At 69.2% G+C, this 56,256-nt stretch carries 48 protein-coding genes (2 of these 48 only partly in view); 28 read left to right on the forward strand and 20 right to left on the reverse strand.

The features are described 5' to 3' along the window. The 4 genes in view from ACN0RJ_RS00540 to ACN0RJ_RS00555 are tightly spaced (each overlapping or abutting the next) and all read left to right on the forward strand, a layout consistent with a single transcriptional unit that may run on beyond the window. Nucleotides 1–662: the 3' portion of an AAA family ATPase gene (locus ACN0RJ_RS00540; protein WP_417720608.1), read on the forward strand. It extends 340 nt beyond the left edge of the window; only the last 662 of its 1,002 coding nucleotides appear in the window; its start codon lies beyond the left edge, outside the window; the stop codon is at nt 660–662. After that, on the forward strand, nt 659–1,537 hold the full coding sequence (locus tag ACN0RJ_RS00545; protein WP_417720609.1) for a DUF58 domain-containing protein: 879 nt from the start codon (nt 659–661) through the stop codon (nt 1,535–1,537). The genes ACN0RJ_RS00540 and ACN0RJ_RS00545 overlap by 4 nt, the downstream gene beginning before the upstream one ends. Next, a complete protein-coding gene (locus ACN0RJ_RS00550) occupies nt 1,534–4,305 on the forward strand; it encodes a DUF4159 domain-containing protein (protein WP_417723068.1) in 2,772 nt (923 codons plus the stop codon). Before ACN0RJ_RS00545 ends, ACN0RJ_RS00550 begins: the two co-directional genes overlap by 4 nt. Then, on the forward strand, nt 4,302–6,344 hold the full coding sequence (locus ACN0RJ_RS00555; protein ID WP_417723069.1) for a glutamine amidotransferase: 2,043 nt from the start codon (nt 4,302–4,304) through the stop codon (nt 6,342–6,344). Before ACN0RJ_RS00550 ends, ACN0RJ_RS00555 begins: the two co-directional genes overlap by 4 nt. Before the next feature lie 7 nt (nt 6,345–6,351). Here the strand turns inward: ACN0RJ_RS00555 and ACN0RJ_RS00560 are convergent, their stop codons facing one another. Continuing rightward, complete coding sequence (locus ACN0RJ_RS00560) at nt 6,352–7,059, reverse strand: DUF599 domain-containing protein (protein ID WP_417720612.1); 708 nt, start codon at nt 7,057–7,059, stop codon at nt 6,352–6,354. Nucleotides 7,060–7,063: 4 nt separating this feature from the next. After that, entirely contained in the window at nt 7,064–7,474 is a 411-nt protein-coding gene (locus tag ACN0RJ_RS00565) for a CopD family protein (protein ID WP_417720613.1), read from the reverse strand. A gap of 118 nt (nt 7,475–7,592) precedes the next feature. Between ACN0RJ_RS00565 and ACN0RJ_RS00570 the strand changes: the two genes are divergently transcribed. From ACN0RJ_RS00570 to ACN0RJ_RS00600, 7 genes are all read left to right on the forward strand, one after another. Further along, nucleotides 7,593–9,038, forward strand: a complete 1,446-nt coding sequence (locus tag ACN0RJ_RS00570) for an FAD-linked oxidase C-terminal domain-containing protein (protein ID WP_417723070.1) — start codon at nt 7,593–7,595, stop codon at nt 9,036–9,038. Nucleotides 9,039–9,101: 63 nt separating this feature from the next. After that, nucleotides 9,102–10,226 carry an FAD-binding protein gene (locus ACN0RJ_RS00575; RefSeq protein WP_417723071.1) on the forward strand — a complete coding sequence of 375 codons (1,125 nt, stop codon included), beginning with the start codon at nt 9,102–9,104 and terminating at the stop codon, nt 10,224–10,226. Beyond that, nucleotides 10,223–10,567: a hypothetical protein gene (locus tag ACN0RJ_RS00580; protein WP_417723072.1), complete on the forward strand. Its 345-nt coding sequence runs from the start codon at nt 10,223–10,225 to the stop codon at nt 10,565–10,567. Before ACN0RJ_RS00575 ends, ACN0RJ_RS00580 begins: the two co-directional genes overlap by 4 nt. 11 nt (nt 10,568–10,578) lie before the next feature. Beyond that, entirely contained in the window at nt 10,579–11,862 is a 1,284-nt protein-coding gene (gene glcF, locus ACN0RJ_RS00585) for a glycolate oxidase subunit GlcF (RefSeq protein WP_417723073.1), read from the forward strand. 86 nt (nt 11,863–11,948) lie between these two features. Beyond that, a complete protein-coding gene (locus tag ACN0RJ_RS00590; protein ID WP_417720618.1) occupies nt 11,949–12,731 on the forward strand; it encodes a trypsin-like serine peptidase in 783 nt (260 codons plus the stop codon). Continuing rightward, on the forward strand, nt 12,728–13,561 hold the full coding sequence (locus ACN0RJ_RS00595; protein ID WP_417723074.1) for a trypsin-like serine peptidase: 834 nt from the start codon (nt 12,728–12,730) through the stop codon (nt 13,559–13,561). The genes ACN0RJ_RS00590 and ACN0RJ_RS00595 overlap by 4 nt, the downstream gene beginning before the upstream one ends. A 136-nt stretch (nt 13,562–13,697) precedes the next feature. Beyond that, a complete protein-coding gene (locus ACN0RJ_RS00600; RefSeq protein ID WP_417723075.1) occupies nt 13,698–14,171 on the forward strand; it encodes an Hsp20 family protein in 474 nt (157 codons plus the stop codon). A gap of 45 nt (nt 14,172–14,216) precedes the next feature. On the opposite strand, the gene ACN0RJ_RS00605 is transcribed toward ACN0RJ_RS00600, so the two are convergent. Continuing rightward, the gene (locus ACN0RJ_RS00605; RefSeq protein WP_417723076.1) at nt 14,217–15,212 is read right to left on the reverse strand and encodes an NAD(P)-dependent alcohol dehydrogenase; all 996 of its coding nucleotides are present in this window, start codon (nt 15,210–15,212) and stop codon (nt 14,217–14,219) included. Nucleotides 15,213–15,317: 105 nt separating this feature from the next. On the opposite strand from ACN0RJ_RS00605, the gene ACN0RJ_RS00610 reads away from it, so the two are divergent. Beyond that, nucleotides 15,318–16,232, forward strand: a complete 915-nt coding sequence (locus tag ACN0RJ_RS00610) for a LysR family transcriptional regulator (RefSeq protein ID WP_417723077.1) — start codon at nt 15,318–15,320, stop codon at nt 16,230–16,232. Nucleotides 16,233–16,359: 127 nt separating this feature from the next. Here ACN0RJ_RS00610 and ACN0RJ_RS00615 read toward each other — a convergent pair whose 3' ends face one another. The 4 genes from ACN0RJ_RS00615 to ACN0RJ_RS00630 form a co-directional block, all read right to left on the reverse strand. After that, the gene (locus ACN0RJ_RS00615; RefSeq protein ID WP_417723078.1) at nt 16,360–18,519 is read right to left on the reverse strand and encodes an esterase-like activity of phytase family protein; all 2,160 of its coding nucleotides are present in this window, start codon (nt 18,517–18,519) and stop codon (nt 16,360–16,362) included. Between the two features lie 141 nt (nt 18,520–18,660). Beyond that, entirely contained in the window at nt 18,661–20,682 is a 2,022-nt protein-coding gene (locus tag ACN0RJ_RS00620) for a vWA domain-containing protein (protein ID WP_417723079.1), read from the reverse strand. Further along, nucleotides 20,679–21,209 (reverse strand): RNA polymerase sigma factor, encoded by a 531-nt coding sequence (locus tag ACN0RJ_RS00625; protein WP_417723080.1) that lies wholly within the window; start codon nt 21,207–21,209, stop codon nt 20,679–20,681. Before ACN0RJ_RS00625 ends, ACN0RJ_RS00620 begins: the two co-directional genes overlap by 4 nt. Before the next feature lie 90 nt (nt 21,210–21,299). Beyond that, the gene (locus tag ACN0RJ_RS00630) at nt 21,300–22,091 is read right to left on the reverse strand and encodes an alpha/beta hydrolase (RefSeq protein ID WP_417720626.1); all 792 of its coding nucleotides are present in this window, start codon (nt 22,089–22,091) and stop codon (nt 21,300–21,302) included. A gap of 81 nt (nt 22,092–22,172) precedes the next feature. Between ACN0RJ_RS00630 and ACN0RJ_RS00635 the strand changes: the two genes are divergently transcribed. The 3 genes from ACN0RJ_RS00635 (at nt 22,173) to ACN0RJ_RS00645 (ending at nt 25,979) form a co-directional block, all read left to right on the forward strand. Further along, complete coding sequence (locus tag ACN0RJ_RS00635; protein WP_417723400.1) at nt 22,173–23,651, forward strand: NAD-dependent succinate-semialdehyde dehydrogenase; 1,479 nt, start codon at nt 22,173–22,175, stop codon at nt 23,649–23,651. A gap of 13 nt (nt 23,652–23,664) precedes the next feature. Continuing rightward, nucleotides 23,665–24,594 carry a hypothetical protein gene (locus ACN0RJ_RS00640; protein ID WP_417723081.1) on the forward strand — a complete coding sequence of 310 codons (930 nt, stop codon included), beginning with the start codon at nt 23,665–23,667 and terminating at the stop codon, nt 24,592–24,594. Nucleotides 24,595–24,773: 179 nt separating this feature from the next. After that, nucleotides 24,774–25,979: an aminopeptidase P family protein gene (locus ACN0RJ_RS00645; RefSeq protein WP_417723082.1), complete on the forward strand. Its 1,206-nt coding sequence runs from the start codon at nt 24,774–24,776 to the stop codon at nt 25,977–25,979. 21 nt (nt 25,980–26,000) lie between these two features. Here ACN0RJ_RS00645 and ACN0RJ_RS00650 read toward each other — a convergent pair whose 3' ends face one another. The 3 genes from ACN0RJ_RS00650 to ACN0RJ_RS00660 form a co-directional block, all read right to left on the reverse strand. Next, the gene (locus tag ACN0RJ_RS00650; RefSeq protein ID WP_417723083.1) at nt 26,001–26,987 is read right to left on the reverse strand and encodes a hypothetical protein; all 987 of its coding nucleotides are present in this window, start codon (nt 26,985–26,987) and stop codon (nt 26,001–26,003) included. An 88-nt stretch (nt 26,988–27,075) separates the two neighbouring features. Further along, a complete protein-coding gene (locus ACN0RJ_RS00655) occupies nt 27,076–27,633 on the reverse strand; it encodes a hypothetical protein (protein ID WP_417723084.1) in 558 nt (185 codons plus the stop codon). Between the two features lie 91 nt (nt 27,634–27,724). After that, nucleotides 27,725–28,537 (reverse strand): cyclase family protein, encoded by an 813-nt coding sequence (locus ACN0RJ_RS00660; RefSeq protein ID WP_417723085.1) that lies wholly within the window; start codon nt 28,535–28,537, stop codon nt 27,725–27,727. 45 nt (nt 28,538–28,582) lie between these two features. Here ACN0RJ_RS00660 and ACN0RJ_RS00665 point away from each other — a divergent pair, with 45 nt between their 5' ends. Beyond that, the gene (locus tag ACN0RJ_RS00665) at nt 28,583–28,918 is read left to right on the forward strand and encodes a hypothetical protein (protein WP_417723086.1); all 336 of its coding nucleotides are present in this window, start codon (nt 28,583–28,585) and stop codon (nt 28,916–28,918) included. Nucleotides 28,919–28,931: 13 nt separating this feature from the next. Beyond that, on the forward strand, nt 28,932–29,549 hold the full coding sequence (locus ACN0RJ_RS00670; RefSeq protein ID WP_417723087.1) for a DUF1523 family protein: 618 nt from the start codon (nt 28,932–28,934) through the stop codon (nt 29,547–29,549). 48 nt (nt 29,550–29,597) lie between these two features. On the opposite strand, the gene ACN0RJ_RS00675 is transcribed toward ACN0RJ_RS00670, so the two are convergent. The 7 genes from ACN0RJ_RS00675 to ACN0RJ_RS00705 all read right to left on the reverse strand — a co-directional run bounded on the left by ACN0RJ_RS00675 (nt 29,598) and on the right by ACN0RJ_RS00705 (nt 38,834). After that, entirely contained in the window at nt 29,598–30,551 is a 954-nt protein-coding gene (locus ACN0RJ_RS00675) for an ester cyclase (RefSeq protein WP_417720634.1), read from the reverse strand. Continuing rightward, on the reverse strand, nt 30,552–31,412 hold the full coding sequence (locus ACN0RJ_RS00680) for a dimethyl sulfoxide reductase anchor subunit family protein (protein ID WP_417723088.1): 861 nt from the start codon (nt 31,410–31,412) through the stop codon (nt 30,552–30,554). A 3-nt stretch (nt 31,413–31,415) separates the two neighbouring features. Further along, complete coding sequence (locus tag ACN0RJ_RS00685; RefSeq protein ID WP_417723089.1) at nt 31,416–32,165, reverse strand: 4Fe-4S dicluster domain-containing protein; 750 nt, start codon at nt 32,163–32,165, stop codon at nt 31,416–31,418. Between the two features lie 16 nt (nt 32,166–32,181). After that, nucleotides 32,182–32,778, reverse strand: coding sequence for a DUF6882 domain-containing protein (locus ACN0RJ_RS00690; protein ID WP_417723090.1), 597 nt, complete (start codon nt 32,776–32,778; stop codon nt 32,182–32,184). Between the two features lie 99 nt (nt 32,779–32,877). Beyond that, entirely contained in the window at nt 32,878–35,703 is a 2,826-nt protein-coding gene (locus ACN0RJ_RS00695) for a molybdopterin-dependent oxidoreductase (protein WP_417723091.1), read from the reverse strand. 100 nt (nt 35,704–35,803) lie between these two features. Beyond that, nucleotides 35,804–37,579, reverse strand: a complete 1,776-nt coding sequence (xsc, locus tag ACN0RJ_RS00700; protein ID WP_417723092.1) for a sulfoacetaldehyde acetyltransferase — start codon at nt 37,577–37,579, stop codon at nt 35,804–35,806. Between the two features lie 88 nt (nt 37,580–37,667). Beyond that, nucleotides 37,668–38,834 carry a glycosyltransferase family 4 protein gene (locus ACN0RJ_RS00705; RefSeq protein WP_417720640.1) on the reverse strand — a complete coding sequence of 389 codons (1,167 nt, stop codon included), beginning with the start codon at nt 38,832–38,834 and terminating at the stop codon, nt 37,668–37,670. Nucleotides 38,835–39,078: 244 nt separating this feature from the next. Here ACN0RJ_RS00705 and ACN0RJ_RS00710 point away from each other — a divergent pair, with 244 nt between their 5' ends. Continuing rightward, nucleotides 39,079–40,473: a hypothetical protein gene (locus tag ACN0RJ_RS00710; protein ID WP_417723093.1), complete on the forward strand. Its 1,395-nt coding sequence runs from the start codon at nt 39,079–39,081 to the stop codon at nt 40,471–40,473. Between the two features lie 7 nt (nt 40,474–40,480). Further along, nucleotides 40,481–41,764 carry a glycosyltransferase family 4 protein gene (locus ACN0RJ_RS00715; protein WP_417723094.1) on the forward strand — a complete coding sequence of 428 codons (1,284 nt, stop codon included), beginning with the start codon at nt 40,481–40,483 and terminating at the stop codon, nt 41,762–41,764. On the opposite strand, the gene ACN0RJ_RS00720 is transcribed toward ACN0RJ_RS00715, so the two are convergent. Next, nucleotides 41,761–42,264 (reverse strand): serine O-acetyltransferase, encoded by a 504-nt coding sequence (locus ACN0RJ_RS00720; protein ID WP_417723095.1) that lies wholly within the window; start codon nt 42,262–42,264, stop codon nt 41,761–41,763. The genes ACN0RJ_RS00715 and ACN0RJ_RS00720 overlap by 4 nt on opposite strands. Before the next feature lie 248 nt (nt 42,265–42,512). Between ACN0RJ_RS00720 and ACN0RJ_RS00725 the strand changes: the two genes are divergently transcribed. The 3 genes from ACN0RJ_RS00725 to ACN0RJ_RS00735 are packed head-to-tail and all read left to right on the forward strand — an operon-like array spanning nt 42,513 to nt 46,869. After that, nucleotides 42,513–44,543 (forward strand): acyltransferase family protein, encoded by a 2,031-nt coding sequence (locus ACN0RJ_RS00725; protein ID WP_417723096.1) that lies wholly within the window; start codon nt 42,513–42,515, stop codon nt 44,541–44,543. Further along, nucleotides 44,540–46,102, forward strand: a complete 1,563-nt coding sequence (locus tag ACN0RJ_RS00730; protein WP_417723097.1) for a GMC oxidoreductase — start codon at nt 44,540–44,542, stop codon at nt 46,100–46,102. The genes ACN0RJ_RS00725 and ACN0RJ_RS00730 overlap by 4 nt, the downstream gene beginning before the upstream one ends. Further along, nucleotides 46,099–46,869, forward strand: coding sequence for an SDR family oxidoreductase (locus ACN0RJ_RS00735; RefSeq protein ID WP_417723098.1), 771 nt, complete (start codon nt 46,099–46,101; stop codon nt 46,867–46,869). The genes ACN0RJ_RS00730 and ACN0RJ_RS00735 overlap by 4 nt, the downstream gene beginning before the upstream one ends. Here the strand turns inward: ACN0RJ_RS00735 and ACN0RJ_RS00740 are convergent. Continuing rightward, the gene (locus ACN0RJ_RS00740; RefSeq protein WP_417720665.1) at nt 46,860–47,624 is read right to left on the reverse strand and encodes a WecB/TagA/CpsF family glycosyltransferase; all 765 of its coding nucleotides are present in this window, start codon (nt 47,622–47,624) and stop codon (nt 46,860–46,862) included. The two genes, ACN0RJ_RS00735 and ACN0RJ_RS00740, sit on opposite strands and share 10 nt — an antisense overlap. Nucleotides 47,625–47,926: 302 nt before the next feature. Here ACN0RJ_RS00740 and ACN0RJ_RS00745 point away from each other — a divergent pair, with 302 nt between their 5' ends. From ACN0RJ_RS00745 to ACN0RJ_RS00770, 6 genes are all read left to right on the forward strand, one after another. Further along, on the forward strand, nt 47,927–49,054 hold the full coding sequence (locus ACN0RJ_RS00745) for a Gfo/Idh/MocA family protein (protein ID WP_417723099.1): 1,128 nt from the start codon (nt 47,927–47,929) through the stop codon (nt 49,052–49,054). Next, on the forward strand, nt 49,042–50,010 hold the full coding sequence (locus tag ACN0RJ_RS00750; RefSeq protein WP_417723100.1) for an NAD-dependent epimerase/dehydratase family protein: 969 nt from the start codon (nt 49,042–49,044) through the stop codon (nt 50,008–50,010). Before ACN0RJ_RS00745 ends, ACN0RJ_RS00750 begins: the two co-directional genes overlap by 13 nt. Further along, on the forward strand, nt 50,007–51,245 hold the full coding sequence (locus tag ACN0RJ_RS00755) for a glycosyltransferase family 4 protein (RefSeq protein ID WP_417723101.1): 1,239 nt from the start codon (nt 50,007–50,009) through the stop codon (nt 51,243–51,245). Before ACN0RJ_RS00750 ends, ACN0RJ_RS00755 begins: the two co-directional genes overlap by 4 nt. After that, nucleotides 51,242–52,201 (forward strand): glycosyltransferase, encoded by a 960-nt coding sequence (locus ACN0RJ_RS00760; protein ID WP_417723102.1) that lies wholly within the window; start codon nt 51,242–51,244, stop codon nt 52,199–52,201. Before ACN0RJ_RS00755 ends, ACN0RJ_RS00760 begins: the two co-directional genes overlap by 4 nt. Nucleotides 52,202–52,213: 12 nt before the next feature. Further along, nucleotides 52,214–54,319, forward strand: coding sequence for an NAD-dependent epimerase/dehydratase family protein (locus ACN0RJ_RS00765; RefSeq protein ID WP_417723103.1), 2,106 nt, complete (start codon nt 52,214–52,216; stop codon nt 54,317–54,319). A gap of 230 nt (nt 54,320–54,549) precedes the next feature. Then, complete coding sequence (locus ACN0RJ_RS00770) at nt 54,550–56,124, forward strand: exopolysaccharide biosynthesis protein (RefSeq protein ID WP_417723104.1); 1,575 nt, start codon at nt 54,550–54,552, stop codon at nt 56,122–56,124. An 81-nt stretch (nt 56,125–56,205) separates the two neighbouring features. Here ACN0RJ_RS00770 and ACN0RJ_RS00775 read toward each other — a convergent pair whose 3' ends face one another. Continuing rightward, nucleotides 56,206–56,256 carry the 3' end of a GumC family protein gene (locus ACN0RJ_RS00775; RefSeq protein ID WP_417723105.1) on the reverse strand. Its footprint extends 1,275 nt past the window's final position, so the window shows 51 of its 1,326 coding nt (coding positions 1,276–1,326); the start codon falls outside the window, past its right edge; the stop codon is at nt 56,206–56,208.

Genomic DNA, 56,256 nt, shown 5'->3' on the forward strand with positions numbered 1-56,256 from the left:
TGATGGCGGACGAAATCAACCGCGCCTCGCCCCGCACCCAGTCCGCGCTGCTTCAGGCAATGCAGGAAAAGGCGGTCACGGTCGCCGGGGAAACGCGCGCGCTCGAACTTCCGTTCCACGTTCTCGCGACGCAGAACCCCATCGAGCAGGAGGGCACCTATCCCCTGCCCGAAGCGCAGCTCGACCGTTTCCTCGTGCAGATCGACGTCGAATATCCCGACCGCAAGACCGAGCGGGACATCCTGCTGGCCACCACCGGGACGGAAGAGGCCGAAGCGCACCAGGTTTTCGACCCGGTCTCCCTGCTTGCCGCCCAGCGCCTGCTGCGGCGGATGCCGGTGGGCGATGCGGTGGTCGAGATGATTCTCGACCTCGTGCGCGCCTTCCGCCCCTCCGATCCGTCGGCCGGACAGCGGGTCAAGGACACGGTCGCTTGGGGCCCCGGCCCGCGCGCCGCGCAGGCGCTGATGCTCACCGTCCGCGCCCGCGCCCTGCTTCAGGGACGGCTTGCGCCCTCGCCCGAGGACGTGATCGACATGGCCCGCCCGGTGCTGGTGCACCGCATGGCGCTGACCTTCTCGGCGCGAGCGCGGGGTGAGGATCTCGGCGCGATCATCGACGATATCGCAGGCGGGTTGATCCGCACCGAGGCCGCCGCTTGAGCGACCAGATCGCCCTTCTTCGCCGCGACGCGCAGGAAGAAGCCTCGCGGTTTCCGGCGCTTCTGGCGCGGGCCGAGCATCTCGCGGGGACCGTTCTGCTGGGAGAGCACGGGCGCAGGCGTTCCGGTCTGGGCGACGATTTCTGGCAGTACCGCACGCTGCGGCCCGGAGACAGCTACCGCAACATCGACTGGCGGCGTTCGGCCCGCGGCGACGAGCAGTTCGTGCGGGAACGCGAATGGCAGATCGCCCAGAGCGTGATGCTCTGGGTCGATACCGGCGCGTCGATGCGGTTTTCCTCGGGCAAGGACCTGCCGACCAAGAGCGACCGCGCGCGCCTGGTCGCGCTGGCGGCGTCGATCCTGCTGGTCCGTGGCGGCGAGCGGGTGGGCTTCACCGGCTGGTCCCTGCCGCCGCGCAACGGCGACATCCAGATCCTGCGCCTGGCCGAGGCCCTGGCCACCGACGGCACCGAGGATTACGCGCCCCCGGAGGCGCGCGGGATGCTGCCCCATGCGCGGGCGCTGTTCGTCTCGGATTTCCTCGGCGATCTCGCGCCGGTCGAGGCTGCGCTGACAAAGGCCGCCGACCGCGGCGTGCGCGGCGCGCTACTGCAGGTGCTCGACCCCTCCGAAGAAAGCTTCCCCTTCAAGGGCCGCACGATCTTCGAAAGCGTCGGCAAGACCGTCGCCCATGAAACCCTGAAGGCCGGCGACCTGCGCGACCGCTACCTGCAGCGCCTGGCCGAGCGCAAGGGCCGCATCCGGGATCTGTGCCGGTTAACGGGTTGGCAATACTCTTGCCACCACACTTCGGACAGCGCGCAGAATGCGTTGCTCTGGCTCTACCGCGCGATGGACGGAGGCCACGGATGACGATGATCGGCCCACTGGGCTTTGCCGCACCCTGGCTGCTGCTGGGGCTCATAGCGCTGCCGGTGCTCTGGGTGATCCTGCGCGCGGTGCCCCCGGCACCGATCCGGCGGATGTTTCCCGGGGTCGTGCTGCTGCTCGGCCTGCAGGACGACGACCAGATCACCGACCGCACGCCGTGGTGGCTGTTGCTGATGCGGATGCTGGCGGCGGCTGCCGTCATCATCGGACTTGCCGGGCCGATCCTCGACCCGGAGACCGACGACCGGATCACCGGCACCGGGCCGATCCTCGTGGTGACGGATGCAAGCTGGTCCAGCGCGGCGGACTGGCGGGCCGAGATGCAGGGCCTCGACGCGCTGCTGTCGCGGGCCGAACGCGAGTCCCGCCCGGTGGCGCTGATCCGTCTGACCGATCCGCAACCGCCTCAATTCCAGGCCGCCGGCGTGCTGCGGTCGCGTCTCACCGGCATCCTGCCGGAGCCGTGGCAACCCGAACCGGCGCAGGTCGAGCGCGCCTTGGCCCTGCTTCCGGACGGGAATTTCGACACCTACTGGATGTCCGACGGCCTTGCCCGGGGCTCGCGCGGCGGGCTGCTCGACGCGCTGGAAGCGCGCGGCGCCGTGACGATCTTCGAAAGCCCCCGGTCGCACTACGCGCTGACCCCGGCACGGTTCGAGGACGGGCACATCCTGCTCGCCGCCCGCCGTCTGCGCCCCGGCCCCGCTGCCGAGGTGACGATCGCCGGGCACGGGCTGGATCCCGCCGGGAATCCCGCCGTGCTGGTGCGCACCCCGCTGACCTTCGACCAGAACGCGACCGAGGCCGAGCTGGAACTGAACCTGCCCTCCGAGCTGCGCGCGCGGATCACCCGGTTCGAGATCGACGGCGCCCGCAGCGTCGGCGCCGTCACCCTGCCCGACGATTCCCTGCGCCGCAGGGAGGTTGCGCTGATCGCCGGCAACGACAACCGCGAGGGGCTGGAGCTGCTCTCGCCGCTCTACTACCTGCAGAAGGCGCTTGTCCCCACCGCCGACCTGCTCGACGGATCGCTGACCGAAGTGCTGCCCGCCAATCCCGACGTGATCGTCCTGGCCGATGTCGCCACCCTTTCCCCCGCCGAGCAGGATGGCGTGCTGGAGTGGGTCGAGAAGGGCGGCACCCTGCTGCGTTTCGCCGGGCCGCGCCTTGCCGCAAGCGACATCAGCCGGGATTCCGAAGACCCGCTCATGCCCGTGCGCCTGCGCGCAGGGGGCCGCAGCGTCGGCGGCGCGATGAGCTGGGGCGAACCCAAGACCCTTGCGCCCTTTGCCGAGGAAAGCCCGTTCTTCGGGCTCGACATTCCGGCGGACGTGACGGTGGCGTCGCAGGTCATGGCACAGCCCGACCCGACGCTGGCCGACCGCGTCATCGCGCAGCTTTCGGACGGCACGCCGCTGGTCACGCGCAAGCGCGAGGGGCAGGGACAGATCGTTCTGTTCCATGTCACCGCGAATGCGGAATGGTCGAGCCTGCCGCTCTCCGGGCTGTTCGTGCGGATGCTGGACCGGCTGGCCGTGTCCTCCATGCCCGCCCGGCCCGATGCCGCCGAACTGGACGGCACGGTCTGGCAACCGATCCGGGTGCTGGACGCCTTCGGCAACGTGCGCGACGCGGGCACCCTGCCCGGCGTCGAAGGACCGAAGCTTCTGGTCGATCCGCTCGGCCCGAACCTGCGCCCCGGCCTCTACCAGGGCGAGGATCGCAGCCTTGCCCGCAACGTCGTGACCGCGGAGACCCGGTTCGAGCCCGTCACATGGCCCGACGGCGTCCCCGTCGAAGGCCTGTCCCGCCCGCAGGAAACCCCGCTCGGCGGTTGGCTGCTGGCGCTGGCCATCGCCCTTCTGCTGGCCGATGTCATCGCCTCGCTCGCGCTGTCCGGACGGTTGCGCGGCGGGCGGCCCGTGGCGGCGGCCCTGCTCGCGGGGCTGATGCTGATGCCTGTCGACAGCCGTGCCCAGGAGGCCGCGCCGGATGACGGCTTTGCGCTCCAGGCCACGGCCGAGGTGACGCTGGCACATGTGATCACCGGCGATCCGCGCATCGACGACGTGGCGCAGGCCGGGCTGTTCGGCCTGTCCGAGATCCTGTTCTTCCGCACCTCTGTCGAGCCGGCGGAACCGATGGGCGTGGACCTGGAAACCGACGAGCTGGCCTTCTTTCCGCTGCTCTACTGGCCCGTCACGCCCAGCCAGCCAACCCCGTCGCCTGCCGCCTATGCCAAGCTCAACGAATATCTCCGCTCCGGCGGGATGATCCTGTTCGACACGCGCGACGCGGATGTGGCGGGCTTCGGCGCCGCCTCGCCCGAGGGGCGCAAGCTGCGCGACCTCGCCGCGCCGCTCGACATTCCGCCGCTGGAACAGGTGCCGCAGGACCACGTGCTGACCCGCACCTTCTACCTGCTCCAGGATTTCCCCGGCCGTTACAACAGCCGCGATGTCTGGGTCGAAGCCGCGCCCCCCGATGCCGAACTGGTCGAGGGGATGCCGTTCCGCAACCTCAACGACAACGTGACGCCGGTGGTGATCGGCGGCAATGACTGGGCCTCGGCCTGGGCGATGGACGAGCGCGGCAATCCGATGATCCGCATCGGCTCCGGCTTTGCAGGGGAACGCCAGCGCGAGATCGCCTACCGCTTCGGGGTCAACCTCGTGATGCACGTGCTCACGGGCAACTACAAATCCGACCAGGTTCACGTGCCTGCGCTTCTCGACAGGCTGGGACAATGACCGGACAGATCGTCTTCGACCCGCTGCTGCCGTGGCCGGTGATCGCCGTGCTCGGCGTCCTTGCCGTCGCGGGGGTGATCCTTGCCCTGTGGCGCGGGCTGGCGGGCTGGCCGCTGCGCTTCTTTGCCGGGTTCGTGCTGATCGCGGCGCTGGCCCAGCCGTCCTTCCAGCAGGAGGATCGTGCGCCGCTGTCCGACATCGTGCTGATGGTGGTCGACACCTCGGCCTCGCAGAACCTTTCGGACCGGCTGACGACCACCGAGGACGCCGCCGCCACGCTGGAGGCACGCCTGGCCGCGCGTCCCAATACCGAAATCCGCCGGATCGAGGTCGGCGACGGCGAGGGCGATACCGGAACCCTGCTGATGACCGCCCTTTCCGAGGCGATGGCCGAGGAACCGCGCGGCCGCATCGCCGGGGTGTTCCTGCTGTCGGATGGCCGCCTGCACGATCTCGACCGCGCGCCGTCGCTGCCCGCGCCGATGCACCTGCTGATGACCGGCCGCGAGGAGGACTGGGACCGGCGCCTCATCGTGCGCAATGCCCCCGCCTTCGCCATCTTGGGAGAGCCCGTCACCCTGACCGTCCGGGTCGAGGATGACGGCGCCGCGCCGGCGGCGGACCGCACACAACTGCGAATCTCGGTCGACGGTGCGGAACCGCAAAGCCTGACGGTTCCTGTCGGCGAGGATGTGGAACTGCCGATCACCCTGCCCCACGGCGGGCTGAACGTGATCCAGTTCACCGTCGACACCGCCGAGGGCGAACTGACCGACCGCAACAACACCGCGCTTGTGCAGATCAACGGCGTCCGCGACCGCCTGCGCGTATTGCTGGTGTCGGGCGAACCTCATGCCGGGTCGCGCACCTGGCGCAACCTGCTGAAATCCGACAGCTCGGTCGACCTCGTGCATTTCACCATCCTGCGCCCGCCGGAAAAGCAGGACGGCGTACCGGTGACCGAACTTTCGCTGATCGCCTTCCCCACGCGCGAGCTGTTCCTGGAGAAGATCGAGGATTTCGACCTCATCATCTTCGACCGGTACAAGCGGCGCGGCATCCTGCCCGCGATCTACCTCGACAACGTGCGCAACTATGTCGAGAAGGGCGGCGCCGTGCTGGTCGCCGCCGGGCCGGATTTCGCCTCGGCCGACAGCATCTACCGCTCTCCGCTTGCCGATATCCTGCCGGCCGAACCTACCGCCCGCGTGGTGGAGGAAGGCTTCCGGCCGACCGTCACCGATCTCGGCCACCGCCACCCTGTCACCGCCGGGCTGCTCGGCGCGGAAACCTGGGGCCGCTGGCTGCGGCAGGTCGAGGTTGAACCTCTGCCCGACGCCGACGTGGTCATGTCCGGCGCGGGGGACCGTCCGCTGCTGGTGCTCGACCGCGTGGGCGAAGGGCGCGTGGCGCTGATTGCCTCGGACCAGGCCTGGCTCTGGTCGCGCGGGTTCGAAGGCGGCGGGCCGCAGCTCGACCTGCTGCGCCGCCTCGCGCATTGGATGATGAAGGAACCCGAGCTCGAGGAGGAGGCGATCTGGGCCGAACCCACCGGCCAGACCATGCGCATCATCCGCCGCACGCTCGAAGACAGCGTCGGCGCCGTGACCGTGACCCGCCCCGATGGCGAAACCGAGGAGGTGACGCTGGAAGAGGTCTCGCCCGGCCGCTTCGAAGCGATCTACGAGGGGCCCGAGATCGGCCTCTACCGACTGAAGGAAGGCGATCAGGAAGCCGTAATCGGCCTCGGCCCCTCGGCCCCGAAGGAATTCGAGCAGACCATCGCCAGCGGCGAGGCGCTGGAGCCGGTGATCGACTCCATGCGCGGCGGCGTGCTCCGGCTGGAGGACGGGGTGCCGACGATCCGCGCGGTCAGCGCCGGTCGTCCCGCGGCCGGTCGCGGCTGGGCCGGCATCACCCCGCGCGAGGCCTACGAGACGATGGACGTGACACAGATCCCGCTGCTGCCCGCCTGGCTGACGCTGCTGCTGGCCTCGGCCTTCATCGTCGGAGCCTGGCTGCGCGAGGGGCGCCGCTGATCCCGGATCAGCGATCCGTCTCCGGGTCCGGTGCCACGAGCACTTCGCGCGACCGGGAGACGAACTCCCGCCGCAGGATCACGATCAGGGCCAGCAGCGCCGCACCGATCAGCGGCGCGGCCCCGACCAGCCAGGCTGCCGACGCGATGCCGAAATACACCGTGCGCAGGCCGCGATTGTAGCTCTTGGCCGCGAAGATGTTGATCTCGGCCGCCTTCCCGGCGCGGGCATAGGCGGTTTCGGAGGCATCGTTGGGCACCGCCCCCATCATCACCGAGCAGTAGCCGAACAGCCGGTTCGACCAGACGAATTTCAGAAAGGCATTGGCGGCGAAGAGAAGGGTGAGGATGAGCTTCACCTCCCACACCACCTCGGGGTCGTTGCCCACCGCGAGGTCGTCCGCCACGCCCCGCAGCCGGTCCGGATTGCCGAGCAGGGCAAAGATGCCGCCGATCGCGATCATCGAGGCGGAGGCGAAGAAGGCCGTGCTCTGCCGCAGCGATCCGACGATCTGGGAATCGAAGATCCGCGGTTCGCGGGTCACGAACTGGTGCATCCAGATCCGCCGGTAATTCGCCATCAGACGCGACACCGAGGGGCGCCGCGCGGGCGGATTCTCGATGATCAGGGTGCTTCCGGCCCAGCAGATGACCAGCACCATCACCGCGACGAGGTCGACGGGCGAGAAATGCGCGAGGTGGGAAAGATCCGCCATGACGTCAGAACGGCTTGGCCACGACGACCCAGAGGATCGCGATCACCGCCACGACGCTGATTTCGTTAAAAATGCGCAGGAAAAGATCGCTTTCCCGGAAGTCTCCGCGCTTGGCGCGCATGACGAGCACGCCGGTCCAGACGTAATGCCCGGCCAGCAGGAGGACGAGCACCAGCTTGACATGCACCCAGGCCGGCCAGGACCAGTCGGCGGCCAGCCAGAGCCCCGTCGCGGCCGCGATCACGCCGAGACCGGCCGAAAAGCGATAGAGGCGCAGCGTCAGATCGCCCAGCGGTCCGAATTCCCCGAGACGGGCATGTTCGCGCTTCCAATAGATCAGCGCGCGCGGCACGGCGAAGATGGAGGTCATCCATCCCATGACGCAAAGCAGATGTACGATCTTGACCCAGTCCATGCTCCGTTAGTGCTATCTTTTCACTGTGATGCGCAAGATGCCGCAAGCGCGCAGGGGAAAAGGTCTGGCGAATGCGGGAAATTGGTTATATGACTTTACCAATTCAAGGGAGGTGCCCATGCAGATGCCGGAACCCGATGCCAGCGTGCTGGCCCGAAAATCCGAGATCGTCGCGCGGTTGCGCGGCGTTCTGCCCGCGGATGCGGTGATCGACGATGCCTTCGAAACCCGCGCCTACGAATGCGATGCCCTCACCGCCTACCGCTGCCCGCCGCTCTGCGCGGTGCTGCCCTCCTCGACGGAAGAGGTGTCTGCGGTGCTGAGGATCTGCCACGAGGAAGGCGTGCCGGTGGTGCCGCGCGGCTCCGGCACCTCGCTTGCGGGCGGTGCGTTGCCGACGGCCGATTGCGTGATCCTCGGCGTGGCCCGGATGAACGCGGTGCTGGCGACGGATTATGCCAACCGCATCATCCGCGTGCAGACCGGGCGCACCAACCTGTCGGTGACCGGCGCGGTGGAGGAGGCGGACTTCTTCTATGCGCCGGACCCCTCGTCGCAGCTGGCCTGCGCCATTGCCGGGAACATCGCGATGAATTCCGGAGGGGCGCATTGCCTCAAGTACGGAGTGACGACGAACAACCTGCTCGGGGTGACCATGGTGCTGATGGACGGCACCGTGGTCGAGATCGGCGGCGCGCATCTGGATGCGCCGGGGCTGGATCTGCTCGGGGTGATCTGCGGCTCCGAAGGGCAGCTCGGCGTGGTGACGGAGGCGACCCTGCGCATCCTGCGCAAACCCGAGGGGGCGCGACCCGTGCTGATGGGATTCGATGCGAACGAGGTGGCCGGGGCCTGCGTGTCCGACATCATCAAGGCCGGTGTGCTGCCCGTCGCGATCGAGTTCATGGACCGCCCCTGCATCGAGGCCTGCGAGGCCTTTGCCCATGCCGGGTATCCCATGTGCGAGGCGCTTCTGATCGTCGAGGTCGAGGGGTCGCCCGCCGAGATCGACGAACAGCTCGGCCTGATCCTGCAGATCGCCCGGCGCCACGACCCGGTGGAATTGCGCGAGGCGAAGGATGCCGACGAGGCGGGGCGCATCTGGCTCGGCCGCAAGAGCGCCTTCGGGGCGATGGGCCAGATCAACGACTACATGTGCCTCGACGGGACCATCCCGGTGACCGCGCTGCCGCAAGTGCTGTCGCGGATCGGCGAGATGTCGGAGCAATACGGCCTGAAGGTCGCCAACGTGTTCCACGCCGGGGACGGCAACATGCATCCGCTGATCCTGTTCGATGCCAACAAGCCGGGCGATCTGGAGCTGTGCGAGGCCTTCGGCGCGGACATCCTGAAGCTCTGCGTGGAGGTGGGCGGTTGTCTCACCGGCGAGCACGGCGTGGGGATCGAGAAGCGCGACCTCATGGAGACCCAGTACGATCCCGCCGATCTCGAGGCGCAGATGGCGGTGAAGGACGTGTTCGATCCGGACTGGCTGCTCAACCCGGCAAAGGTGTTCCCGCTGGGTGTCTCGAAACCCCGGCGGGAGCGCGGCCTGGCGGCGTAGCGGGGGCGCCGCCCCCATCGCCTCCGGCGATTCCCCCGGGATATTTGGAAACCAGAGAAGACCATGAGACCAGAAACCGAGGCCGAACTGGCCGAGATGATCAGGACGGCGGGCGGCCCGCTGCATGTGCGGGGCGGCGGAACCCGCGCCATCGGACGGCCGGTGACGGGCGAAGTTCTCGAGACCGGCGGACTGTCGGGGATCGCATTGTACGAGCCGGGCGCGCTGACCCTCGTGGCGCGGGCGGGGACGCCCCTGGCCGAGGTCGAGGCGGCGCTGGCGGCGGAGGGGCAGCGCCTGCCGTTCGAGCCGATGGATCACCGCGGTCTGCTCGGCACCGGTGGGGAGCCTACCGTCGGCGGCATGGCGGCGGCGAATGTTTCGGGCCCGCGGCGTATCCAGGCGGGAGCCTGCCGGGATTACATGCTCGGCGTGCGCTTTGTCGACGGCACCGGGACGGTGGTGCGCAACGGCGGGCGGGTGATGAAGAACGTCACCGGCTACGATCTGGTCAAGCTGATGGCCGGGAGCTGGGGCACGCTCGGGGTGCTGAGCGAGGTCGCCTTCAAGGTGCTTCCGACGCCGGAGAGTTCGGCCACGTTGCGCATCGCGGGACTGGCCGAGACGGAGGCCGTGCGCGTCATGTCCGAGGCGCTGGGGTCGCCCTTCGAGGTGACGGGGGCGGCGCATCTCCCCGTCGGGGCGGAGGGTCGCGGCGAGACCCTGCTGCGGATCGAGGGGTTTTCCGAATCGGTCGCCTACCGGGCCGGCCGGTTGCGGGAGCTGTTTGCGGGTCGGGAGGTCTCGGTCGAGACCGACGCCGGTGCGGTGGCGGCACTCTGGGCGGGCATCCGCGACGTGGCGCCGTTTCACGGGGCGGTGGGCGATGTCTGGCGCCTTTCCTGCAAGCCGTCGGACGCGCCGGGCCTTGTCGCGCGGCTGTCGCCCGAAGCGGTGCTCTACGACTGGGGCGGCGGGCTGGTCTGGGCGCTGATGAAGGCGGGCGTGGACGCGCGCAAGCTGATCAACCCGCTTGCGGGCCACGCCATGCTGGTGCGTGCGGGCGAGGCGAGCCGAGCCCTGCTTCCCGCCTTCCATCCCGAACCGGCCCCCGTGGCCGCCCTGTCGGAGGGGATCCGGCGGAAATTCGATCCCAAGGGATTGCTGAACCCGGGTCTGATGACATGACGCAGGAAACCATCGCGACGTTTGTGCTTTGTTTTGCCGCCGGTCCGGCGATCTATGTCGGCCTGATGCGGCTGCGCCCGGGGGTGGTGCCGTTGACCGGGCTGGCGATGATCGCCATGACGGCAATGGCCGGGGCCATCGGGCTGCGCATCCTCGGAGGGGCGCTGCCGTCGCTCGGGATGCTGTGGTTGTCCTGGATTCTGGTCCTCGCGCTCGGGGCGCTGGCGCTGCGGCGCCGGGTCCGGGGCCGGCAGCTTGCCCGGTGGGTGACGCTGGCCGGGTTGCTGGCGACCACGGCCCCGTGGTTCGGCCTGGCCACCGCGCAACTCCTCTCTTCCTGAACCGAGACGACATGCAAACCAATTTCACAGACGAACAGCTCAAGCAGCCCGGCACCGCCCGCGCCAACGAGATCCTTCGCGCCTGCGTGCATTGCGGTTTCTGCACCGCGACCTGCCCGACCTATCAGGTCCTGGGCGACGAGCTCGACAGCCCGCGGGGGCGGATCTACCTCATCAAGGACATGATCGAGAACGATCGCGTGCCGGATGCGCGGACAGTGACCCATATCGACCGCTGCCTGAGCTGCCTTGCCTGCATGACGACCTGCCCCTCCGGCGTGCATTACATGCACCTGGTCGACCATGCCCGCGCCTATATCGAGGAGCGTTACGAACGGCCCTGGCAGGATCGCGCGCTGCGCTGGGTTCTGGCGAGGATCATCCCATACCCGACCCGGTTCCGGCTGGCCCTGCTGGGGGCGAAGATCGCGCGCCCGCTGGCGCGATACCTGCCGGACCCGCGGCTCAGGGCGATGATCGAGATGGCGCCGCGGGTCATCCCGCCGGTCAGCCGCAACGACGATCCCCAAAGCTTTGCCCCCGTGGCGCCACGCCGCAAGCGGGTGGCGCTGATGACCGGCTGCGCCCAGAAGGCGCTGAACACCGACATCAACGACGCCACGATCCGGCTGCTGACGCGGCTCGGCTGCGAGGTGGTGGTCGCCGAAGGGGCCGGCTGCTGCGGGGCGCTGACCCATCACATGGGCAAGGCGGACGAGGCGCACGGCTCGGCCGAGCGCAACATCCGCGCCTGGACATCCGAGATGGAGGGCGAAGGGCTGGACGCCATCGTCATCAACACCTCGGGCTGCGGGACCACCGTCAAGGATTACGGCCACATGTTCCGCACCGGGCCGCTGGCCGAGAAGGCGGCGCGGGTCTCCGCCCTCGCCAAGGATATCAGCGAGGTGTTGATGACGCTGGATCTTCCCGAGGGCGCGCCGAAGGATCTGAAGGTTGCCTATCACGCCGCCTGCTCGCTCCAGCACGGGCAGAAGATCAAGACCTTTCCGAAGGATCTTCTGAAGCGCGCCGGGTTCCAGGTGGTCGAGCCCGCCGACAGCCATCTTTGCTGCGGCAGCGCGGGGACGTACAACCTGCTCCAGCCGGAGATTTCCGGCAAGCTGAAGGCGCGCAAGGTGCGCACGCTCGTAGCGAAGTCGCCCGACATCATCGCCGCGGGCAATATCGGTTGCATGATGCAGATCGGCTCCGGCACTGCGGTGCCGGTGGTCCATACCGTGGAACTGCTGGACTGGGCCACCGGGGGGCCGAAACCGGCAGCCCTGGCCTGACGGTCCGGCGGGGATTTCCGCCGGATCCGCCCAATTTTTGACAAATCCTCGACCTAACCTGCCGGAACAAGACGGAGTGCGGGCGTTTGAAAGCCATCCTGACCTTTCTGGCGATCTGCCTCGGCGCATCGGCTTCGGCCGAAGGCGGGCTGTTTTCCATGGACAGCCGGGAGAACGGTCGCAATTGGGAAGCTGTCGGCCGACTCGAGATTTCCGGCACGGCGTTCTGCACCGGCGCGCTGATCGCGCCCGACCTGGTGCTGACCGCCGCGCATTGCCTGTATGACACCGCCACCGGCGCACGGGTGCCGGTCGAGGAGATCCAGTTTCTCGCCGGGTGGCGCAGCGGGCGGGCGGCGGCCTACCGCCGCGTGAAGCAGGCGATCGCGCATCCCGACTACGATTTCCGGGGCCCCGCCAGCCCGGACCGTGTGCGCAACGATCTTGCCCTGGTGGAGCTGCAGCTTCCGATCCGCAACACCACAATCACCCCGTTCCGCACCGGCCACGGCCCGGAGACCGGCGACGAGGTCGGCGTGGTGTCCTACGCCCATGACCGCTCCGAAGCGCCGTCGATGCAGGATCTCTGCAAGGTGATGAACCGTCAGGACGGCATGCTGGTGCTGAGCTGTACGGTCGATTTCGGCAGTTCCGGATCGCCGGTGTTCAGCTTTGCCGAGGGCGAGCCGACCATCGTTTCGGTCATTTCCGCCAAGGCGGAAGCCGACGGCCAGCCGGTTTCCCTGGGCACGGCGCTGGCCGATCCGTTGCAGACGCTGCTGGACTCGATCCACGAGCAGGACGGGGTGCGCAGCGTCCTGGCCGCCGGGACCCGCCGCGAGACCGGCGCGAAGTTCGTGAAGCCATGAGGCGGGCCGCGGCGCTTGCCCTGGCTCTCGCCGCGCTTTTCGCCGCGCAGGGCGTGCGGGCGCAGGGACAGGCCGTGCTCGACGTGATGGACAACCGCGGCGCCATGCTGGGCTGGGAAGCCGTCGGCCGGCTCGACACGCCGGGCGGGTTCTGCACAGGGGCGCTGATCGCGCGGGACCTGGTCCTCACCGCCGCGCATTGCGTCTTCGACCGTGCCAGCGCCGCGCCGATCCCGGCGGGCCGCATCCTGTTCCGGGCGGGCTACCATCGCGGCACGCAGATCGCGGCGCGCGAGGTGTCGGCCTGGGTCGTCCCGCCGAATTATCGCCCCGCGCCGGGCGGCTACCAGTCGGGGCCGGCCATCGCCTCGGACGTTGCGCTGCTCAAGCTGTCCTCGCCGATATTCTCCTCCGAGGCGGACCCGTTCATCATCCACGAAAACCCGCCGGAGGGCAGCACGGTCAGCGTCGTCTCCTACGGGCGCGGCCGCGAGGAGGTGCTCTCGCGCGAGCGGGACTGCGCGGTGGTCGAGCGCTACCGGAACGGGGAGCTGGCGTTCGACTGCGACGTCACCTTCGGCTCGTCCGGGGCGCCGGTGTTCATCCGCGACAACGGGCGGCTGCGCATTCTCGCGGTGATGTCGGCGATCCGGCAGGACGAGCGGGGGCGGACCACGGTCGCCTTCGGGCCCGGTGTCGCCGGGGTCGTTCCCGCCCTCGCCGCGCGGCTGCGCAAGGACGACTCCCGCGCCACACCGGGGACCGGGGCGCGGCGGGTCGGCGTCGGTGGGGAACGTCGTGCCGGAGGCGCGCGTTTCGTGAGGCCCTGAGGGCTTGAAACCGCCCCCTGCCTTCCCCAATTCAAGGAAACCGGAGCGCCTGTGTCAGGGCTTCGGATCTCTCAGCCGCCTGTCCCGCCCATGGGAAGGCGCATCACATACGGTATCGCTTTACGGAGGATGACCAATGCGACACTTCGATCTCGCGCCCCTTTACCGCGCAACCGTCGGCTTCGACCAGATCGCCGACCTGATGGACCGGGCCCTGTCCAGCGACGTGAGCCAGTCCAGCTACCCCCCTTACAACATTGAGAAAACCGCCGATGATGCCTATCGCATCTCGATCGCGGTCGCCGGGTTCGCCGATGCCGACCTGTCGGTCGAGGTGAAGGAAGGACAGCTTGTCGTCTCTGCCCGCAAGGCCGACGAGGACAACGGCCGCACCTACCTGCACCGCGGCATCGCCACCCGCGCCTTCGAGCGCCGGTTCACCCTGGCCGACCACGTGCGCGTGACCGGTGCCAGCCACGAGAACGGCATGCTGCACATCGACCTCAAGCGGGAGATCCCCGAGGCGCTGAAGCCGCGCCGGATCGCGATTGCCGCCGGATCCGCCCCGGCCGTCGAAAAGGACGTGGTGGACGCCGAAGCCGTCAACTGATCGGCTGATATCTCGCGAAGCCCCGGCCGTTCGGCCGGGGCTTTTTCATGCGCGCAGGCGCTGTTCCGCGGGCTCTGCAACGTCGATCACCACGGCACCGCGCTTGTGCCGCGCCTCGACGAAGCGGTGGGCCTCGACGATGCGATCGAGCGGGAAGCGCGCGCCGATGACCGGGCGCAGCTTGCGCTGCTCGAGAAGGGTGACGAGCGCCGCCAGATCCTCGGGCCGGTCGTCGTTCACGTGCAGCGCCATGCGGGGCCCGCCCGCGATCCGTGCCCGCAGCAGGTGCCCGAGATCCCGCAGACCGAAGTTCAGCGGGAGGAAAAGTCCGTCCTTTTTCAGCACCTTGCGCATCATCGGCCAGGTCGTCGCGCCGACGGTGTCAAAGACGAGATCATGGCGTTCCCGCCCCCGCGCGAGGTCGTCCTTGCGATAATCCAGCACCTCGTCCGCGCCGAGATCCCGCAGGAAATCGGCGTTTTCGGCACCGGCGACGGCAGTCACGCGGGCACCCAGCGCCTTGGCGATCTGCGTGGCATAGGCCCCGACTCCGCCCGAGGCACCGACGATGAGCACGCTCTGACCGGGCCTCAGCTGCGCCACGTCGCGCAGGAAGACAAGCGCGGCCAGACCTCCGAAGGGCAATGCGGCGGCCTCGGCATCCGGGAGCCCCTCGGGCACCTTCTGAAGGGCGGCGGTTTCGGGCGCGACGGCATAGTCTGCATGACCTCCGCTGCCGATGAAGCCGAAGATCCGGTCCCCCGGGGCAAAGCGGGTCACACCGGGCCCGACGGCGGCCACCACGCCCGCGACATCGGTGCCGAGCACGCGGTTCCGGGGCCGGAACAGGCCGGCATAGAGCCGCCCGGCCAGCCACAGCCCGCCGGGGAAGGCGGAGGCACGCAGGCGCCAGTCGGCAGTGGAGAGGGCGGAGGCGCCGACGCGGATCAGCACCTCGCCCCGACCGGGAACCGGGGTCGGAATTTCGGTCACGGAGACGGTCTCGGCAGGGCCGTAATTTTCGTAAACTGCTGCTTTCATTTGATAATTCCTTGTCCTGACGAGGATCTGAATGGTCCCTGCAACATACCCATGCGAAAAAACATTTCCATTGACAGAATCTGCATGATGTCCATGCATGAATGCATGGATTGGACACATGTGGCCTTTGACTGGAACCGCGCGCGGGCGTTTCTCGTGACCGCGGAGGAGGGATCGCTCTCGGCGGCGGCGCGGGCGCTGAAGATGACGCAGCCGACGCTCGGGCGGCAGGTCTCGGCGCTGGAGGAGGAACTGGGTGTCACGCTGTTCGACCGGCAGGGGCGCGGGCTGACGCTGACCGAGAGCGGCATGGCGCTGGTCGAGCACGTGCGCCGGATGGGCGAGGCGGCGGGGCGCGTCTCGCTGGCCGCGAGCGGGCAGGCGCAGGGCGCCGAAGGCTCCGTCACCGTCACCGCCTCCGAGGTCTATGCGATGTGGCTGCTGCCCGTCGTCGCCGCAAAGCTGAGACGACAAGCCCCCGGAATCACGCTGGAAATCGTCGCGGCGAACGAGGTGCGCGACCTCGGGCGGCGGGAGGCGGACATCGCCATACGCAATGCCCGGCCCGAACAGCCCGACCTGATCGCAAGGCAGATCGCCACCGACAGCGCCGCCTTCTACGCCGCGCCGCGCTACCTTGAAACGCTGGGGCCGGTGAAGCGGCTGGAGGACCTGGCGCGGGCCGCCTTCATCGGGTTCGACCCGCTGGGACGCTACATCGGCTACCTGAACCAGATCGGGCTGGCGGTGACGGAGGCGAATTTCCCGGTGGTCAGCACCAGCCACCTCGTCCAGATGGAGATGGCCCGCGCCGGGCTGGGGATCTGTGCGGTGTCCCGGGGGATGGGCGACGCCGATGCCGGGTTGCGACGGGTTCTGCGCGCGCCGCCGGACATTCGCTATCCGGTGTGGCTGGTGGCCCACAGGGAGGTGCGGACGAGCCACCGCGTCCGGCTGGTCTATGACCTGCTTGCCGACACAATTCCGGGGCTGTTGCAAAAGCGGCGCGCGGTGCCGTGACGGTTCCGGGGCCGCGCCCCGGCGTACGAGTCGTACATCGCGGCGGTACGGATCGCAAAAGCCCCGCCGGAGGGTGATCCGGCGGGGCCTTCTGACATTTCAGGCCGAAAGTGTCAGCCGCGAAATCTCAGTCGAGTTTGAAGGACCAGAAGAAGGTCTCGCCCGAGCTGTCGTCGACGCCGTCGTTGTCGGTCGAGACGTAGACGGTGCCGTCCCGGGTGATCGCCAGGCCCTCGATCTTGTCGACCGCGTAGCCGTTCCAGGACAAGAGGTCGGGGAGCAGGTCGCGGACCTCTTCCTTGGTCACGACGGGCAGCTCGCCACCGAGGACGGCGGGCACCATGTCGGCCGCGGGGATGCGGTAGATCTTCTTGGTGACGGCCGCTTCGCCGATCTGGTTGTCGCGTTCGATCACGTAGAAGAAATCGCCATGGGCCACGATCTCGGACATGCCGACCCAGCCGGTGCCGGGCTTGGCCTTGGGATAGAGCACGGCGCCCCATTCGCCGGAGTCGGTGTTGTAGGACACCAGCTTGACGTGGTCCGCGGGATCGCCGCCCCATTCGCGCTGCACGACCATCCAGAGGGTGTCGCCGACGCGGGTGACGCCTTCGAAGCCGAAGCGGGTTTCCCCGGCGAGCAGTTCGGCGGGCAGGCCGATCTCGTCCTTGATCTCGCCCTTGGCGTTCACGTGGTAGATCGCGTGCGGGATGACGCGGTCGGTGCGGCCTTCGGAGGCGACCCAGAACCCGCCGTCGCCGTCGGTGGTGATGCCTTCGAGGTCGAGCTTCTGGGCGGGCATTCCGGCGCGGGTGATGCGCAGGGCCTTGGTGATCCGGGCCGGGGTGGCCGAGGGGTCGATGGTGAAGATCGTCGGCTGGTAACCGAAGAAGCTGTCGTTGATCGCGTAGACCATGCCGTCGTCACCCGCGACCATGCCGGAGATCGCGCCCCAGCCGATCAGCTCGTCCGCGCCTTCGGAGGTGAGCGTCGGGTACTGCGCCGGACCTTCGGCGTAGTCGTAGATCATCACGTGGCTGCGCACGCCGCCGTCCTCGATCAGGTCGGCTTCGTTCGCCGTGACCAGCAGGTTGCGCGACGGGATGGCGACCGCGCCTTCCGGGGCGATGCCCGAGGGCAGGATCTGCTTCAGCACCGGCGCGGCGGGGTCGGTCATGTCGTAGACCCCGACGACCGAGGCGCGCTCGGCCAGCAGGAACATGAAGGGCGTGCCGTCGAAGGTGGCGATCTCCATGCCCTCGGGTTCGACACCCTTGGCGTCGGAGCGCTTGTCCGGGTAGTGGCCGGTGCGGATCACGGCATGTTCGAAGGAGGTGCCGGATTCGTAGACCTCGGTGCCGTCCTTGGCGAAGACGGTGAAACCGCGGGAGCCGCCGTCCATGTCGCCTTCGTTGGCGATGGCGAAGTGGGTGTCGTCGATCCACTGCACCGAGTCGGGTTCGCGCAGGCGGTCGGGCTGGCTTTCGGTGAAGTTCAGCGCGCCGCGTTCGTCGGTGGCGTCGATCAGTTCGAGGTTGACCGAGCCGGCGGAGAAGTGGTTCAGCACCTCGCCCTGCTTGTTCAGCACGACGATGTGGTTGTTTTCCTGCAGGGTGAGGACGATTTCGCCCAGATCGTTCACGTCGACGAATTCGGGTTCGGGATCTTCGGGCGCGATGTCGGCGAGGCCGGTGACATCGGCCTTGATCAGGGTGTCGCACTGCGCCACGCCGTCGGCGATGTCGAGGATGGCGACATGGCCGGCGGGCATCTGGGGCACGCGGCCGTCGCCCAGATCCTCGTCACGCTCGTTCTCGATCGCGACGGTGACAAAGCTGCCGTCCCTGGCCAGCGCCACGGAATCGGGCTGACCGCCGAGGTCGCATTCGCCCGCAACCTCGCCCGAGAGCGCGTCGAGCATCACCAGCTTGCCCGACGGCGCGGTGTAGCTTTCCGAGGTGTTCACCCCGACGAAGGCCGTGGTGCCGAGGATGGCGACCGAGGTCGGCTCGCCGCCCATGTCGACATTGCCGAGCGGCTTGGGCGCGGCGGGGTCGGTGATGTCGATGCGGCCGATCACGCCCAGCGGGCTGTCGGTGTAGACCAGCGTCATGCCGTCTTCGGTGGCGTAGATGATCTCGGCCGAGGTCGCGCGGTCCCGGTCTTCGCCGTCGGCCATGTTGAGCGGCGTGGCAAAGCTGGAGATGCGGTTGAAGGTCATGTCCGCTGCGGCGGCGGAGGCGGTGATCGCCAGCGCCGAGGTCAGGCACAGAGTACGGAGTTTCATGGAGTCCCCCTGTTGGTTCCGGCCTTCGCCATGGGGCGTCCGCGCGACAGGGTCGTGACGGTTTGGTAACGGATTTGCGAAAGGACGCGGTCGCCGGCCGGGAGATCGGGGCGACCGCGTCCGTCATGGGCCGCGCGGGGTCTAGCGGGACAGGCTGTCGGCCAGCCGCATCAGCGAGATCGCCTCGCGCCGGTAGCCGAAGGCATCCTCGCCGCGCGCGCCGGTGGCGAGGTCGATGGCATCGCCGTAACCCCACCCGCCGAGCCAGGTGTCGCCGCGCAGAAGCCCGCCGAAGCCCGCGACGGCCAGCGCGAACCCGGCATCCGGCAGGGGCTGCGCGTCGGGCAGGATCGGGGCCTCGATCAGGCGGCTGCCGGTGTCGCCCGGCGCCTTGTAGCGCAGCCGCAGGAAACCGAGTTCGCCCGGCCCGCCCGCTGTGCCCGCTGCGCCCGCTCCGGCCGCTGTGCCCGCTGCGCCCGCTGTGCCCGCTGCGCCCGCTCCGGCCGCCGGTTCGGCGCCGTAGCGCAGCGGTTCGGTCAGGCGGGCATCGCTGCCGGCGGGCGTGATCTCGTAGAGCGCGGTGACCTGGTGGCCGGCACCGATCTCGCCCGCGTCGACGCGGTCGTTGTTGAAATCCTCGCGCCGCAGGGCGCGGGTCTCGTAGCCGATGAGGCGGTATTCGGCGACCTCGGCCGGGTTGAATTCGACCTGGATCTTGACGTCGTCCGCGATCGGGAACAGCGCGCCGGATAGCTGGTCGACCAGCACCTTCTGCGCCTCGGAGAGGGTGTCGATATAGGCCGCGGTGCCGTTGCCCGCCTGTGCCAGCGCCTGCATCGTGGCATCGTCGAGATTGCCGCGACCGAAGCCCAGGACGCTGAGATAGGTGCCGGAGACGCGCTTGGCGGCGATGTAGTCGGCGAGCGCCCCGGGATCGCTGAGCCCGACGTTGAAATCGCCGTCGGTGGCGAGGATGACGCGGGTCACCTCGCCCTCGGCGGTCATCTGCCCGGCGGTGGCATAGGCCTGTTGCAGCCCCTCCTGCCCCGCCGTGCCGCCGCCCGCGTCGAGCCGGTCGAGCGCGGCGAGGATGGTCTCGCGCTCGGAGGCCGGGGTCGGGTCGAGCACACGGCCCGCGCTGCCGGCATAGGTGACGATGGAGACCTCGTCCTGCGGTGCGAGCTGGCCGAGCAGGAGGCGGAAGCTCTGCTTGAGCAGCGGCAGCTTGGCCGGGTCCTGCATGGAGCCGGAGGTGTCGATGAGGAAGACGAGGTTGAGCGGCGCGCGCTCGGCCGGCAGCGCGCCCTGCACGCCGATGTGGACGATCCTGGTGCCGGGATTCCACGGCGTCGGCGTCACGCCGATGCTGGCGCGGAAGGCCTCGCCCGCTTCGGGGGCGGGGTAGTCGTAGGGGAAATAGTTCACCATCTCCTCGATCCGCACGGCCCCGGCGGGGGGCAGGTCGCCGCGCCGGAGCGTGTTGCGCAGGATCGACCAGGAGGCGGTGTCGACGTCGATGGAGAAGGTCGAGACGGGGTCCTGTGCGGTGATCCTGAGCGCGCTGCTGTCGAAGTCCGGATAGGCTTCGGTGCCGGTCTCGGGCGGCAGCAGGTGGACGTCGGGGGCGACGATGCCCGGCATGCGCTTGGCCGCCGGGGCGGCAAAGGTCCGCAGGTCTTCCATCGGCGCATCCGAGGCGGCCTCCGCCGCGCCGGCGGCCGCCATCGGCGCGGGTGCGGGCGCGGGCAGATCGCGGCCCGCGGGGGGCGCGGCGGTCAGCGCGTCGGCAACCGGGGCCTCGGCCATCGGGGCATCCGACAACGGGGCGTCGGCTTCGGTCAGGGTCGGCGCGGGGCCGGGGCGGCTGAGGTCGGCGCCTTGGATCACGGGGATCAGCGCCACCATCGCCAGCGCGGCAACGGCGGTCGAGGCGGCAAGCGCCCCGCGGGTGGACAGGGTGGACAACATGGTGCGTATTCCTCCGAAAATCCCGCCTTTCGGGCGGTCGGAAGTAGGACGCGCCGCATCCCGCGATCCTTGGAGGGCGTCGAAATTTTTCATCGCGAGGGCGATGTCCCCGGCCTTGCGGCGCGGCGCGGGGGTGGCCGCGTCCAGCGCGCGGGCGAGATCGTCGAGATCGTCGTGGTCGTGATTGCCGGTCATGCCTCGGCCTCCTTCATCGCGCGCAGGCGTTTGCGCGCCTCGGCGACGCGCCAGCTGATGGTGCCCTCGGCGACACCCAGCACCGCGCCCGCCTCGGCGTGGGAGACGCCGTCGAGCACCAGCGCCAGGGTGTCGCGCAGATCGTCCGGCAGCGCGGCCATGGCGCGGAGCAGCCAGTCGCTGCGCTCGGCTGCCTCGGAGAGCGCCGCCTGCCGGGCGCGTTCCCAGTCGCCCCAGCCCGCGGCGGCCCTTGCCCGGGTCGCGTGGCGGCGGCGGCGGTCGTGGGCGGCGTTGACCACGACGCGGTAGAGCCAGGTGCTGAGCCGGGCCCCGCCCCGGTAGCCCGCAAGCTTGGCGGGCAGGGCGGCGCAGATGTCCTGCGTCAGGTCCTCGGCCTCGGCCCGCGCGCCGGTGAGCCGGAAGGCGAGGCGGAAGACCCGGTCGTAGACGCGATCGAGCAACAGCGCAAAGGCCGCGCGGTCGCCCGCCGCGGCTGCCTCTGCCAGATCCTCGTCGCTCACATCCATGCGCATCACATACACTGGGACGCGGGCGGAACGGGACTCCTTGGTGCAACCCAAAATTTTTTCAAAAATTTTGGGCGCTCCGTTCCGCGGTCAGTCCGGGAGGAGCCGTCGCACCAGCGCGCTGTCCGGGTCGGTCAGGCCGTCGATCACGTCGAAGTGGTGCTTGCCCTCGTCGACCACCAGCCCGCAGCGCCAGGCGTCTTCGAGCCGGCGCGCCTGTTCGAGGAAGGCGGGGCGTTCGGCGCCGCCGACCAGGACCGTCACCGGGCGCGTCGGCGCGGGCTGGAAGATCGGGCTTTCGGCGCGCGCCTCGGCCTCGTCCAGCCCGAGGTCGGCGTTCATCGCGGTCTGCATCAGCGGGCGCAGGTCGGACAGCGGCGAGATCGGCATGACATGGGCCAGCCGCGCGGCGACCTCGGCCGGGAGCATGTCCGGCGCCAGCATCCGCGACACCAGGTGCCCGCCGGCGGAATGGCCGGTCAGCACCACGGGGCCGGGCACCTCGCGCGCGGCGACGCCGACGGCGGCGGCGACCTGCCGGGTGATGTCCGAGATCCGCACCCGCGGGCAGAGATCGTAGGACGGCATCGCCACGGCCCAGCCGCGCGCCAGCGGACCGGCGGCGAAGTGCGACCAGAGTTCGCGCCCGAAGCGCAGCCAGTAGCCGCCGTGCACGAAGACCACGAGCCCCAGCGGCACCCGGTCGGGCAGGAACAGGTCCAGCGCCTGCCGCACCCCGTGGCCGTACATGATCCCCGGGCGGCAGCGGCCGGCCACCGAGAGCGCGGCGCGGAAGGCCTCGGCCTGCTCCGCCCAGCGCGGCGGATAGGTTTCGGCCTGCGGGATGTAGGCCGTATTGGCATAGGCGTCGCTCAGGTCCATGACATTTCCCCTTTCGGCACTAGACTCCATTCCCGACAGATGCTCTGCCGGGGGCAGAAGCGCAATGCGATGGAGGAAGCCATGCTCGACCAGACCACCAACCTCGCCTCCCTTCTCAAGGATCCGAGCCTTCTCGAAACGCGCGGCTACGTCAACGGGGCGTTCGTCGACGGCGAGGACGGCACCTTCGACGTGACCAACCCGGCGCGCGGCGACGTGATCGCCGAGGTCGCCGACCTGAGCCGCGCGCAGGTCGCCGCCGCCATCGACGCCGCCCATGCCGCGCAGAAGGACTGGGCGCGCTGGACCGGCAAGGAGCGCGCCGCCGTGCTGCGCAGGTGGTTCGACCTGATGATGGCCAATCAGGACGATCTGGCCACGATCATGACCGCAGAGCAGGGCAAGCCGCTGGCCGAGGCCAAGGGCGAGATCGGCTACGGCGCCTCGTTCATCGAGTTCTTTGCCGAGGAGGCCAAGCGCATCTACGGCGAGACCATCCCCGGCCACCAGCGCGACAAGCGCATCACGGTGATGAAGCAGCCGATCGGGGTCGCCGCCTCGATCACGCCGTGGAACTTTCCCAACGCCATGATCACCCGCAAGGCCGCCCCGGCGCTGGCGGCGGGCTGTGCCTTTGTCGGGCGCCCGGCGTCGGAAACGCCGCTGTCGGCCATCGCGCTGGGCGTGCTGGCCGAGCGCGCGGGCATCCCGGCGGGGGTGTTCAACATCGTGCCCTCGGGCAGCTCCTCGGAGGTCGGCAAGGAATTCTGCGAGAATCCCAAGGTCCGCAAGCTGACCTTTACCGGCTCGACCGAGGTCGGGCGCATCCTGCTGCGGCAGGCCGCCGACCAGGTGATGAAATGCTCGATGGAGCTGGGCGGCAACGCGCCGTTCATCGTGTTCGACGATGCCGATCTGGATGCCGCCGTCGAGGGTGCGATCCTGTGCAAGTTCCGCAACAACGGCCAGACCTGCGTCTGCGCCAACCGGATCTACGTGCAGGCCGGGGTCTATGACGCCTTCGCCGAAAAGCTGAAGGCGGCGGTGGAGAAGATGACCGTCGGCGACGGGCTGAAGGAGGGAACCGACCTTGGCCCGCTCATCACCGGCAAGGCGCTCGACAAGGTGCGGGAGCACATCGCCGATGCCAAGTCGAAGGGCGCGACGGTGATCCTGGGCGGTGGCGGGACGCTGGAGGGCGCGGGCCATTTCATCGCGCCGACCATCGTGACCGGCGCCACCCGCGAGATGATGTTCGCCACGGACGAGACCTTCGGCCCGCTCGCCCCGCTGTTCCGGTTCGAGAACGAGGACGAGGTGATCGAGCTGGCCAACGACACGATCTTCGGGCTGGCGTCGTATTTCTATGCCAAGGATCTCAGCCGGGTCTACAAGGTCGCCGAGGCGCTGGAATACGGCATCGTCGGGGTGAACACGGGCATCATCTCGACCGAGGTGGCGCCCTTCGGCGGGGTCAAGCAATCGGGGCTCGGCCGCGAGGGCAGCCACCACGGGATCGAGGATTACCTCGAGATGAAATACGTCTGCATGAGCGTGTGAGCAGGTCCGGGGCATGTTCGAGGACGCGCCCCGGGTTGTCCGGTTCCATCTGTACGACGATCTGAAGGCACGGGTGGCGGCGGGCCGCCATCCGCTGCTCTGCCTCCTGCGCGAAGTCCTGGAGGCGCAGGGCCTTGCGGTGGAACTCTGCGGGGACAGCCCGGCGGAGCTGACCGGAGCGCGGTTGTTTCCGGGCTTTTCGGTGGTGCGGATGGTCGCGCCGCCGAACCGGCGGGGGGTGACCTTCCGGCGGACCTATGTGGAGCCGTTCCACGACATCGAGCCGGTCGCGGAACGCTGGAACTGGGCGGTGGCGCGGGCGGTCTTCGATCCCGGCGCGATCAAGGAGGAGAAGGCCGCGCGCTTTCTCGCCAACCTGCGCAAGGACCGTTTCGCCGCGATGGCCGCGGCGCTCGGGCGCGACGGCCATGTCTACGTGCCGCTGCAGGGCCGGCTGACCGAGCGGCGGTCGTTCCAGAGCGACTCGCCTCTCGGGATGATCGCGGCGGTGCTGGCGCACGATCCCGTGCGCCCGGTGATCGCCGCGCTGCATCCGCGCGAGCACTACGGCGCCGTGGAGATCGCCGCGCTGGAGGAGATGGTTCGCGCCAACCCGCGCCTGCATCTCGCACGGGGGGAGATGGCCCGGCTGCTGCCGCGCTGCGATTACGTGGTGACGCAGAATTCCGGCGCCGCCTTTGCCGGGCAGGTGCTGGGCAAGGCCGTCGTGTATTTCGCCGGGAGCGATGTCGACCACCTTTCGCTGCGGGTCGCCGATCTGGGTGCCCGCGAGGCGATCCGCCGCGCGCCGGAGCACGCGCCGCCCGACCTTGCCGCCTACATCTGGTGGCGGCTGCGCGGGCAGAGCATCCACACCGGGCGCGAGGACGCGCCGGAGCGCATCCTGGCGGCGCTGGTGCGGGCGGGCTGGCCGCTGGCCTGAGCCGGGCGCACGCGCCCTCTTGCCAAGCGCGGCGCGGGGGCGCAGAACTCGGGGCGGGCAGGCGATGGCGTCGCCGGTGTCCTTCCGACATGCCCCTTGATTCGTCCTGCACGCCGGGAGCTTGCTTTGCCTCGCGGCAGGGGCGGGTTCCCCCCTCCGCGACCACAAGGAGGGCCGACATGGACCGACCGGAAACCTACCGCTTTCACAACGGGCAGAAAGCTGCCCTGCCCTTTGCCGCCGCCGAGTACGACGCGCGCCTTGCCGGGCTGCGCGCCCGCATGGACGAGGCCGGGGTCGAGGCCGCGGTGCTGACCTCGATGCACAATATCGCCTACTATTCGGGGTTCCTGTATTGCAGCTTCGGGCGGCCCTACGCGCTGGTCGTGACCGAAAGCGACAGCGTGACGATCAGCGCCGGGATCGACGCCGGCCAGCCCTGGCGGCGCTGTCATGGCGACAACCTGACCTATACCGACTGGGCGCGGAACAACTTCTGGCGCGCGGTGCGGTCGGTCGCGGGTGAGGGCCGGGTCATCGGCTACGAGGCCGATCACCTGACCCTGGCGCAGCGCGAATTGCTGGAGGATTTCCTCGAACCCTCGGTGACGGTGGATCTGGCGGGCGCGACGATGCGGCAACGGATGCACAAGTCGGCCGCCGAGATCGCGCTGATCAAGGCCGGGGCGCAGGTGGCGGATGCCGGCGGCTACGCGATCCGTGACGCGATCCGCGAGGGCGTGCGCGAGATCGACGTGGCGATGGCCGGCCGCGACGCGATGGAGCTGGAGATCGCCCGGCGCTTTCCGGAGGCGGAATACCGCGACACCTGGGTGTGGTTCCAGTCGGGGCTGAACACCGACGGCGCGCACAACCCGGTCACGGGGCGCAGGCTGGAGCGCGGCGATATCCTGTCGCTGAACTGCTTCCCGATGATTTCGGGCTATTATACCGCGCTGGAGCGGACGCTTTTCGTGGGCGAGGCCGACCCGGCGTCGCTGGCGATCTGGGAGGCGAACGTCGCCACCCACGAATACGGCATGAGCCTGCTGAAACCGGGGGTGAGCTGCGCCGCCGTGACCGAGCGGATCAACGCCTTCCTGACGGAGCGCGACCTGCTGCAGTACCGCACCTTCGGCTATGGCCACAGTTTCGGCGTGCTGTCGCATTACTACGGCCGCGAGGCCGGGCTGGAGCTGCGCGAGGATATCGACACGGTGCTGGAGCCGGGCATGGTCATCAGCATGGAGCCGATGCTGACCCTGCCGGCGGACAGGCCGGGCGCGGGCGGCTACCGGGAGCATGACATCCTCGTCATCACCGCGGACGGGGCCGAGAACATCACCGGCTATCCCTACGGCCCGGCGTTCAACGTGGTCGGATAGGGTGCGGGCGCCCGGGGCGGGTCAGGCGCTTTTGTTCTGCCAGACCTCGAAACGGTAGCGCACCGGCCCCTGGCTGCATTCGAGGTCCGAGCGCGGCCTTTCCCCGGCGGTGGGCTTCAGGGCCCCGGGGGTCAGGGTCCAGCGGACCCAGTTCCGGGGGTGCGCCGGGTCGGTTTCGGGGTTCTCGGACCAGTTGTCGATCCGGCGGATATCGTCATGCAGGCGGTTGGCAAGGCGGGCGGTGCGGAAATCGCCCGCATTCGCCCGTTCGGCCAGCCGGTCGAAGGCGCGGAACAGGGTCAGCTCGTCCGCGTCGGCGGTGTCGGCCGAGCCGTCGCGGAACCCGGACTGGTAGCCCGAGGCGCCGTAGCTGAACAGCAGTTCGAGCGCGGTGCCGCGATCCAGCCGGGGGTGATCGGCCATCGCCTCGATCAGGCCGGCGCAATCCATGCCGCCGAGACCGCAGGCGATGACGTGCAGATCGTCCGCCGACAGCGGTTCGATCGCCGCAAGGGCGCTCTGCCTGTCATGGCCGCTGATCGGGAACAGCCCGGTTGCGGCCCATGCCTCGCGGGCGGCGAGGGTTTCGACGGATTGCAGGCGGGGCCGGGGGCGCGGCCGTTTCGGAACCTGCCGGGGCAGCGAGGGGCGCAGGACGGCGGCCTCGTCCTCGGCCATCAGCATCGCGGAGAACAGGATGGACTGCCCGCCGCGCCCGGCGAGGGCGTTGAACCGGTGGAACAGGTCGGGGGGCAGGCGGTAGGCCGCCCAGAGGGCGATGATCTTCGATCCGTGCGGACCGCTCAGCCGGGCGGGATCGGTTTCCGTCGGCGCGTAGTCGCGGACGGCGGTGTAGAACGCCGCCAGCAGGGGGTCGCCGCCCCGCTCGGCGGCGAGCCGGCCCTTTTCGTAATCGCTGCGCCAATGCGTGACCGCCGCCCCGATGAAGGTCCGGAGCGCCTTGCGCGGGCGGGCCCGGGTGGCGATGCGCAGCAGAAACGGGATCATGGCACCCTCCGTCGTTGTCCGGAGGGAAGGTGCCGGTGCAGTGTGACGCTGACGGGACGCCGGTCGGGCGATTCCGTGGTGCCGCGGATCAGGAGCCGAAGCCTGCCATCCCCTCGAAATCCATCGCTTCGAGCAGGGTGGTGCGGGTCGCGGCATCCGCGCCCTCGACCTGGATCAGGATGCGGTTGGCGATCAGCCCCATGGTCTGATCCTCCTGAACGGCGAATTTCTGACGGCCGATGCGTTCGGTCTTCATCCCCATCGCGCCGGCATTGGTGATCATCGCCGACATGCTGGCCACCATCGGATTGTCGGCGAACATCTGGATGCGGTAGCTGTCGCCGCCGGGAGAGAGGTAATCGGCCTCGGCCGCGACGCCGCCACCCATCATCGCCATGGCCGCGTTGGCCTCGGTGTTGACCTCGCGGGTCCAGCCGTCGGGCGCGTCGGGCAGGAAGGCGCCCAGCGCGTCGGTCTTCATCTCGAGCAGCTTGGCGCGGGCGAATTCCAGTTCGTCGAGGGCATATTGCACATCGCCGGACTCGTAGGCTTCGATCGCGGAGGTCAGCGTGTCGGTGATTTCGTCGGCCTGCGCGGCGGAGGTCAGCGCCATCGCGGCGGCGGTGGCAAGAAGAATGCGGATCATGGAAAACTCCCCGGGGAAATGGTGTCGGACGCACCATGCCGCGCGGCCCGGCGCGGGGCAAGGTCGGCAATTCCCCACCCCGCGCAACCGCTTACATCATGGCGAAGATCCGCGCCGGACCGCCCGAGCCGCCCCGGTGCTTGGGCGCGCCGACGATGATCGTCGCCCCGGCGGCGGGCAGCGCGTCGAGCCCGGCGAGACATTCGATCCCGAACCGCCCCGAGGGCAGCCAGGCGTAATGGGTGGCGAAATCCGGCGAGGGGCCGAAATCGAGCGACAGGGTGTCGACGGCGATGGACATGGCGCCGGTGCTTTCCATCAGCATCTGCACCGCCTCGACGTGGAAGCCGGGAAAGTGCATCGCGGTGCCGTCGAAATTGCGGTAGCCCTCGCCGTCGACCTTGGCCGCCCAGCCGGAATGCATCGCGACGCAGGCATTTTCCGGGATGTCGCCGTTGGCGGCGATCCAGGCTTCGAGGTCGTCGGGCGTGAGCTGAGTGTCGGCATCCTCGGCCGCGCGGGCGGCGATATCCACCACGCAGAGCGGCGCGATGAGCTGCCCGAGCGGGATCTCGTCGACCGAGGCGCCGTCGGCGGAAAAGTGCAGCGGCGCGTCGACATGGGTGCCGGTGTGTTCGTTGACCGTGAGGTTGAAGAGGTTGAACCCGTCGTTGGCGAAGTTGAAGAGCTGGTCCGCCTTGAACTGCGGCTCGCCGAAGAAGGTCGGAAACCCGGGGTGCAGGGTGTGGGTCAGATCGGCAAAACCCGTCCCGTGCGCCGCCGCCGCTACCGGGCTCGCCGGCAGCAGCGCCGCCCCCGCCCCGGCCGCCGCGGCGGTGCCGAGAAAGCCCCGCCGCGAGAGCATCTTGTCCTTAACCTTGTTCATCACGCAGATATCGCACATGATTCCGGTCTCCCTGTTCTGGTGGATGGGGAAGGGTAGCATGACTTGGCCCGCACCGAGGTGATTCTCCGGGAGGGGCGCGAACGGGGGCGCGGGGCGCCGGAAGGGGATGCGATGCTGGCGCTGCTGCGGCTTGTGATCATCGGTTTCGTCGTGCTCACCGCGATCTACGTGGCGCTGTCGATCTGGTCGCGCCGGGTGCGGCGGGGAAAGCTCGGGCTGGAATGGGACGAGGCGCAGGGCCCCGGCGCGCGCGAGGCCTTCGTCGAGGAAGGGCTGCGGGACTATGATCGCTCCCTGCGGCGAAAACTCATCCTCGGGGTCTATGTTGTCCCGGTGTGCGTTGTGGCATTGATCGTGTATCTGACGAATTACCACTGAAGGGGTCTTGGCGATGCGCTACGTGAAATGGACGGTGATCGTGATCTTCTGGGCGCTGATCGCGGCGTTCCTGCACTACACCCTGCCGCAGCACGACATTGCGCGCATTTCCGACACCTATGAAAAGCGCATAGACCCCGGCGAGAACCGCTGGTTCTGGTCGCAGGCGGCCACCGGCGAAAGCACCGTGGTCAGCAATCGCGACGTGTTCTTCATCCAGACGCGCCTGAACAACGACAAGGTGATGGTCTATCGCAACGAGGATACCGGCTGGGGCTGGCCGCCGTATTTCAAGTTCGACACCTCGAACCTGCAGGCCGAGGCGGCGGATCTGAAATCCTCCTCCGCCACGCCGCAGTGGGTGGTCATCAAGCATTACGGCTGGCGCAACGAATTCCTGTCGATCTATCCCAACGCGATCAGCGTCAAGCCGGTCGAGGGGCCGGATGTCACCATCGTTCCCTGGCTGAACATCATCATCCTGACCTTCCTTGCCGCGCTGGTCTGGGGGCTGTGGGTGCGCTGGCGCCGGTTCCGGCAGCGGCGCATCGACCCGGTGCTGGTGGACATGGGCGACAACCTCGACGATGCGGGCAACCGCGTGAAGGGGATGTTCCGGCGCAAGCGCTGAGGGGCGCTTCCGTCGCGCGCGGGCCCCTCGGCCCGGCGACCCGTCCGGTCAGCCGGTCTTGCGCAGGATCTGCGCCAGCACGCCGGGGCGGTCGATCAGCGTCCATTCCCGGCGCAGCCCGTCGGGCCCGAATTCGGCATGGGTCATCCCCAGCACCGTGACCTCGGCCCCGGTCGGCGCGCCGAAGCTGCCGTGGCCGTCGTGGCGGCCGGTCAGCGACCAGCGCATCATGGCGCGCGGGCTGGAGAGGGATTCCTCGGCTCCGAGCAGGTGCTCGACCCGGAATTCCGCCGAGGGAAAGGCGGCGCGCAGGCCGATCCAGAAGGATTCGGCCTCGCGCGGGCCGGTCTGCGCCTCGCCGCCGGGATAGAATAGCTCTGCCGCCGCGTCATAGTGACGGTCGATCACCGCAAGCTCTCCGCCCATGACGCGATGGACGAGCTCGCCCAGCGTGTGCCCCCAGGCGTCGTCGTCGCCGGTGCCGGTGTAGCGGCGGGTGCCCTCGGGGATCGCGCGCGGGTGCCAGCCGGCCAGGCGGATGCGGGCGGCCTCGTCCTCGGGCAGGCCGATCCGGCGCAGGATCGCGGTTTCGTCGCGCAGCAGCCATTCCTCCCTGACCTTGCCCGCGACGCACCAGCGGTCGACCATGGCGGTGACCGTCAGCTCCGCCCCGGTCGGCGCGCCGTAAAGCCCGGCGCCGTCGTGGCGGGCGCTCACCAGCAGCCGCTGCGCCGAGATCAGCGCATCGTGCGAGGTGGTGGTCCAGATCGCGTCTTCGGGCAGCAGCGAGGGCGCCGGGAAGGCGGCGACCAGCGCCGCCTGCGCCGCGCCCCAGGCGTCGGAGCCGCAGGTCGTGCCGAGACCGCCGTGGCAGATCACCCCGGACGCGATGTAATCGGGCGTGAGATCGAGCCGCCGCCCCTCGCCCAGATCGCGATGCAGGGCGTCGAGATAGTCGGCAGCGTCATGCCAGCGGGCATCGAACCCGGCGAGGAAGGGCACTCAGCGTCTCCCGTAATAGAGGCCGACGACATGCTCGGCCTCGGCAAAGAACAACCAACGGGAGAGAAACACGCCGAGAGCGTGAGTTACAAGGGCCAGAAGGCCGAAAAAATGCGACGGTCCGACGGCGAGGAAGGCCAGCGGGATCACCGCCATGGCAAAGAGCGCGATGACCCGCAGTTTCATCGCATGGCGGCGGCCGACGACGAAGACCATCTCGGTCAGCAGGTAGTTCGGGCCGGAGTGCGGCGGGAACAGCGCGCGGGGCGCGTCGAGGCCGGTGGCGGTGGCAAGCGTGGTGCCGGAGCGGGCAAAGCGGCGGTCGCCGTCCCACCAGGCGTAGAGCTGGAGCGCGGCGGTCACGGGGAGCAGCACCTCGGACAGGGTGACCCGCCCGGAGAGCAGCGCGCCGCCGGTGACGGCATAGGCGAGGAACAGCGCCGGTGTGGTCCAGCGGTGCCAGCGCGGCACGGTCTTGAGCTGCGCGTAGATCATCGAGGTCACGCCGACCGTGCCCAGCGCCAGCAGCGCCCCGAGCCAGCCGAGCGGCGCCACGTGGATGCCGAGGATCAGCAGCCCGCCGTAGAGGCCGGTCAGCGTCAGGGTGACCGCCGCCGCCCATGCCTCGCGCGAGAGCCAGCTCGTGCGCCATTGGCTGAAGGCGCGCAGGGCGCGTTCCCGGCGCCCGAGATGCAGCGCCGAGGCGGCGAGGCCGGTCAGCGTCAGCCCGTGGGCGATGGCGAAGAACACCAGCGCGACCCAGCCGGTGGGCGGGGTCGGGTCGATCCCCAGCCAGGCCAGAAGCCCGAGGCCGAGCCCCGAGAGCGTGGTGAACAGGATGAGAGAGCGCGCCGGGTTCATCGCTCAGAGCTTTCCGAGGGTGCGGTCGATCCAGCCGAGAAAGCCGCGCGGCTCTTCTGCCACGGGGTCGAGCCAGGGGGCGAGCACGTCGACCTCGCCCTGCCAGGAATCGCGGGGGCGCGGCGGCAGGTACTTGTTCACCGGCTTCGTGCCCATCTCCGGCATGAGGTCGAAGCCGCCCCGCTCCTCGACCAGTTGCGACACGGCGCTGTCGGGATCGGCGAGGTCGCCGAAATGGCGGGCATTCGACGGGCAGGTGCGCACGCAGGCGGGGGTGCGGTCCTCTTCGGGGAGGGTCTCGTTGTAGATGCGGTCCACGCAGAGGGTGCATTTCTTCATCACCCCCTCGGCCGCGTCGAGTTCGCGCGCGCCGTAGGGACAGGCCCAGGCACAGAGGCTGCAGCCGATGCAGGCGTCCTCGTTCACCAGCACGATGCCGTCCTCGGCCCGCTTGTAGCTGGCGCCGGTGGGGCAGACGGTGACGCAGGGCGCGTCGTCGCAATGCAGGCAGGACTTGGGGAAATGCACGAGCTGCGGCGGCTTGTCCTGCGGGGTCAGTTCGTAGCTGTGCACGCGGTTGAGAAAGGTGCCCTGCGGCGCGGCGCCGTAGGGGTCCTGATCCGAGAGCGGTGCGCCGTAATTCTCGGTGTTCCAGCCCTTGCAGGCCACCACGCAGGCGTGACAGCCGACGCAGGTGTCGAGGTCGATCACCAGCCCCAGCTTGCGGTCGGTATGGTCGGGCAGGCGCGTCATGGCGCGCCCCCCGGGGTCAGTTGGTCCGGACCGGGAAGTCGAGGGCGAGCAGGCGGTAGCTGCCGCCGCCGGCGGGCGCACGGAACACCAGCGGATAGTCCGAGGCCTGCGCCGCCAGCAGCGCCAGCCGCCAGGCGGTCGCGGCATCGACCAGCAGGCAGCGCTCGGTCGCGGCACGCCAGCCGTGGTTGCGCCCGTCGAGCCGCAGCCGGTGCGCGGCGATGCGCAGCGTGTCGGGCAGATCGGGCGCCGCGGGTTCGGCCCAGGACCAGAGCCAGCCGTGGCCGTCCTCGTTCCAGGTGGAAATCTGCGAATAGCGGGCGAACCAGGTCGCCCCCTCCGGCGTGGTGGCGCGCAGCAGCCCGCGGCGGGGGAGGAGCGTCCACTCCAGCCGCGGATCGTCGAGGCCGAATTCCGCGACCAGCGGCGGCATGGAATCCCGCGCCTCCTCGGCGACAAGGTCGAGCATCCGCGCGAAGCCGGGGTCGCAGGCCGGCTGCGGCTCTCCGGTGGCGGGGTCGATCACCCAGAGCCCCTGCCCCGCATAGCCGCCCCAGAGCGCCGCATCGCGCTGCGCCGCAAGGCCGAGCGTTGTCGTGTCGAACCGGAACATGGCCGGACTCCTTCACCGTTGTCGCGGCAAGGATGCCCGCGCATTCCGGCAGGATTCCGGCAGCGGCAGGGTGTTTTGGTGTTTCCGGCGCGTGCACAATCATGGCCCCACCTTCCAGCGCAGGTCTTTCGGCGCCTCGGGCACGGGCGAGCGGATCGGCTCGAAGACCGGCAGGCTTTCGCCCGGATCGGCGGATTTCTCGAGCTTCACCCGCAGGTCGAACCAGGCCGCCTGCCCGGTGACGGGATCGGCATTGGCCCAGCGCATCCCGTCGCCCCGTTCGGGCAGCAGTTCGTGGATGATGTGGTTGAGCAGAAAGCCCCGCGTCGCCTCGGGCGCGTCGGGGTCGAGCGCCCATGTCCCCTTGCGCTTGCCGATGGCGTTCCAGGTCCAGACGGTGTCCTTGTTGAGCGCGGCCATGTGCACGGCGGGCACGGTGATCGTCCCGTGGGAGGAGATGACGCGCACCCAGTCGCCGGGCTTCAGGGCCAGTTTCCGCCACCAGAAGGTCGGCAGGTACAGCGGGTTGACCCCGTGGATCTGCCGCAACCAGGCATTGTGGCCGCCCCAGGAGTGGTACATCGCCATCGGGCGCTGGGTCAGCGCGTGCACGGGAAATTCCGCCGGATCCTCGTGGGCGTCCGACAGCGGCGCGTACCAGAGCGGCAGCGGGTCGAGCGTGGCGCCGATGCGCCCGCGCAGGTGGTCGGGGGGCTGGTGGGGGCCCTGCCCTTCGGCGGCAAGCTGGAAGCGGCGCAGCGGTTCGGCGTAGAGCTGGATCAGGTAGGGCCGGGGCGCGTCGGTCAGGCCGAACTGCACCGCCCAGCGCTGGTAGGCCATGTTCCAGGGTTTGAAATAGGCGGCCTCGTCCGGGATATGGGCGCTGAAGAACCCGCCGTTGGCGATGTAGCTGTCGAGCTGGGCGGCATTGGGGCCGCCGCGCCCGTGGGTCAGTCCGGTTTCGCCCATGCGCCAGCCGGCCAGCGGACCGACGCCGGGGCGGCGTTCGTGATTGGTGATGTAATCGGCATAATCGCCATAGGTCGGCGAGCCGTCGGGCTCGGTCATTCCCGGCAGGCCGAGCCGCGCGCCGAGGTCGAGCAGCACCGACTGGAAGCCGCGCACGTCGCGGTCGGGCGGGATCACCGGCCAGCGGATCGCATCCGCCGCCGCGCCGGGTTCGGAGATCGGCCGGTCGAGCAGGGAGATGCAGTCGTGCCGTTCGAGATAGGTGGTATCGGGCAGGATCAGGTCGGCATAGGCCACCATCTCGGAACTGTAGGCATCGGAGTAGATGATGCGGGGAATGGTGTAGCTGCCGTCCTCGTCCTGGCGGGTCAGCATCTCGAGCGTGCCGCGCGTGTTCATCGAGGAATTCCACGCCATGTTCGCCATGTAGAGGAACAGCGTGTCGATGCGGTAGGGATCGCCCGCCGCCGCGTTCGAGATCACCATGTGCATCAGCCCGTGCGGCGACAGCGGGTTTTCCCAACTGAAGGCCTTGTCGATGCGGGCGGGCCGGCCGGTGTCGTCCAGCGCGAGGTCCGCGGGCCCCTGCGGGTAGCCGAGGATCGGGCCGTCGAGGGGCTGGCCGGGGCTGCTGCGGAAATGCGGTTTCGGATGTGCCTCGGCCGGTTTCGGATAGGGCGGCTTGAAGCGCATGGCGCCCGGGGTTTCCACCGCGCCCAGCAGGGATTGCAGCAGGTGGATGGCCCGGCAGGTCTGGAAGCCGTTGGAATGGGCCGAGATTCCGCGCATCGCATGCATGGCCACGGGACGGCCGGGCATGGTCGCGTGGCGGTGGCCGCGGAAATCGGTCCAGGGGCGGTCCAGCACCACCGGGTCGTCAAAGGCGGCGCGGGCCAGTTCCGCCGCGACATGACGGATCTGCGCGGGCGTGATGCCGCAGCGGTCGGCGACCTTTTCCGGGGCGTATTGCGGATCGAGGTAGCGCTCGGCGATCCGGTGCATGACCGAGCGGTGGGTAATCCCGGCGCGGCGGATGTGCCCGGTGAGCTGGGGTTCGACCCCGGCGCCGTCCCAGGGCGCGGGCTTGCCCGTGCGGCGGTCGATGACCAGGGGGCGGCCTTCCTCGTCGCGCAGGAACAGGCCGTGGTCGGGCGATTTCGGGTCGGAATCGATCAGCACGGCGGCATTGGTGAACCGGGCGAGGAAGTCGAGGTCGACCCGCCCGGCGCGCAGCAGTTCGTGCACCAGAGACAACACGAACAGCCCGTCGGTGCCGGGGGTGATGCCGACCCACTCGTCGGCGATGGCGTTGTAGCCCGAGCGGATCGGGTTCACGCCGATGATCTTCGCCCCACGCGCCTTGAGCTTTGCCAGCCCCATCTTGAGCGGGTTGGAATCGTGGTCCTCGGCCACGCCGAACAGCAGCATGAGGCGGGTGTTGTCCCAGTCCGGCGCGCCGAATTCCCAGAAGCTGCCGCCGAGGGTGTAGATTCCCGCCGCCGCCATGTTGACCGAGCAGAAGCCGCCATGCGCCGCGAAGTTCGGCGTGCCGAATTGCTGCGCCCACCAGCCGGTGAAGCTTTGCGACTGGTCGCGCCCGGTGAAGAAGGCAAGCTTGTGCGGCGCGCTTTCGCGGATCGGCTTCAGCCAGGAGGCGGCGAGGCCGAGCGCCTCGTCCCAGGTGATTTCCTCGAACTGGCCGGAGCCGCGCGGGCCGGTGCGTTTCAGCGGCGCGCGCAGGCGGGCGGGGGAATTGACCTGCATGATGCCGGCCGAGCCCTTGGCGCAGAGCACGCCGCGGTTGATCGGGTGATCGCGGTTGCCTTCGATATAGGCGACGCGGCCCGCCTTCAGGTGCACGTCGATGCCGCAGCGGCAGGCGCACATGTAGCAGGTGGTCTTGCGGACCTCGTCCGAGACCCTTGGCGACAGGTCGATCTGCGGTTGGTCTGTCATGCGGCCGTGGCGCCCTCCTTCGCAAGGACGCTAGGGCAGCGGCCGGGGACAGGCCAGAGGAAAGCCGGTAACCTCCGCGTCATATGCGGAAATCCGGCGGCTAAACGGTTTGCGGGCGCATGTCGGCGGGGTCGATCCCGGCAACCTCGACGGGTTTCTTCATGGCGTCGCGCCGGAAGGGCTCGCCGAGCTCCTGGTTTATCAGCGCCTCGATCAGGGTGGTCCTGCCGTGCTGCATCTGGTCGGTGACGGCCTGCGCCAGCGCCGAGGTGAGTTCGTCCATCGTCCGCGCCTGCACGCCCTGCAGCCCGCAGGCCGTGGCGATGGCGGCATAGCTGACGCCGGTGTCGAGTTCGGTGCCGACGAAGTTGTCGTCGTACCAGAGCGTCGAGTTCCGCTTTTCCGCGCCCCACTGGTAGTTGCGGAACACCACCATGGTGATCGCGGGCCATTCCGGGCGCCCGATGGCGGTCAGTTCGGTCACCGCGATGCCGAAGGCGCCGTCGCCCGCAAAGCCGACCACGGGGGTCTCGGGGCAGCCGATCTTGGCGCCGATGATCGACGGCAGGCCGTAGCCGCAGGGCCCGAACAGGCCGGGGGCGAGGTATTTGCGACCCGCCTCGAAGGTCGGATAGGCGTTGCCGATGGCGCAGTTGTTGCCGATGTCCGAGGAAATGATCGCCTCGCGCGGCAGCGCCGACTGGATCGCGCGCCAGGCCATGCGGGGGCTCATCCAGTCGGGCTTGTCCGCGCGGGCGCGCTCGTTCCAGGTGGTGCCGGGATCGTCGTCTTCGTGATCCATCGACGAAAGCTGCTGCGCCCAGCGGCTTTTGGTCTGCGCGATCAGGGTCTTGCGCTCGGCCCGGCCGGCATCGCCCGCGCCGTCGGAAAGCTGCGTCAGGATCGACGCGGCCACCTTTTTCGCATCCCCCACGATGCCGACCGAGACCGGCTTGGTGAGGCCGATGCGGTCGGGGTTGAGGTCGACCTGAATGATCTTCGCGCCCTTCGGCCAGTAGTCGATACCGTAGCCCGGCAGGGTGGAGAACGGGTTGAGCCGGGTGCCGAGGCAGAGCACCACGTCGGCCTTGGCGATCAGTTCCATCCCCGCCTTGGACCCGTTGTAGCCCAGCGGCCCGGCAAAGAGCGGGTGCGAGCCGGGGAAGGCGTCGTTGTGCTGGTAGCCGACGCAGACCGGCGCATCGAGCCGTTCGGCCAGCGCCATGCTGTCGGGAATCGCCCCGGACAGCACCACGCCCGCGCCGTTCAGGATCACGGGAAAGCTTGCACCGGAAAGCAGGGCGGCGGCCTGCGCGACGGCATCCGCGCCGCCGGCGGGGCGTTCGAATTCCACCACCTCGGGGAGGTCGATGTCGATGACCTGCGTCCAGAAATCGCGCGGCATGTTGATCTGCGCCGGGGCGGAGGCGCGTTTCGCCTGCAGGATCACGCGGTTCAGCACCTCGGCCACGCGGGTCGGGTCGCGCACCTCTTCCTGATAGGCGACCATGTCCTCGAACAGCTTCATCTGCTCGACTTCCTGGAAACCGCCCATGCCGATGGTCTTGTTCGCGGCCTGCGGCGTGACCAGCAGCAGCGGCGTGTGGTTCCAGTAGGCGGTCTTCACGGCGGTGACGAAATTGGTGATGCCGGGGCCGTTCTGGGCGATCATCATGCTCATCCTGCCGGAAGCGCGGGTGTAGCCGTCGGCCATCATGCCGCCCGAGCCTTCGTGCGCGCAGTCCCAGAATGTGATGCCGGCGCGGGGGAAGAGGTCGGAAATCGGCATGAAGGCCGAGCCGATGATGCCGAAGGCGTGTTCGATCCCGTGGCGCTGGAGCACCTTCACGAAGGCCTCTTCGGTGGTCATCTTCATTGCCGCTCTCCTCCCCTGCATCGGGGCGAGCGTAGCGACGCTTCGGGCGGGCGGATAGGGCCAGCCGGGCGCGCAGCTTGATGCCAGATCAGCGCAGCCGCGCGACCTGTTCGTCGAGAAGGTCGGCGACGGTCTGCCCCCAGGAATCCCAGTTCAGCCGGTCTTCGTATTCCTTGCGGGAGGAGCGGCAGAGCGCGGCATAACCCTCGGGGTTTTCGAGGTATTGCAGCACGACGCGGGCGAAATCCTCGTGCGTGGCCCCGGAGGGCAGCGCGTGGCCGTTGACGCCGTTGCGGACCGGCACCCCGCCGACCCGGTGGCAGAGCGCGGGCAGGCCGTGGGCCGATGCCTCGCAGAAGGCAAAGCCGTAGCTTTCGTGCGACGGCATGAGCATGAAATGCGCCTCGGCCATGGCGCGGTCGAAGATCGCCAGCTTCGCGGGGTCGGATTTGTCGAGCTCGCCCAGCGCGGTGACATGGGCGTTGCGGTGGTGTTGCGGCGGCACGGCCCCGATCACGGTCAGATGCGCGTCGACGCCTTCGTCGCGCAGCGCGTTCAGGGTGTCGAAGGCCTTGGGCCCGCCCTTGGTGTACCAGTCGCGCCCGACCAGCAGGAGCCGCACCTGCCGGTCGCGCCCGATCTCCGGGGTCACGATCTTTTGCGGCGGGCGGTGGATGTTGGCGCCCCAGGGCACGACCCGGGAGGTTTCCGGCGTGAGCCCGTAGAGGGCGTTCGCCTCGGTCCGGATCCAGTCCGAGGGCCAGAGCAGGAGGTCGGCGGCGCGCATCACCCGGCGTTCGTGCCATTCCACCCAGCCGTCGAAGGCGCGGCCCACGACCGAGGACTTGTGCCAGTCGCCGAGTTCGGATTTGCGGAAGATCGTGTTGGTGGCATCCGAGGTATAGGCGGTGACCAGCGGATAGGGCCGGGTCAGACCGGCGAGCGACTGGAAGGAATAGGCGCAGAACACCACGTCGTACCGGTCCTGCCGGAGGTTGCGCTGCACACCTGCGGCGACGACCTGCGCCAGCGCGAGATGCAGGCGCCAGCGGACCCGCATGTTCACCCCGTTCGGCGTGGCGTGAATCAGCCGCCGCAGCGGTTCGGCGGCGAACCAGGTGTTGGGAAGGATCGTCACGTCCCCGACATTCGCCCCGAGCGAATCGTATATCCGTGCATTGCCGCCGGAATACATGTTCCGGTCGAGCGGGGAGAAATCGCTCAGATACGCAATCTTCAGTCGCTTCCGTGCCAATGCGCTCTCGTGCCTCGCGTTGCGGTTGCAGGGTCGTGGTGGATGAACAATGCGGCGACAAGATGTCTCGTCCCATGCCGGACGGAAACAATGACACCGGGATGTGCCAATTCTGCCAGACTGCGCCGGTTTCGGCCCCGGGAAGAGGCGACATTGCCGGGCGGTCTTGCTAGGATGCGGCCAGTTCGGGGCATGGGGGTGCCTGCGGACTGCCGCGAGCCCAAAGGACTGCGACGCACAGCACATGCCCAACCCTCTTGCCTACCTGATGCTGGCCATCTGGCCGATCGTGACCATTGCGCTGTTCCGGCGCATGGCCCCGGATCGTGCGCTGATCCTGACGGTGATGGTGGGCTACCTGTTCCTGCCCGAGCCGCCGGCGGTCTTCGACCTGCCGCTGTTCCCGCCCTTCACCAAGCACAACCTGCCCGCGCTGACGGCGTTTCTCTACTGCCTCTGGCGCTTCGGCTTCACCGGGTCGCTGCTGCCGCAGTCGCTGACGGGCAAGGTGCTGCTGGTGGCCTTCGTGCTGTCGCCGATCCTGACCGTGGTCAACAACACGGAGCCGGTGTTCTACGGCACCTACGGGCTGCCCGCGCTGGGCATCAAGGACGCGATCGCCCTGCCGATGCAGCAGTTCCTGATGATCCTGCCCTTCCTGATGGCCCGGCAGTTCCTCACCGGGGGCGGCTCCCAGCGGGAATTGCTGGTGGCGCTGATGTGGGGCGGGCTGGTCTATTCGGTGCTGATGCTGATCGAGATCCGCCTGTCGCCGCAGCTCAACCTCTGGACCTACGGCTACTACCAGCATTTCTTCGGCCAGTCGGTGCGCTTCGGCGGCTATCGCCCGGTAGTATTCCTGTATCACGGGCTCTGGGTGGCCTTCTTCACCATGACCGCCTGCGTCGCGGCCTTTGCGCTTTGGCGGCAGGACAGCGAGTCGCACAATATCAAGATCCTCGGGGCGGCGGCCTATCTGACGGTGATCCTGGTGCTGGCGAAATCACTCGGGGCGCTGATCTTTGCCGTGTTGCTGATCCCGGCGGTGCTGCTGTTGACGCGGCTCATGCAGATCAAGGTGGCGATCCTGATCGGCCTTCTGGCGATCGGCTATCCGACGCTGAAGGGCGCGGGGCTGATCCCCGAGCAGCGCCTGCTGCAACAGGCGGCCTCGATCGACCCGGACCGGGCCGCCTCGCTCGAATTCCGCTTCGACAACGAGAACACGCTGATGGAGCGCGCCTCGATCAAGCCGTTCTTCGGCTGGGGAAGCTGGGGGCGGAACCACATCCTCGACCCGGTGTCGGGAATCATCCTCACCGTGACGGACGGGCGCTGGATCATCGCAATCGGCACCTACGGCTGGATCGGCTTCCTGGCCGAGTTCGGGCTGCTGGTCCTGCCGCTGGTGCTGCTCTGGCGCGAGGCGGTCCTCGCGCGCGAGGAAAAGGTGTCGCCCTTCATCGCGCCGCTGTCGCTGATGCTGGCGATCAACGTCTTCGACATGATCCCCAACGCCACCATCACCCCGCTGACCTGGCTGCTGGCCGGGATGCTGACCGGCTATGCCGAGGCGCTGAAATCCGAACGGCTGAAACGCGGAAATTCCCACGCGCTCGGCTGGCAATCCGTGATGTGAGACCGTGATGCGTGAACGACCCCGAGTCCTGGCCATTGCCGAGGCGGCCAATCCCGAATGGGTGAGCGTGCCCCTGGTGGGCTGGTCGCTGGCCAGCGCCCTGCGCGAGGTGGCCGAGGTGCATATCGTGACGCAGATCCGCAACCGCGACGCCTTTCTGCGGGCCGGGATGACCGAGGGGCGGGATTTCACCGCCATCGATTCGGAAACCTTCGCCCGCCCGATGTGGAAGCTGGCCGAGCGGCTGCGCATGGGCGAGGGCAAGGGCTGGACCATGGTGCAGGCGATCAACGCCCTGAGCTATCCGTGGTTCGAACGGCTGGTCCGCCGCCGCTTCGGCGCGGCCATCGCGCGCGGCGACTACGACGTGGTGCACCGGATCACGCCGCTGTCGCCGACCATCTCGTCCTCGCTGGCCGGGGTCTGCGCACGTGCGGGGGTGCCCTTCGTGCTGGGCCCGCTCAACGGCGGGGTGCCCTGGCCCGCCGGGTTCGACACCGAGCGGCGGCAGGAACGCGAATGGCTGAGCTACCTGCGGTCGGCCTACAAGGTGCTGCCGGGGCGCGACGCGACGCTGTGCCATGCCGCGGCGATCCTTGTCGGGTCGCGCCATACGGAGGGCGAGATTCCCTCCCGATTCCGGGAAAAGACCATCTACCTGCCGGAGAACGGCATAGATCCCGCGCGGTTCAACCGCATCGCCGCGCCGGAGGGCGATGTGCTGCGCGCCTGTTTCGTCGGGCGGCTGGTGCCCTACAAGGGGCCCGACATGCTGCTGACCGCCGCGGCGGACCTGCTGCGCGACGGGCGCATGACGCTCGACTTGATCGGGGACGGTCCGATGATGCCGGCGCTGCGCGCGCAGGCCGAAACGCTCGGCATCGCGGGGGCGGTGACCTTTCACGGCTGGAAGGAGCACCGCGAGGTGCAGGACATCCTGGCGGGCTGCCACCTGCTGTCCTTCCCCTCGATCCGCGAATTCGGCGGTGGCGTGGTGCTGGAGGCGATGGCGCTGGGCGTGGTGCCGCTGATCGTCGACTACGCCGGACCGGGAGAGCTGGTGATCCCCGGCGTCGGCCTCAAGGTGCCCTGCGGCACGCGGGAGGAGATCGTTTCCAGCTTTGCGACAATTCTGGAGCGGGCAGCGGACTGTCCGCGCGACCTGGCTCCGATGGCACTGGCGGCGCGCGAGAGGGTCGCCAGCCATTTCACCTGGGCGCGCAAGGCGGAACAGGTGGCCGGGGTCTATGCCTGGCTGCGCGACGGCGGCGACCGGCCGGACTGGTTCTAGCCCCGAGGCGCGTTGGTCGAGATGATCCGCGCCGGGATGCCGGCGACCGTGACCCCGGAGGGCACATCCGCGGTGACGACCGCGTTGGCACCGATCACCACGTGGTCGCCGATGGTCACGGGGCCGATGATCTTGGCCCCCGCGCCGACATCGACATGCCCGCCGAGCGTGACGCCTTCGGTAATGGTAACCTGCTGGAATATCATGCAGTTCACGCCGATCACCGTCCCGGGATGAACGATGATCCCGGTCGGGTGGGTCAGCCGCAGCCCGCCGCCGATGCGGGTGTTGAGGTGCAGTTCGCTCTGGCACAGCACCGACCAGACATGGTGATCGAGCACCCAGACCTTCGAGACGATCCGCCCCCAAAGCCCGCCGCGGGCGCGGGCGGCCTGGTAGCGGCGCACGGCGCGGATCAGCTTGGGGCCGGGGTCCCAGAAGCGGCGCACCTCTTCGCGCGACAGGTCCGGAACCTCGGCGGACACCCCGGAAACCTGCATCTGTCTTCCCCGCCATTCCATCAGAGCTGCCAATGACTTGGAATATTTTCAGGTTCCGGGGGCGGGTCAAGCAGAGAAGCAACACTTTGCAGAGGTTTTGCCCCCAGACTTGCCCCCGCGCTTGCAGCCCTGCGACCGGCGCGGCTACTGTGGCGATCGTGCGCACGGGGGCGTGGCGCGGATTTGAAACGACAAGATGGTTGGCTTGATGCCCGCAGACGCCCTGTTTCCCCAAGACGGCCCGGCCCATGCATGAGCCCGGCGCGCCCTCGCTGCCCTATCGCAGCGACATCGACGGCCTGCGCTCGATCGCGGTCCTCTCGGTCGTGCTGTACCATTTCGGGATGCCCGGACTGGCGGGCGGCTTTACCGGGGTGGACATCTTCTTCGTCATCTCGGGCTTTCTGATCGGCGGCATTCTCTGGCGCGAATACGAAACCGCCGGGCGAATCCGGCTGAGCCATTTCTATATCCGGCGGTTCCGCCGCCTCGCCCCGGCGTTCTTTGCCATGGCGGTGGTGACGACGCTGTTCGCCTGGGCGCTGCTGCTGCCCTTCGAATTCCGCGAATACGGCAAGACGCTGATCGCGGCGACGGTGTACCTGTCCAACGTGCTGTTCTTCCGCCAGTCGGGCTATTTCGACACCGGGGCCGAGGACAAGCCGCTGCTGCACACCTGGTCGCTCGCGGTGGAGGAACAGTTCTACATCTTCCTGCCGCTGTTCATCCTGCTGCTGTCGCGCCGCCGCACGGTGCTGCTCGTGGCGCTGGTCGGGGTCTGGGCGGCCTCGCTCGCGGCCTGCATCGGCCTGACGCCGTCGCAGCCGACCGCGACCTTCTACCTGTTCCCGTTCCGCGCCTGGGAATTGCTCTCGGGCGTGCTCTTGGCGATCTGGGGGATCGAGACCGGCCGCCGCTGGCGCGGCTACGCCGGGCTGAGCTGGATCGGCCTGGGCCTCGTGGCGGTGTCGATCCTGTTCATCCCCGCCGGACCGCATTTCCCCGGGCTCTACGCGATCCTGCCGGTGCTCGGCACGGTGTTGCTGCTGGCCAACGGCACCGGGCGCAACCCGGTGAACCGGCTGCTGTCGGCGCCGGTGCCGGTGTTCTTCGGACGGATTTCCTATTCGCTCTACCTCTGGCACTGGCCGGTGCTGACGCTGTCGCTCTACCTGCGGGGCGGCTATGCCAACGCGGCGGAGGCGGTGGCCTGGATGGCCGTGTCGGTCGGCCTGGCCTGGCTGTCCTGGCGCCTGATCGAAAGCCCGATGCGACGCGCCCGGCTGCCGGGGTGGGTGTTCCTCGGCGGGACGGTCGCGGCCTCCGGCGCGATGCTGGCCGTGGGCGGATGGCTCTATCTCAAGGACGGGCTGCCCGACCGCTTCGGCCCCGAGGCGCGGCCCCATATCGCCGCCTCCGCCGATTTCCTGCAGGACTGGAGCCGGTGCCGCACCCCCTCCGAAGGGCCGCTGATGGGGCTGGAGGTCTGCTCCGTCGGTCCGGACGGGCCGCCGCAGGTGCTTGTCTGGGGCGACAGCCACGTGCGCGCCTTCAAGGAGGGCATCGACCTTGCCGCGCACGAGGCGGGGGTTCCCGGCCTGCTGATCTGGCGGGCGGGCTGCATGCCGCTGTTCGATCTGCGCAAGGTCGAAAGCTCTGCCACGGAGGCGCAGGACACCGCATGCACCCAGGCGAACCTGCAGATCAAGCAGAGCTTCGGCAGGTTGCCGTCGATGAACAAGGTGCTGCTGGTCGGACGCTGGACCTACTACGCCAACGGCACCGGCATCGGGCTGGACGAGGACAACCGCATCGCCGTGCACCCGACGACCCGGCCGCCGGTGATCGGGGAACGGCAGTCCGACGTGGTGGCGGATGCGGCGCGGGCAACCGTGGCCGACCTTCTGACCTGGTTCGACGAGGTTATCGTCCTGCGCCAGCCGCCGGAGATCGCGACCTATGACAGCCGGGTCGCCGCGCGCGAGGCGGCGCATGCGGGCTGGCCGCTGGCAAAGACGCCGGTCACCCGCGCCGACATCCCCCGTGCCGCGCTGGCCCAGCGCATCCTGCCCGCCGAGGCGCCCTGGCGCGCGATGGCCGAGGACGGAGCGATCACCCTGATCGACACCTGGCCGCGGATCTGCGACGACACCGCCTGCCATGCGCTGATCGACGGGACGGGCTACTATTTCGACAACAACCACCTGACCAACAGCGCCGCGCTGGCGATGCGGGATCTCTTCGCGCCGCTCTTCGTGACGGACGGGGCCGGATCGTGACCCATCCCGCCCTGGAGGCCGATCACGATGTCATCGTGATCGGCACGGGCATCGGCGGCGGAACGGTCGGGCGCGCCCTGGCCGAGGGCGGGATGCGGGTGCTCTTTCTGGAACAGGGGCCCGCCGGGTTCCGGCAGGAGCGCAACGGCCTGTCCGAGATCTTTGTCCCCGAGGGCCGCGCCGCGCGCGGGCTCTGGCCCCGGCCGCTGCACGCGACGATAGACGGCCGCGAGAGCGTGACCTATGCGCCGCTCGGGGCCGGTGTCGGTGGCTCGTCGGTGTTCTATGCCGGAACACTCGAACGGCCGGAGCGTCATGACCTCGACGAGACCGGCGACCGGCCCCACCCCACGGGCGGCTGGCCCGTAGGCTTCGACGCGATGCGCCCGTGGTACGACCGCGCGGCGGAGATGTATCACATCCACGGCACCCCCGATCCGCTGTCGCCCGAAGCGCCGATGAGGCTGCAGCCGCCGCCCGCCTTCAACGCCACGGAACAGGCGCTGGTCCGCGCCTTCGAGGCGCGCGGCCTGCATCCCTACCACGCCCATACGGCGATCCGGCGGCTGGACGGCTGCCTGAACTGCCTCGGGGTCAAATGCCCGCGCGCCTGCAAGATGGACGGACGATCCGCGGGGATCGAACCCGCGCTCGCGACCGGGCGGGCCGCGCTGGTGGACCGCGCCGAGGTGCTGCGCCTGATCGGAGCGACCTCGGTCGAGGGGGTGGAGATCCGCCACGACGGGCAGACCCGGGTGCTGCGCGCGCCGCGCGTGGTGCTGGCGGGCGGGGCGTTCGGCTCGGCTCGGCTGCTGCTGCGCTCGCGGGGCGAGGCCTGGCCGGAGGGTGCAGCCAACGGTTCCGGGCTGGTCGGGCGCAACCTGATGTTCCATCTCAACGAGATGTTCGCGCTCTGGCCACCGCGCGGCACCCCGGACGACGGCGCGACCAAGGCCGTGTCGCTGCGCGATCTCTACCACGCCGGGGGCGCCCGGCTGGGCACGGTGCAGGCCATGGGAATCCGCGCCTCCTACGGCGAGATCGTGCATTATCTGAACCGGATGCTCGCCGCCTCTGCCTGGAGCCGCGTGCCGGGGCTGCGCCAGATGACGCGGGTTCCGGCCGCGCTCGCCGCGCAGCTTTTCGGCCATGCGCAGATCTTCGTCGGCCTGCTCGAGGACATGCCCTATCCCGGCAACCGGGTTCTCTGGGACCCGGCGGAGCCCGACCGGCTGGCGATGACCTACGATCTGCATCCCGAACTGCTGGAGCGCCGCCGCCTGTTCCGCCGCGCCATCGCGCGCGCCTTCCGGGGGCAGCGGCGGGTGTTCCTGGGCATGGGGCCGGAGCTGAACCTCGGCCACCCGAGCGGGACGCTGCGCTTCGGCAGCGATCCGAAGACCTCCGTTCTCGACCCCGGCTGCCGGGCGCATGATCTGCGCAACCTGTGGGTGGCGGATTCGTCGTTCATGCCGACCTCGATGGGCGTGAACCCCAGCCTGACCATCGCCGCCAACGCACTGCGCGTCGCGAACGGCATCCTGACGGAGATACGATGATGCACCTTGCCCCCTCCGACGGAGTCGCCATCGTGACCGGCGCGGGCTCAGGCCTCGGGCGGGCGCTGGCGGTGGAACTGGTCGCGCGCGGCTTCACCGTCGCCGGGATCGGCCGCCGGGCCGACGCGCTCGACGGGACCGCGGAGCAGGCCGGATCGGCCTTCCACGCCTTTGCCGCCGACATCGCCGATCCTGCGCAGGTGGCCGGGACATTCTCCCGGATCCGGGAATCGCTGGGTCCGGTCGCCCTGCTCATCAACAATGCGGCGGTCTATCCGCGCCGGGATTTCCTTGACGAAACGGCCGCTGCCTACATGCATACCGTCGCGATCAACCTCGGCGGGACGGTGGCCTGCACGCGGGCGGCGCTGGAGGATATGTGCCGGACCGGGCGGGGGCGGATCCTCAACGTCGCGACCTTTGCCGACATCGCGCCCCTGCCCGCCTCGTCGGCCTATTCGGTGTCCAAGGGCGCGGCGCGCATCTTTACCCGGGCGCTGATCGCCGATCTCGGCGACCGCTTCCCCGGCATCGTCATCGGCGACTGGATGCCCGGCATGCTGAAGACCGGGATGGGCATTCCGGACGGAGTCGCGCCCGAGGTGTCGGCCCGCTGGGGCGTCGCGCTGGCGCTGGACATGGCGCCGGATCTCACCGGCGCGGTGTTCGAGATGGACACCGAAGTGCTGCCTCCGCGCGGGCTCAAGGGCCGCGTGAAGGACCTTGTCCTGATGCGGCGCAGGACGCCGCGGCGGCTTCAGACCTGAGAGGACCGGAACCGCAGCAGCGCCGCCTTGAGGATCTGACCGGGAAGAATCGCCAGACAGCGGGCATAGCGCGGCGCAAGGCGGCGCGGGCTGGTCGCAGCCCGCCAAAGCCATTCCAGCGCATAGCGGCGTGCCCAGAGCGGGGCGCGGTTCTGGGTTCCGGCAAAGAAGTCGAGCCCGGCGCCGATGCAGGCAAACCCGATGGTCGGGGCACCGCGCCGCCCGGCCGCCGCGAGGATTTCCTGCTTGGGCGCGCTGAGCGCGAGAAAGCACAGGCCGGCCCCCGACGCGTTCAGCCTTTCGAAGAGCTCGGTCGCCTGCGGACCTTCGGGATCGAAGCCCATCGGCGGGGCGATGGTGCAGACCACGTGCAGATCCCGGATTTCACGTTCCAGAAAACTCCGCGCCCCGGCGAGCGCCTGCTCCGTGCTTCCGACGAGGGCGATTCCCACCCCCAGATCTGCGGCGATTCGGGCCAGCGGCAGAATTGCGTCGGATCCCGGGATCAATTGCACGGGACGACGGGCCAGACGCGACATCCAGACGATCGGATTGCCGTCGGCGACGACGAAATCCTGCGCCAGGTACGCGCGCCGGAAGGCCGCGGACCCCCGTAATTTCACGAGATGATCAAGGTTTATGGTCGCCAGCGCGAATCCCTGACGCTGGGCCAATCTTTCGGTCACGCGAGCCTGCAAAGCCGCCCAGGTGGGGACATTGACAGCAATTCGCGCTCCGCAAATGGTGAATTCCATTCCGGCAGCATTCCTCTCGGCCCCCGCGAACTTTATAGCGCATTTTTTCTGCAAAAACAGCATGGACGGAGTCACTTTGTCGAAACAACGTGTCCGGAATGACGCAGGGTCACCGCAATTCGGCCATGAACAGCATGTTGGAACGGGGTTCATGCTGCAATGCCGAATTATGGTCAAATTTATCTGCTCAACCGGAGATGTCCGCATCGACCCGGATTCGCGAATAGGAAAATGATGCCCCGACCCTTCAGCCCCGCCGCCCGCGGGTCCGCCCCCTGCGGGACCGGCCCGGGAGACGCCCGATGACGGCGCGAATCGCCCTGCTGGGATGCGGTTTCGTCGCGGATCTCTACATGCGGTCGCTTGCCGCGATGACCGGGATCGAGGTCGTCGGCGTCTATGACCGCGACGCGGACCGGCTGGACCGGTTCTGTGCCCACTGGTCGCTGCCGCGCAAGGACTCGCTGACGCAGTTCCTGGCCGAAGTGCCGCCCGGCGGGCTGGTGCTGAACCTCACCAATCCCGGCGCGCATTTCGAGCTGAACCGCGCCTGCCTGGAGGCCGGGCACCACGTCTATTCGGAAAAGCCGCTGGCGACGGATCTCGCCGATGCGAAGCTGCTGCACGCCCTGGCCGAGACGCGCGGGCTGATGCTGGCCTCGGCGCCCTGCTCGGTGCTGGGAGAGGCGGCGCAGACCCTCGGCCACGCGCTGCGCCGCGAGGTGGCCGGCACGCCGCGCGCGATCTACGCGGAGCTGGACGACGGCTTCATCCCGCAGGCCGCCTATGACAAGTGGCTGAGCGAGACCGGCGCGCCCTGGCCCTACGAGGACGAATTCCGCACCGGCTGCACGCTGGAACACGCGGGCTACTACCTCGCCTGGCTGATCTCGTGGTTCGGGCCGGTGCGCCGGGTGGTCGCGGCCTCGGCCGAGGTGCTGCCGGACAAGACCGGCGCCGGAGCGATGGCCCCGGATCTCTCGGTGGCGATGCTGTTCTTCGAGAACGGGCCGGTGACGCGGCTGACCTGTTCCATCATCGCCCCGCACGATCATTCGATCCGCATCATCGGCGACAGGGGCGTGCTGCGCTGCGGGGCGGCCTGGGACAACGCGGCCAAGGTGACCTTTGCCAAGCGCATGACGATTCGCCGCCGGCTGATGGAATCGCCGTTTCCGCGCCGGGTCAGGCTGGACAAGGCGACGCATCCCAAGGTGAAACGCTGGGGCGCTGCGGCGATGAACTTCATGCTCGGCCCGGCCGAGATGCTGGAGGCGATCGCCGCGGGCCGCCCGTCGCGTCTGTCGAACGATTTCGCGCTGCACCTGACCGAAGTGACGCTGGCGATCCAGAACGCGGGCGAAACCTCTGGGGCGCAGGCCATGACGACCCGCTGCGAGGCGATGGAGCCGATGCCATGGGCGCGCTAGGGCGACTCCTCATCACCGGGGCGGGCGGGTTCATCGGCCGCGCCACCGTCGCCGCCGCCCGAGCGCGGGGTATCGAGGTGGTCGCCGTCGCGCGCCGCAGCGTTGCGCCCGGCTGGGCCGAGGATGACGGGATCGAGGTGCTGCGCGCCGACCTGTCCGATCCGGCCTGCGTCAACGCGCTGTCCGGCGCGATGCGCGGCTGCGGCGCGGTGATCCACGCCGCAGCGCATCTGGGCGGGGACGACGCGGCGCTGCGGGCCGATACGCTGCTCGCCACGTCGCACCTGCTCGACGCGCTGCCTCCGGAGATGCGGCTGGTGTTGGTCAGTTCCATTGCCGTCTACGACACGATGGCGCTGTCGCCCGGCGACGTGCTGGACGAAGACGCGCCGCTCAACACTCCGGCGGGCGCGCAGGACGGATATTCCCGCGCGAAGCTGGCGCAGGAGGGGCTGTGCGCCGCGCGCGGCGGGCCGCTCTGGATGATGCGGCCGGGCGCGGTCTACGGGCCGGGGCGAAGCTGGCACGCGCTGAACGGCTTCTGGGCCGGGCCGCTGCTGGTGCGGATCGAATCGGACGGGGCGCTGCCGCTGTGCCACGTGGATCATCTGGGCCGGTCGCTGGTGTCCGCCGCGATGACCGACCCGGGCGGGGTGCGGGTCGTGAACGTGGTCGATGACGACCTGCCGACGCGGGCCCGGTTCTGCGCCGACCATCGCCGCCTGACCGGCTGGCCCAAGGCGATGCTGCCGGTGCCCTACGGCGCCTGGCTGGGCGTCACGCGGGCACTTCGGCCGATTTCGGGAAAACTTCCCGGCCTTCTGCGCGAACCCGTGCTGCGCGCGAGGATGATGCCGCTGAGCTATCCCAACCACGCATTGCGGGAGGCGCTCGGCGGACGGGACGATGCGCCCTTCTCCGAGATGCTGGCGCGTTCGGTGGAGGGGGCGGCATGAGCCTTCCGAAACTCGCCTACCTGACCGGGGAATATCCCCGCGCCTCGGACACCTTCATCCAGCGCGAGGTCGCGGCGCTGCGGGCGCTCGGCCACGAGGTGCTGACCTGCTCGATCCGCACCACCGGGCCCGAGCACCTGGTCGGCCCGGAGCAGCGCGCCGAACATGCGCGCACGTTCAAGGTTCTGGAAGCGGTGAAATCGCCGCTGCGGCTGATGCGCGCCCACCTGCGCTGGATGAAGCGGCCCGCACGCTACGGCGCCGCGCTGAAGCTGGCCTGGCAGACGGCGCCCAAGGGGCTGCGCGGGCGGCTCTACAACCTGATCTATTTCGCCGAGGCCGGGGTGCTTGCGGCGCATCTCGCCGACGAGGGGGTCGGCCACCTGCACAACCACATCGCCAAGGCGTCCTGCACCGTGGCGATGCTGGCCAGCGCGCTGTCGGGGATTCCCTACAGTTTCACCATCCACGGCCCGGACATCTTTTTCGAACCGCATCACTGGCGGATCGACGAAAAGGCGGCGCGGGCCAGTTTCGTCGCCTGCATCAGCGATTTCTGCCGCTCTCAGCTCATGTGTTTCGCGGCCGCCTCGCATTGGGAGCGGTTCCACATCATCCATTGCGGCATCGACCCCGCCCGGTATGCCCCGCCGGACCATGCCGCCAAGCGGCTGCTGTTCGTCGGGCGCCTGGCCGGGGTGAAGGGCGTGCCGATCCTGCTCGACGCGGTGGACGCGCTGCGCGGGCGCCACCCGGATCTGCGCCTGACCCTGATCGGGGACGGGCCGGACCGCGCGGCGCTGGAATCCCGCGCCGCCGGGTCGGGCGACCACGTGCGCTTTCTCGGCTACCGCAGCCAGGACGAGGTGGCCGAGGCCCTGCGCGACACCGATGTCTTTGTGCTGCCCAGCTTTGCCGAAGGTGTGCCGGTCGTGCTGATGGAGGCGATGGCGGCGGGGCTGCCGGTGGTCACGACCCGGATCGCCGGGGTGCCGGAACTGGTCCATCATGGCGAAACCGGCCTGCTGGTCGCCCCCGGCGATGCCGCCGCGCTGACCGGAGCGCTGGACCGGCTGCTGTCGGACCCCGCGGAACGCGCCGCCATGGGCGCGGCGGGCCGGGCCATCGTCGCCGCCGACTTCGACATCCGCAAGGAGGCCGCCCGCCTGTCGCGGCTGTTCACCACCTACGGCAACGGCGGTCCGCGCCCCCCGAAGCGCGAGGAGCAGGCATGACCGCGGTCGATGTGGTGCTGATCGGGCGCAACGAAGGGGCGCGGCTGGTGGCGGCGCTGGACTCGGTCCGCGGCCGGGCGCGGCAGGTGGTCTATGTCGACAGCGGCTCGACCGACGGCAGCGTCGCGGCGGCAGAGGCCGCGGGCGCGCTGGTCGTGCCGCTCGACATGACGACGCCCTTCACCGCCGCGCGCGCCCGCAACGCCGGGTTCGCGGCGCTGAGCGACCCGCAGTATGTCATGTTCGTCGACGGCGACTGCATGCTGGTGGCCGGGTTCCTCGACCGGGCGCGGGCGCATCTCGACGCGCATCCCGAGCTGGCGATGGTCACGGGCTGGCGCTCGGAGATCCACCGGGATGCCAGCCTTTACAACCAGTTGACCGATTTCGAATGGCGCCGCCCGGCGGGGCCGATCCTGGCCTGCGGCGGCGACATGATGGTGCGCGCCGAGGCGTTTTCCGCCGTCTCGGGCTTTGACCCCACGGTGATCGCCGCCGAGGATGACGAATTCTGCACCCGCCTGCACAAGGCGGGTTGGGGGCTCGAACGCATCCCGGAGGAGATGACCCGCCACGATGCCGACATGCACAGCTTCGGCCAGTGGTGGACCCGCGCCGTGCGCACGGGTCACGGCTTTGCCCAGGTCGGTCACCTGCATCCCGAATATTTCCGCAAGGAGCGCAAGCGCGTGCTGGTCTACGGACTGGCCCTGCCGCTGGTCATTCTGGCCGGTGCGCCGGTCCACTGGTCGCTGCCGCTGCTCGGGCTGACCGCCTATGCGCTGAACTACCTGCGCACCGCGCGCGGGCTCGAAGGCGAAGGCCTGCCCCGCGCCGAAGCCCTGCGCCATTCCGTCCTGCTGACGTTATCGAAATTTCCGAACCTCATCGGCATGGTCACCTACCGGGTCCGCCATGCCCGCCGCGCCCAGATGCGCATCATCGAGTACAAATAAGGGGCCATTTCCATGTCCAACCCCATCCGTGTCGGCCTGATCGGGGCCGGCTACATCGCGACCTGGCACGCCGACGCGCTGCGCGCCACGCCGGACGCCACCCTTGCCGCGATCTGCGACGTGTCGGAAGCCGCCGCGACGGGCATGGCCGAAGCCTACGGGACAAGGGCCTTCACCTCGGTCGAGGCGCTGATCGAGAGCGGCACCTGCGACGCGGTGCACATCCTCACCCCGCCGCATCTGCACCACGACCTGGCGATCCGCTGCCTCGAGGCCGGGCTGCACGTGCTGGTGGAAAAGCCCGTGGCCGAAAGCGCGCGACAGACCCGCGCCATTGCCGCCGCCGCCGAGGCCGCCGGCAAGCGGTTCAGCGCCGGGCACAATTTCCTCGGGCTGCCGTCCTATATCCGCCTGAAGGAGATGATGGCCGAGGGCGACCTAGGGCGGGTTTCGGCCGCCGAGATCTGCTGGGCGCTGCCGCTGGCCCCGCTGCGCTCGGGGCCCTACAACCTGTGGCTGCTGCGCGAACCGAAGAACCTGCTGCTGGAGCTCGGTCCGCACCTTGTGGCCTTCGCGGTCGATCTGTTCGGCAAGCCGACGATCCTGCACGCCGAATCCGCCATGCCCGTCGCGCTTCCGGGAGACGATCCGCGCCCGCAATCCTTCCGCATCCTCGCGCAGGCCGGAGACGTGCGGATCACCTTCGTCATCTCGCTGGTCGAGACGATCGACGACCGTTCGGTCACGCTGCGGGGCTCGTCCGCGCGGGCCAGGCTCGACTTTGCCTCGGACGTGTTGACGGTCGAGCGGGACAACACCTCGGATCTGGTGGTGAACCCGCTGAAGCGGCAGCTCGGGCTGAGCTGGCAGCACCTGCGCGAAGGGCTGCGCAATGCCGCCGTACAGGCCGGATCGCTGAACCAGAAGGGGCCCTATGCGCTCAGCTTCCGGGGCATGGATGCGGCGCTTTACGGCGGGCTTGTCCATGGCCGATGCCCTGATGCGCGCTTCTCGGGGCAGAGTGCCGTGACCGTGATGCAGGCCATCGACGACGCCATCGCCCTGCTCCCGCCCGAGGTGCTGGCGACCGCCGCGCCCGCCGTGCGGACCCGCGACACCCGGCCCACGGCAATGGTCATCGGCGGCACCGGCTTCATCGGACGGGCGCTGACGCGGCGGCTGGTGGCCGACGGGCATGACGTCCGGGTGCTGTCCCGCGGCCGTCACGGACCGTTTCCCGACCTGCCCGACCAGGTGGAGACCGTCGGCGTGTCGCTGCGCGATCTCGACGCCCTGACCGAGTCGATGAAGGGCATCGACGTGGTCTTCAACCTCGCGAAATCCATGGACAAGACCTGGGCAGATGCGCTGGTCAACGATGTCGGCGTCGCCACCCGCATCGGCATGGCCTGCGAAAAGGCCGGGGTGCGGCGGCTGGTGTACACCGGCACCATCGCCAGCTACGACATGTCCGATCCCGGCAAGACCATCACCGAAAGCACGCCCTTCCCCGAGGACATGAGCGACCGCAACATGTATGCGCGCTCGAAGGCGGAATGCGAACGCCAGCTGATGAAGCTGCACCGGGAACGCGGCCTGCCGCTGACCATCGCCCGTCCCGGCATCGTGGTCGGCCCCGGCGGCCCGCTGCAGCACTGGGGAATCGGGCGCTGGCACGGTGCGGGCGCGGTGCGGATCTGGGGCCACGGGACCAACATCCTGCCCTTCGTGCTGATCGACGACGTGGCCGACGGGCTGATCCGCATGGCCGCCCGGACCGCCGCCATCGGGCAGAATTTCAACCTGGTCGGGGAACCGATGCTGTCGGCCCGCGACTACTTCGACGCCATCCACGAGGCGCTCGGGGCGCGGATCCGGGTCAAGGCGGGCAACCTTCATGCCTTCTATGCCTCGGACGCGGTGAAATACGGGCTGAAGAAATATGCACTGCGCAAGCGCGGTCTGGTGCGCCCCTCGCTCGCCGACTGGAAGAGCCGGGCGCATTTCTCGCCCTTCGACAACCGCCGCGCCAAGGAGGTTCTGGAATGGCAGCCCGAAGCCGACCGCGCCGCCTTTGTCCGCAAGGGAATCACCGAGGCGAACCTGTTCGGTTTCTGACTTGTGATGCCGAAGTGTGAACAATCCCCGCGTTCCGGCCTTATTCCTGCCCGACTCCTCTGGTTAAACGGGATCGAGGTAAACGAGCGACGAGACGCCGCGCCCGAAAGGGCGCCCATGACAGGCAGGCCGATGCGAGCGAATGGTAAAATGGTGTATGCCGGGTGCACCCGCGGGGGTTTCCGCGGGGCCCGGGCGCGTGTCGTCAGCCCGGTGCCGGGAGCATGACCATGATGGATCGCCGAAAATTCCGACGCAGGAACCGTCCGGAAGAGACGGCCCATCCCGCCGAGGACGGTCAGGACGCCCGGATCGACCCGCTTGAAACCCGCGAAGACCGTCTCGCCCGCCGCCGCCGCGAGGCGGAGGAGATCGCCGCGCAAGACGCCGAGGAAGAGCGCCGCCTGAACGAGGCCGTCGCACGCGCCGAGGCGCAGAAACGCGAAGCGGCGCGGCTGGCCGAGGCCGCCGCGCAGGCCGAGGAATTGGCACGGCAGGAAGCGCTCCGGAAGGAAGAGCTTGCCGAGCAGCGCCGCCGCGCCGTCGCCGCCAGGGCCGCCATCGAACGCGCGCGCGAGGACGAGGCCCGCAAGGCCGAGGAAGCCCGCCGCGTCGAGGAAGCGCGCAGGGTTCTGGAAGCCCGCCGCGCCGAGGCCGCCCGCAAGGCGGAAGAGTCCCGCATGCGTGAAGCGGCGGAACGGGCGGAAGCCGCGCGCATCGCCGAAGAGGACCGCAGGGCGGAAGCTGCCCGCAAGGCCGAAGAGACCCGGCGCCGTGAGGAGGCGCAGAAGGCCGAAGCCGCGCGCAAGGCTGAAGAGGCGCGCAAGGCGGATGCTGCCCGCAAGGCCGAAGAGGCCCGGCGCCACGAGGAGGCGCAGAAGGCCGAAGCCGCGCGCAAGGCTGAAGAGGCGCGCAAGGCGGACGCTGACCGCAAGGCCGAGGAGGCACGCAAGGCCGGGGAAGACGCCGCACGGCGCGAGGCGGCGGAGCGGGCTGCGCGGCGCGCGGCGGCACGGCCGGCGCAGGCACCGCTGCGGCTCGAAACGCCCGTCGCGCCGACCGCCGCGCCTGAGCAGCGGGCGCTGTCCTGGGGCGAACTGCCGTCTTTCACCGTCGATGCACGGCACCTCGACCGCAACCGGATCGTCACGGCCAGCCGCCAGGACCCGGCCCATGCCGCCTTCGACATCCTGCGCACGCGCCTGCTTCAGGCACTGTCCGAAAACGGCTGGACGCGCGTGGCCGTGACCTCGCCCACCAAGGATTGCGGCAAGACCTTTACCGCCGCGAACCTTGCCATCAGCCTGTCGCGGCAGGAAAATTGCCGGACGCTGCTGCTCGATTGCGACCTGCGGCGGCCGACGCTGCACAAGGTCATGGGTGTGCGCAATCCCGGTTCCATGGGGGACATGCTGCGCGGGATCATCCGTCCCGAAGACCACCTGATGCGCATGGGCGAGAACGACATTCACGCCGGCCGCAACATCGCCTTCGGCTTCAACGGCGCGGTCGAACCCTATGCCGCGGAACTGCTTCAGGATCCCCGGACCGAGGACACGCTCGACGCGCTGCAGGAGCGGCTCAAACCGGACGTGATGCTCTTCGATCTGCCGCCCGCGCTGTATTACGACGATGTCATCGCCTTCCGCGCGCGATTCGACGGCGTGCTTCTGGTGATCGGCGGCGGGCTCACGACCGACAAGGAAGTGCGCGAGGTCGAACGCCGCATGGGCACCACCACGCCGCTGCTGGGCACGGTCCTGAACAAGGCCGAAGGCACCACGCTGCGCAAGTATTCCTACTGATCCGGGCCCCCTGCCCCGGACAGGCAAAACCCCCGGCCGATATCCTCGGCCGGGGGTTTTGCAGTGTCGCGCGGGGTGCTGTCAGGTCTGGGCCGCGCGCGGCAGGACCCGCTCGATCAGCGACTGCCATGG

It is taken from the genome of Salipiger sp. (assembly GCF_048261495.1).
Lineage (GTDB): Bacteria > Pseudomonadota > Alphaproteobacteria > Rhodobacterales > Rhodobacteraceae > Salipiger.

What these genes read in the sequence shown, in the direction of transcription:
- ACN0RJ_RS00550 (WP_417723068.1), top strand. Translation starts at nt 1,534, where the DNA reads ATGACGATGATCGGCCCACTGGGCTTTGCCGCACCCTGGCTGCTGCTG.
- ACN0RJ_RS00555 (WP_417723069.1), top strand. Translation starts at nt 4,302, where the DNA reads ATGACCGGACAGATCGTCTTCGACCCGCTGCTGCCGTGGCCGGTGATC.
- ACN0RJ_RS00560 (WP_417720612.1), bottom strand. Translation starts at nt 7,059, where the DNA reads ATGGCGGATCTTTCCCACCTCGCGCATTTCTCGCCCGTCGACCTCGTC.
- ACN0RJ_RS00565 (WP_417720613.1), bottom strand. Translation starts at nt 7,474, where the DNA reads ATGGACTGGGTCAAGATCGTACATCTGCTTTGCGTCATGGGATGGATG.
- ACN0RJ_RS00570 (WP_417723070.1), top strand. Translation starts at nt 7,593, where the DNA reads ATGCAGATGCCGGAACCCGATGCCAGCGTGCTGGCCCGAAAATCCGAG.
- ACN0RJ_RS00575 (WP_417723071.1), top strand. Translation starts at nt 9,102, where the DNA reads ATGAGACCAGAAACCGAGGCCGAACTGGCCGAGATGATCAGGACGGCG.
- ACN0RJ_RS00580 (WP_417723072.1), top strand. Translation starts at nt 10,223, where the DNA reads ATGACGCAGGAAACCATCGCGACGTTTGTGCTTTGTTTTGCCGCCGGT.
- glcF (WP_417723073.1), top strand. Translation starts at nt 10,579, where the DNA reads ATGCAAACCAATTTCACAGACGAACAGCTCAAGCAGCCCGGCACCGCC.
- ACN0RJ_RS00595 (WP_417723074.1), top strand. Translation starts at nt 12,728, where the DNA reads ATGAGGCGGGCCGCGGCGCTTGCCCTGGCTCTCGCCGCGCTTTTCGCC.
- ACN0RJ_RS00600 (WP_417723075.1), top strand. Translation starts at nt 13,698, where the DNA reads ATGCGACACTTCGATCTCGCGCCCCTTTACCGCGCAACCGTCGGCTTC.
- ACN0RJ_RS00605 (WP_417723076.1), bottom strand. Translation starts at nt 15,212, where the DNA reads ATGAAAGCAGCAGTTTACGAAAATTACGGCCCTGCCGAGACCGTCTCC.
- ACN0RJ_RS00610 (WP_417723077.1), top strand. Translation starts at nt 15,318, where the DNA reads ATGGATTGGACACATGTGGCCTTTGACTGGAACCGCGCGCGGGCGTTT.
- ACN0RJ_RS00615 (WP_417723078.1), bottom strand. Translation starts at nt 18,519, where the DNA reads ATGAAACTCCGTACTCTGTGCCTGACCTCGGCGCTGGCGATCACCGCC.
- ACN0RJ_RS00620 (WP_417723079.1), bottom strand. Translation starts at nt 20,682, where the DNA reads ATGACCGGCAATCACGACCACGACGATCTCGACGATCTCGCCCGCGCG.
- ACN0RJ_RS00625 (WP_417723080.1), bottom strand. Translation starts at nt 21,209, where the DNA reads ATGGATGTGAGCGACGAGGATCTGGCAGAGGCAGCCGCGGCGGGCGAC.
- ACN0RJ_RS00630 (WP_417720626.1), bottom strand. Translation starts at nt 22,091, where the DNA reads ATGGACCTGAGCGACGCCTATGCCAATACGGCCTACATCCCGCAGGCC.
- ACN0RJ_RS00635 (WP_417723400.1), top strand. Translation starts at nt 22,173, where the DNA reads ATGCTCGACCAGACCACCAACCTCGCCTCCCTTCTCAAGGATCCGAGC.
- ACN0RJ_RS00640 (WP_417723081.1), top strand. Translation starts at nt 23,665, where the DNA reads ATGTTCGAGGACGCGCCCCGGGTTGTCCGGTTCCATCTGTACGACGAT.
- ACN0RJ_RS00645 (WP_417723082.1), top strand. Translation starts at nt 24,774, where the DNA reads ATGGACCGACCGGAAACCTACCGCTTTCACAACGGGCAGAAAGCTGCC.
- ACN0RJ_RS00650 (WP_417723083.1), bottom strand. Translation starts at nt 26,987, where the DNA reads ATGATCCCGTTTCTGCTGCGCATCGCCACCCGGGCCCGCCCGCGCAAG.
- ACN0RJ_RS00655 (WP_417723084.1), bottom strand. Translation starts at nt 27,633, where the DNA reads ATGATCCGCATTCTTCTTGCCACCGCCGCCGCGATGGCGCTGACCTCC.
- ACN0RJ_RS00660 (WP_417723085.1), bottom strand. Translation starts at nt 28,537, where the DNA reads ATGTGCGATATCTGCGTGATGAACAAGGTTAAGGACAAGATGCTCTCG.
- ACN0RJ_RS00670 (WP_417723087.1), top strand. Translation starts at nt 28,932, where the DNA reads ATGCGCTACGTGAAATGGACGGTGATCGTGATCTTCTGGGCGCTGATC.
- ACN0RJ_RS00680 (WP_417723088.1), bottom strand. Translation starts at nt 31,412, where the DNA reads ATGAACCCGGCGCGCTCTCTCATCCTGTTCACCACGCTCTCGGGGCTC.
- ACN0RJ_RS00685 (WP_417723089.1), bottom strand. Translation starts at nt 32,165, where the DNA reads ATGACGCGCCTGCCCGACCATACCGACCGCAAGCTGGGGCTGGTGATC.
- ACN0RJ_RS00690 (WP_417723090.1), bottom strand. Translation starts at nt 32,778, where the DNA reads ATGTTCCGGTTCGACACGACAACGCTCGGCCTTGCGGCGCAGCGCGAT.
- ACN0RJ_RS00695 (WP_417723091.1), bottom strand. Translation starts at nt 35,703, where the DNA reads ATGACAGACCAACCGCAGATCGACCTGTCGCCAAGGGTCTCGGACGAG.
- xsc (WP_417723092.1), bottom strand. Translation starts at nt 37,579, where the DNA reads ATGAAGATGACCACCGAAGAGGCCTTCGTGAAGGTGCTCCAGCGCCAC.
- ACN0RJ_RS00710 (WP_417723093.1), top strand. Translation starts at nt 39,079, where the DNA reads ATGCCCAACCCTCTTGCCTACCTGATGCTGGCCATCTGGCCGATCGTG.
- ACN0RJ_RS00715 (WP_417723094.1), top strand. Translation starts at nt 40,481, where the DNA reads ATGCGTGAACGACCCCGAGTCCTGGCCATTGCCGAGGCGGCCAATCCC.
- ACN0RJ_RS00720 (WP_417723095.1), bottom strand. Translation starts at nt 42,264, where the DNA reads ATGCAGGTTTCCGGGGTGTCCGCCGAGGTTCCGGACCTGTCGCGCGAA.
- ACN0RJ_RS00725 (WP_417723096.1), top strand. Translation starts at nt 42,513, where the DNA reads ATGCATGAGCCCGGCGCGCCCTCGCTGCCCTATCGCAGCGACATCGAC.
- ACN0RJ_RS00735 (WP_417723098.1), top strand. Translation starts at nt 46,099, where the DNA reads ATGATGCACCTTGCCCCCTCCGACGGAGTCGCCATCGTGACCGGCGCG.
- ACN0RJ_RS00740 (WP_417720665.1), bottom strand. Translation starts at nt 47,624, where the DNA reads ATGGAATTCACCATTTGCGGAGCGCGAATTGCTGTCAATGTCCCCACC.
- ACN0RJ_RS00745 (WP_417723099.1), top strand. Translation starts at nt 47,927, where the DNA reads ATGACGGCGCGAATCGCCCTGCTGGGATGCGGTTTCGTCGCGGATCTC.
- ACN0RJ_RS00750 (WP_417723100.1), top strand. Translation starts at nt 49,042, where the DNA reads ATGGGCGCGCTAGGGCGACTCCTCATCACCGGGGCGGGCGGGTTCATC.
- ACN0RJ_RS00755 (WP_417723101.1), top strand. Translation starts at nt 50,007, where the DNA reads ATGAGCCTTCCGAAACTCGCCTACCTGACCGGGGAATATCCCCGCGCC.
- ACN0RJ_RS00760 (WP_417723102.1), top strand. Translation starts at nt 51,242, where the DNA reads ATGACCGCGGTCGATGTGGTGCTGATCGGGCGCAACGAAGGGGCGCGG.
- ACN0RJ_RS00765 (WP_417723103.1), top strand. Translation starts at nt 52,214, where the DNA reads ATGTCCAACCCCATCCGTGTCGGCCTGATCGGGGCCGGCTACATCGCG.
- ACN0RJ_RS00770 (WP_417723104.1), top strand. Translation starts at nt 54,550, where the DNA reads ATGATGGATCGCCGAAAATTCCGACGCAGGAACCGTCCGGAAGAGACG.